We start from the raw sequence: 57,671 nt of genomic DNA, 5'->3' as shown, positions 1-57,671 counted from the left end.
CATTGTCATTGATATGAATCCAGTCGCCAACCTGAAAAGATTGTTCGAGCAAAATGGTGATACCCGCAATGAAATTAGCAAGGGTTGATTGGGCAGCAAAACCGACTGCCAAGCCCACAATCCCTAAACCTGCGACCAATGAGACAATATCAAAACCAAATTGCGCCATGACGCTGGCAAGTCCGAGTACCAATAGCAGCACTGACAAGATGTTTTGAAGCAGCTGCTCTATAGAAGCATTGAGACCATAATGCTGTAGCACTCTGTGAATAATCTGTCCAGATGACGTCCAAAGTACATAATAAATACCCGCCCATGTACTGGCTTTTGCAGTGGCCTTGATAGTCTCTGGCTCAAAGTAAATTTGGCTCATAATGGCAATCAAGCTGGTAACTATCCAGATATAACGCAAAACGGAGCGGACGATTTTGGCACGGCGCTCATTCAGTCGAATGCGGGATTTGCTTTTTTTGACAATATAAATAGCCAACCAATAACAAAACCCCAATACCGCAAGCAGTATTAGGATTTTGATACCAGTGCTAACCAACTCTACTGCTTGCGATGTCCAATCGAATGACTCTTCGTCTATAGAGCCGCCCAAAGCGAGATAAAGGCTAGTATGCAGGTCACGAATAATCTCTTTAAAAAAGTCGGTAACACTGGCGATTGGCATTTTTTCGTCCATGCAGGGTGTGTTTGTACAAAGTTTTGTACACGAGATGCTTGGCTATAAACTACCTCAAGTCATCAAAGCAATCAAACATGACATGAGTGGTGATTGAGACTAAGCCCTCACTTCTTGGAAAGTGTGACTGAGGTATCCATTAAGAGTTATCTTTTTGTGTGTCTTGAGATTGGAAAGGTATCTCCATCTTATACTGGACATCACGTAGCGCGGTACGCAAACCTTCTAGTATCGTTGGATGATAGAAAGGAGTGTCGAGCATGGCTTTGATACTCAAGTCATTGGTAATCGCCATAGCGAGTATATGACCGATATACTCGGCATCAGGACCTACCATGCTAGCGCCTAAGATTCTATCGGTTTTTTTGCATCCATAGATATGCAATAGACCACAATTGACACCCATCACACGACTGCGACCTTGGTTATCAAAACTGACGCGACCAATGACATATTCCAACTCTGGATCTTGTTGTATTTCTGGTAGAGACATACCGACATTAACGATTTGGGGCGAACAAAACACGATAGAGAAGGGCACCGCTGGTGGACGGATGTAGGCGGCGTCTTTATTGTCACAGACCATATTACCTGCACTAAAACCTTCATCGCTGGCCACGTGTAGCAGTGGAATATTGGCGTTAGCATCGCCAACGATAAAGACATTCAAATCACCAATTTGACCAGTTTTCTTGCTCAGATCTTTTGGGCGGTTTTTTTCATCGAGTACAACGCCTAGGTTTTCAACGCCTAGCTCGTCAATATTGTTACGGCGACCTGTCGCGACCAGTACGTATTCCCCTTGCCACTGCTGTGTCTCACCTGCGCTGTCTTCATAGTCAATAAAAGCGAGTGAACCTTTCTTGCCTTCAGCCGTTTGTACACCGACATTGTTAATTTTACTACCTAAGTGCATCGTCAGCTCGCGGCTTAAGCAGTCGATGGCCTTATTGCTAATGTCTGGATCTTTCAGTCCAGCAACTTTTTTGACGCGATTAAATAATGTCACATTCACACCCAAACGATTAAATGCTTGGGCAAGCTCCAAGCCAATGGCACCTGCACCTACGACCGCCATAGATTTTGGTAAATCTGGCAGCTCAAAAACGGTATCAGAGGTCAGCAAGGTATCGCCAAGCTTGTCCGCCCAACCTTCTGGAATAAAAGGGGAGCTACCTGTGGCCACGATGATTTTTTCTGCTTTAATCACCTCATCATTGACCTCAATCAGACCTTGTTTATTGATATGAGCGTGACCCGCTATTTTTTTGTGATCAGGCCAGCTATCTACTTGCTCTTCGAGATAGCTTTCGAAATGACTGCGCTCATCGCGCACACGCTCCATAACTCGCTTGCCATCTATCTGGGCAGTCGCATGAATACCGAATTCAGCAGAATGGTTGGCATCATGTGCACGGTCAGCCGCTGCGATCAATAGTTTGCTAGGCATACAGCCTACAGTGACACAAGTCGTCGTCCAAAAGCCTTCGTTAATAATGACGACATCGTCTTTGATTTTACTGGCTTGGCGAAAGGCGTTTTGTCCTGCTGTACCTGCACCAATGATGGCAACAGAGACTTTACGGGTGACTTGATGGTTTGTGCTATCGACAGCGGTGTCGGACTGGTTTTTCATATTATTCTCAAGTAGTTATATTTTATAGGATGTGATTGACTGACAAGACGTTGGCTTTTAATCGTTTGTGCTCAGCGACTCAATAAACGCTATTTTATGACCAATAATTAGTGCCACTAATCATAATAAAAGTTATGGTGCCAATATCGTCAGTAAACGTTCAGTATAATCTTTGGCGCGTAGATTGCGCTGCGCATGCGTGAGATTGCCATCTTTATCGAATACGAAAGCTGAGCGTACCAGACCTAGCGTTACCTTACCGTACATGTTTTTTTCTTTTATGACCTCAAAGTACTGGCATAGTTTTTCGTCGCTATCACTGATAAGTGGAATCTGTAGATCATATTTCGCGATAAACTTTTCATGAGATTCGACACTATCACGGGAGACCCCGACAATATCATAGCCCAAATCATCAAACTCACTAAGACGCGCCGTGAACTCTGTCGCTTGTGTGGTGCAGCCTGGAGTGCTGTCTTTTGGATAAAAATAAAGGATCAGTCCTTTGTCGGTATGCGCAACCAAGTCTTTTAGGTCAATGTCATCATGAATAAAGTGACCATCGAGCTCACGCACCATCGTCACTGGAAAGTCGGGCAGGGCAATAGTTTCTGTGGTTGGTTTAGCCATGGTAAAGTCCTTAGTCATTTTAATGTTTGTTTAAATTATGGTGGTCTTATTATAGGCAGATTAGCAGAAATAAATACTCAGTTTTACACTTCACTTATTCATTGGCAACAAAAAAGACTGGTAATGACCAGTCTTTTTTGTGTTGAACCTTTTATCAATTACGCCGGTTTTTGTGGTTTCTTTAGATCTAAGCCGACGGTGCATTGCTGCAAGTCTTTTTGCATTTCCTTCACGTAAGATAGGCCTGATGGGTCTTTCTTGTCTTGGGCGTAGCTTTCAATTTCCCACATTTGACCGATCGTCATGTTGCTACGAACGCCAATGGTGCAATTGCACAGTTTGGTCGCGTTATTTTTATCAGCAACTTTATATTTGACGGCCCCGCTCACACAGGTATTAATATTGTCTTGCTCGATATCGGTAGCATTGGCCTGTGGTATGGCAAAAAGAGCCGCTAGGGCTAGGGGTAATACTGGCAAAAACTTCATAAACATCCTCTCAAGGGTAGCGTCAATTTTGTAGATTTTTACTCAAAAATTAAATTATTGAGGTAAATAAGGGTATTTCTCTATCGGTTGTCTATCTGATGACAGAGAGAATCGTCCATACCATAGCAAGTATCGCAATTAAAATACAACGGCGGCGTGCTGTGTTAATGCAAGCGAATGTTTCGCTAATGTTTAGTTATACTGTCTGTCGCTATGAGTACTTAAACTGTTAAGGTTGATAATGAGTAGGATCAGCGATACCTGCTTGGGCGAATCCTTGGCGGCGCAAGGTACAGCTATCGCAAACACCGCAGGCAAGACCATTTGCGTCGGCTTGATAGCAAGAAATCGTCTGACCATAATCGACACCTAATGACAGCCCAAGCTCGATGGTTTTTGCTTTTGACAGCTGCTGTAATGGCGTCTGAATGGATAAATGATGGCCTGTAACGCCCGCTTTTGTCGCCAAGTTTGCCATGTGCTCAAAAGCGGCAATGTATTCAGGACGACAATCTGGATAACCTGAATAGTCGACTGAGCTGACGCCAATAACGATATGGTTGGCGTCGGTCACTTCAGCGACGGCTAAGGCATAAGATAAGAATATGGTATTACGAGCTGGTACATAGGTGTTTGGAATGGCATCGTTATCAATCTCATCACGGTTTTTATTAGGGAACTTCTCTGCATCCCCATCAGGAACCATCATACTGTGATCCGTCAATGATGAGCCACCAAGCTGAGCGATATCAATATCGATAATGCGATGGTTGACCGCTGCCGTTTCGGCGATAGTCTTGGCTGCGACAAGCTCACTATTATGGCGTTGACCATAGTTGAAGCTGACCGCAGTCACCGACGCATAACGTGCCTTGGCCCAATACAAACAAGTCACCGAATCAAGCCCGCCCGACAGTAGCACAACGGCATTTTGGCTTTTATGCAGAGCATTCAAGTCAGTATCGGAGGCTTGATTATTGGAGGTGCTTTGCGAAGTAACGTTAGTCATAATGGTATCTATTATTGGTTTACGAAAAACGGTTATTTTAGCAAAAATACGGCTATTACATAACCATGCAGCCGTTATTTAATGTCCTCTTTTCAATCTATTAGCAAATTTTGTTATAATTGCTGCTTTTAAAGCATCAGTGTTAACGCTTGCCCATCATGTATGACAGCACTGTGATAGCAGTTTGCTGTATAGCAAAATCACCCTTGTAAAGATATTGAGTAACTTATGACTGCAGCGACCTTGTTTACACCAAAAATTACGCCAGAGTTTGATGAGACGTCTGCTGATGCAGGTAGGGCAGACTATACTTTAGAGACTGATAGTATGGAAGATGATGATGCCGCTGAGGATGAGTTGATGGCGGAGCAGTTGTCACCTACTCAATCAGAACAGTTTCGCAAGCTACAGAAGAAACTGCGTAGACAAGTATCTTGGGCGATTCGTGATTTTAATATGATCGAAGAGGGTGACGTGGTGATGGTCTGTGTTTCAGGGGGCAAAGACAGCTATACCTTATTGGATATTTTATTGCTGCTAAAACGTATTGCACCGATTAATTTTGATATCGTCGCGGTTAATTTAGATCAAAAGCAGCCAGGTTATCCTGAGGATATTTTGCCAGCGTATCTAAACGAGCAGGGCATTGCCCACTATATTTTAGAAAAGGACACTTATAGTATTGTCAAAAGCGTGGTGCCAGAAGGTAAGACCTATTGTTCGGCATGTTCGCGTTTGCGTCGTGGCTCGTTATATGGTTTTGCCAAACAAATTGGCGCGACTAAAATTGCTCTTGGTCATCACCGTGATGACATGCTCGCGACTTTCTTTCTAAACTTGTTCCATGGTGGCACGCTAAAATCCATGCCACCGAAACTGCTCAGCGATGACAAGCAAAACATGCTCATTCGTCCATTGGCATACGTTGAAGAAAAAGACATCATTGAATATGCACGCCTCAAAGCGTTTCCGATTATCCCGTGCAATTTATGTGGTAGCCAAACCAATCTACAACGAGCCATTATTAATGACATGCTACGCGAATGGGATAATGCTCATCCGCAGCGTTTGGCCTCTATCTTTAAGGCCATGCAAAACGTGGCACCGTCGCAATTAGCAGACCGTGAATTGTTTGATTTTGAAGGGTTAAGTCTTGATCGTGATGACAATGAACGCCTATTCGAAGGGGATAATATTCAGGCAGGGCAGACCAATAGCTTGGCTGAAATTGGCTTGCCAATAGCGCCACAAACGCAAACTTTTAATCCAAAGTTTGCCAGTAAGCAACAGTCAGATAAAACGATAGAAAGCAGTCGGCCCACACAGAAGATTCCAACAATTAATCCTGTTATCTAGGGCGTGTCCTCAATTCAATCGATGAATATCCAAATGGGCTAAAAATGGTTAAATTTTGCTGATATTAATTTTTTGTCGCCTCTGTCTGCGCAGGCAAAGCAAGCAAGAAAAATGGATATCAGCAGTGCGTGATGGTTCGATATCACTTTTCACTCACTATAGCCAAATAATAGCCAAAAAAAACCAGCTTATTAATGGCTGGTTTTTTTTGGCTTAATGAATTGATTATTCGCTGAATCTACGAAGTCTATATTTATATAAGTTAACTTTCAGAAAATACTGGTAGCGGGTCAAAACTAACCTTTGAACGTGGCAATTTTGCCACATCTTGCATACGCCAATCATCTTTGCCTTCATTGCTCACTTGCAAATAGTACTTGGCTTTTACAGGGTCAATATCTACCTTAGCGCTATATTTATTACCTTCTTGATGCTGTAGCACCACATCACGATCTTTTTTGATGTCAGTCGCATGGGAGATTGATAAATCTAATTTATCAGGATAAGTAAGCGGTGTGCCATTAAGTAATTTGCCCGATTGTAAGCTTTGCTCAGGATAATTCAAATAAAACACAATATTACCGTCATCGGCAAACTGCATCTCGCCATGCAGGTCTAAGTCATAAGTCAGCTTGTCACGGGACACATCATGATAAAGCGTCTTGCCATCCATATACCAATCGTCACGAACCACACTGTCACGGATCTGATAGGAGTAATAAACAAACCAGAGGCAAGCAATCACCACAAAGGCTGGCATGCCAATCACAAAGATAACCACCATATAGTTTTTATACCATGGCTGGCTATCTTGGTGCTTAAAATTTGGTGCTGGAGTAGACATAAAATACCTATTAATCAAATAGCTGTTTATAGATATCCAGTTATCGGATATCTATATAGTGGTATCGACGGATAAATTGACGGCTAACGGCTGTCAGTTTAATGATAATTTATAACCCGCTCGTCAATGACTAACGGGTGAAATATATGAGTCTACACTTGCCACACGCAAGCGTCTACTGACCTTGGGTGGTAAAGACGTTTTGCTTACTGACCATGTACTGACCATCATTGCTGTTCACATTTAGGGTAACAAGTGTTTGACCAGATTCAATGACATCAGGATCACCATAAATACTGACGGGCATATCAAAGCTTTCACCCGCTTCTAATGGTACATCATTAAAACGCAATTCCAAACTCAGACCTTCTTGCGGGGCAAGGGTTATCTTATAGGTATGCGGTTCTTGGGTTTTATTGGTTAGCTTGACGATATAGCTGTTTTCAATCATGCCTTGAGTATTGATCGATGACAACTGATTACGATCACGGCGAATATCAATCTCTAAGGGGACACGATCGGTCAAGGCATAAACGACACCACCGCAAAGCACGGTTAGTAGCGCTAAATAGGCAAAAAACCGTGGGCGAAATACTCGGCTTTTCTCTTTTTCTGCCAGTTGCCGTTCTGTCGTATAGCGAATCAAGCCACGGGGATAACCCACTTTATCCATGACTTCATTACAGGCATCGACGCACGCGGCACATTGAATACAGGCCACTTGTAAACCATCACGAATATCGATACCAGTAGGGCATACTTGCACACACATCTGACATTCGATACAGTCGCCTAAATGTTCCGGATTGGTCCCTTTTTTGCGCGCGCCTCGTGGCTCACCGCGCTCATAATCATAGGAGACAATCAGCGTATCTTTATCAAACATAACGCTTTGGAAGCGCCCGTAAGGACAGATCTGAACACACATCTGCTCACGCATGTAGCCAGCATTCACATAGGTAGAAAAAGCAAAGATAAAGACAGATACCCAAATCCACGTAGGCCAATCGGGGAAGGGAATAACGCCTATCATCTGCCAACTATGATATAAGCTATCAGTACCGGAGACATAGCTGACGAATGTAGTCGCCGTAATCATTGAAAAAACAAACCAAATAAAATATACCAAACCACGTTTAAAGGCTTTTTTTGCACTCATCGGTTCTTTATCGAACTTCATGCGCTTATTACGGTCACCAATCACCCATTTTTCAACATACTGATATAGATGCGTCCAGATCGTTTGGGGACACGCATAGCCGCACCATACCCGACCAGCGTATACCGTTACCATAAATAAGGTAAAAGCGGCAATCAACGCAAAGGCGGCAATGAAATAAAAATCCTGAGTCAAAAAAGTCATGCCAAAAATATAGTAATGCTGCGAGGGCACATCAAACCATATTGCCTGCCTATCATTATAACGCAGCCATGGCAGTAACAAAAACAGCGCCAAAAACGCATACATACTAACGACGCGGATATTTTGATAAAAACCTGTGATAAATCGAGGATGAATACGATGCTTGGTGGCATCAAGATCAATCTGCTGTACAGGGATTTTATTGGGTTGTGGTGCTGACATAAACGTGCCTCTTTAAAAAAAGAATCAGTCTGCTGGCATGATGAACAAACACCTATAATAAAAAGATGTCGGGATGTGCGATGTTATCAATGTCAGTAAGTAGCTGAGTAGGATAATCACTGTAAAAAACAGCGAACCCTGCTACCAAATGAGCGATTGTAAATAGCTAATTACGATTGAACCATTCATACTAAAAATGGCGATCGATTCGTGGTTTTCAAATCGTGCTATTTTAGCATTATCCCTACTATAAATGGGGTAATAATGCTCAAAAACAATCATTGTATCCAAATTATATTGACCGACTAGTTGTCGTCGATTCGCCTGCACAGCTGGCTTTGCAGAGTAAATAAGTATCATGACAAAGACATGAAAGCGCTTAAACTAAAATTTTCAGCCAAATTGCCAAACAAAAGGGAGAACTGCAATAACAGTTCTCCCTTTTTTCGATCTTATCCATTTATCCTATAACGACTGACTAAAGTAGTCTTAGTTAACGGTAGCTGCTGCCGGTGCTGCTGCTTTTGGCGCAGTAGCAGTAACAGGTAGGGCTTGAGTGGCCTTAGCTGGCTTGTCTGACAAAGAGTAAATATAAGCAGCAAGTAGCATAATACGCTCATTACCTAGCTTCGTTTCCCACTGCGGCATCACACCTGCGCGTCCGTAACGTAAAGTATTACGTACCGTTTCACGCTCGCCGCCATATAACCAAATGGTATCAGTTAAGTTTGGCGCACCCGCTGAAATCATACCTTTGCCATCTTTATCATGGCATAACGCACAATTTTGTTGGAAGATAGCTGAACCTTGAGCAACCAATGTCTGATCAAGTTTGCCGTTGCTTTTGCTACCGTTATTCGACGACAACGATAATACATATTCTGATGCTGCACGCACACCGTCTTCACCGATCTGATCGCGCCATGCTGGCATACCACCAACGCGGCCGTTGTGTAGCGTGGTCAAAATATTTTGTGCTTCGCCGCCATATAACCAATCATTATCAGTTAGGTTAGGGTAGCCTGTTGCACCTTTCGCATTCGAGCCATGACATACCGAACAGTTCTGTAAGAACAAACGGCTACCGACTTTTAGGGCGTTCGGATTTTCAGACAGCTTTTCAATATAAGGGGCAAGCTCAGCAATTTTTCCATCAATTTGTGTTTGCAAATCTGCAGGTGGTGTCTCACTACGACGCATGGTTGCTTGCAACTCATTAAGTGTGCCCAATGTCGCAGTCGCGCCCGCTGCATCTGCTTTTACCAAGATGCTTTGCTCAAAATTATCGGTAAAGATTTTATTATTGCTTTCAAGCTCACTGAATAGCTCGTTCTTAGAGGTCCATGGTACGGTTTCGCCATCGACTTCTACGGTGGCGATGCCTTCCCAGTGTGCTGGGAACATTGCTGGGAAAAATACCCAGTAAGCGACACCCCAAACGATTGATCCAAAAAATATCACCAACCACCATTTAGGGAGTGGTTTGTCGTATTCTCGGATACCATCATATTCATGACCAGTGGTACCGTCTTCCTCGACGTCTGGCTTGTATTTTAATACAAACAGTAGAACGCCAAGAATGAAAAGCCAGCAGCCGAAACTGAATAGCGTGATCCAAGAACTCCAAAAAAATGTCATCGTTTATCCTTATTGCGCTGCTCTTCAGACAGAGATTTTATATCCTCGTCATCAAGCGCAAGTTGTGCATCTTCTTCGAAGCGTTTTTTGTTTTTTGGCGAATACGCCCACCATGCAACGCCTACGAAGGCAACAAAGGCAGAGACGGTCGCAATTGTTTGTAATTCACCAATACCCATTAGCGCTGTCCTTCCATTGCGGTGCCTAACTGCTGAAGGTAGGCGACTAAAGCATCAAGCTCAGTGGCACCAAGCACAGCATCAGGAGCACCTTCAATATCTTCTTCAGTGTAAGGTACGCCAAAACGATCGCGGAATAGACGCATCTTCGTTTGTACGTTCGTACCGTTGACTTCGTTGGTCGCAAGCCAAGGGAAACCTGGCATCACTGACTCAGGTACTAGTGACCGTGGCGCAATGAGATGTTGCTTTTGCCAATCTTCCGAATAGCGTCCACCAACACGTGCTAGGTCAGGCCCTGTACGTTTTGAACCCCATAAGAATGGATGATCCCATGTTGATTCAGCGGCACGTGAATACGGTCCATAACGTTCAACTTCAGCACGCAGTGGGCGAACCATCTGCGTGTGACAGACGTGACAACCTTCACGAATATAAATATCACGACCTTCAAATTCAAGCGCAGTCCATGGCTCCATAGAAGGTAGTGGGGCGTTCACGCCACCTTCTTCTGGACCCTTGTTATCATAAATCAGCGGTACGATTTCAACTAACGTTGCAAAACTAATCGCAATAACGATACCGATGACCAACAAGCCTGTATTTTTTTCAATAATTTCATGCGGTGTACCAGCCATGATCGCTCCTTATACTTTAGCTGTCGAGGTATTGACACTAGATTCGTGATCCGTAGGATCAGCAACATCTACAGGCTTACCTTCAGGCATCTTAAGTGTTTTATAAACGTTATATGCCATCACAAACATGCCCGACACATATAAGAAGCCACCAAAAGCACGACCAATATATGGGAAATGTGAGAACTCAACCGTATCAACGAAGCTATATACCAAAGTACCATCTGGGTTAGTAGCCAGCCACATCATGCCTTGGCCAATACCTGAGATCCACATTGATACGATGTAAAAGATAGTCCCTGCCGTCGCTAGCCAGAAATGCGTGGTGATTAAGCTGATAGAGTACATTTTTGGCTTATTATAAATACGAGGCAACAGTACATATAGCGAACCAATAGTAATCATGCCCACCCAACCAAGCGCACCTGAGTGTACGTGACCAATTGTCCAATCCGTATTATGCGATAGCGCATTAACGGTTTTGATAGACATCATTGGGCCTTCGAATGTCGACATGGCATAGAATGACAGTGCCACAATCATAAAGCGAATGATCGGATCGGTACGTAACTTATCCCAACTGCCAGATAGCGTCAAGACACCATTAATCATACCACCCCAAGACGGCGCGAATAAGATGATGGAGAACACCATTGCCAATGACTGCGTCCAATCAGGAAGCGCCGAATAATGCAAATGGTGACCGCCAGCCCACATATAAGACGCAATCAATGCCCAAAAGTGAACAATAGACAAACGATACGAATAAATAGGACGACCAATCTGTACTGGGACAAAGTAATACATCATCCCAAGGAAAGCTGCCGTCAAGTAAAAACCGACCGCGTTATGTCCATACCACCACTGCACCATGGCATCGGTTGCACCGCCAAATAACGAGTATGATTTAAACGCACTAACCGGAATCGCCATGCTATTTACGATGTGTAGTAACGCAATCGTAATAATAAAAGCGGCAAAGAACCAGTTAGCCACATAGATATGTGAGGTTTTGCGTTTGATGAGTGTTCCGAAGAAAACAATGGCATAAGATATCCACACCAACGCAATCAATATGTCGATGGGCCACTCAAGCTCAGCGTATTCTTTACTCGAGGTCAAACCTAGCGGTAATGTAATGACAGCAGAAACGATAACAGCCTGCCAACCCCAAAAGGTAAACCAAGCCAAATACGGTGCGAACAAGCGTGTCTTACAGGTACGCTGGACGATGTAGTAAGACGTTGCGAACAGGGCAGAGCCACCGAACGCAAAAATAACCGCATTGGTATGTAGCGGTCTTAGACGGCTAAAGGTCAGCCATGGGATGTCAAAGTTGAGTGCTGGCCATGCCAACTGTGAAGCAATGAACACGCCAAGACTCATGCCGACGATGCCCCATACAACGGCCATTATCGTAAAAAATCTTACGACAGTAATTTCGTACTCACGGTCAACTGGGGCGACTGCTGTGTTTTGTAAACTCATTGGATGATTCCTTTACAGCCCGAATTATCAACAGAATTAACTAACTCTCCGCGCTATCTGTATCAAATAAATTGATGCAAGCAAATAGTGACTGCGGTACATGCTGTTTTTTGACTCATTTATCATCTTAAGGTTATTAACTATCAAGCTAAGCTTCCACTCGGTATCTACTGATGCAAAGAGGAAGGGGGAAGCGCTAGAAAAATATCTCGCTTACAACCAGTTGATAGTAGGATTGTTAATAACTCGTTAAGGGGAATAAGGAGTGGCGCCGTATAATTAAGCATCAAACATCTAGCGATGTTAAGGATTTATCTTAATTACTACTGAAAATAACAGCACTAACGAAGATAGATACTGGTATCCATCTGGTAATAAAATATTATTGACCATTGATGTATGCTAGCGGCGGCTGACAAAAAAACAGATTAACGTAATGTTTAGTTAAAACTCCCGACTCTGTTTAAGGGTATTGTAACGCAATCCTAATCAAATATCATCAGAACTATGCGGCAAAATACAAACTCTTTGGTAAAAATATAGGCAGGCAACTCTTTGTAGTTATGCTAGGAGCCTATTTTATACCCAATTTTAAGACTATTCTAGAGGGTTAAATGATACGAATTGCAGGGTACAAGGACAAACTCTAGAGAAATTTTTGTAACAATGGCAACATTAGCCTTATAAATAGGTTTTACTTATCATCAAATCGCCCCTTATAATGAGGCTGAAGAATATCGATAGTAGATTTCCTATCCATTGTTATGACAACAATGACAAAATAACGATTTTAATCATTTGGACATAATTGGGCGGCGGTAATCCATAAGGTGAACCCAGTGCCCCATTCATTAAGGATAATAAGATGGCAGTTTTTTTGACAGATGCATGGTTCGATGACGTTGAGAAGTTAGGTAATGAAGCCGGTGAGCTAAATTTGCCGCCAGCGCTGGCTAATATGATTATTAACCTAAAAGTGTCCGACACGGACAAAGACATCGAAGCCAACTTTGCCGATGGCTTGTTGCATCGCGGCTTGAATGATAATGCGACCACGACACTCTTGCTTGACCGTAGTATCTTGCAATCTATCATCACTGATTTCGACACTAATGAAATTATGGGTGCGTTTATGGGTGGCAAAATTCGTGTCGAAGGTGACATGTCACAACTGATGGCGGTACAGACTGCGCGTCCAAGTGCTGAGCAAAAAGAATTATACAAGCGTATCAAATCAATGACGACGATGGCTTAACGGCTTAAGCCTGTATTTTCTAGATTTCCCCAATCGGTTAGTTTTGATCAATCTTATTCACACCGACCATAAAAAAATCCCCTAATGCTATGTTAGGGGATTTTTTATGATCGGTGACTGTCACGATGACGTAGTAGTAAGAAGAGTTGTCAAATTGCTTAGCTGGCTTTTGATTGCGCCGTCGCGTCTTGTGACTTTTGATTTTCTTTGTAAATGGCGGCTTGTAGCCAAACATTTGCCTGAATGTAGTCATGTACTTTGATAGAAGCAGTCTCTACTGTATTGAGCGCGCCAATACGTACCACGAATGGGTCAGCATCTTGCTCACGTAGTATTACCACATCAAATAAGATGATTGATTTGCCGTTAAAGAGAGTTTCTTGCTTGCCAAGTACTTGACCTTGGCACCATGCCTCGTCTTCTTGTCCCAAAGTATCACCGAACAGATACGCACACATGTGACCCAAGTTAATCTCTACAGGAGCCATTTGTTCTTTGGTTTCAGGCTTCCATTCTTTGATTTGCTCTTGTAGATCGTCTGGTATTTGGCCGTCATTGGCAGCGACGATGTCGTTAAACGCGCGGTGGTAGCGGATGGCTTCTTGATCTTCGACCATAATGACTTCTTGCTGTTCGCTCAGCTTAATTTCATGCGCCCAAGCACTGAAATTCGCAAAATACGAACTGTCGCGTTGATATAAGTGGCGATTGGCGGTATAAAGCTGGTCAAAGGCATAAATAATACTGCCATCAGCCGTACGTAAGCGCAGTACTGCGTCGTGCGAGTTGTCATTGGCGATGATACGCTCTATTTTGCAATGCAGCCCATAAGGACTGTCAACACAAGGGTAAGCGTTGATAAAACGTTCTGGTTTGCCGTCTTTCATTGCCAGCACTTGGTTGATGTGACAAGGCTGATCTTCAGATAACAACAAGCAACTGTCTTTGGCGCTGACGTTGGGGTTGAGACCTTTGGGCATGGCTGCTTTTTCGATCATCTTTTGTAGCCACTCTGGCACATCCTGACTCATGTCATCGGTTAAAATACGCCAATGATCGGCATGACCCGCAGCTTGCTCGTCGGATAATGTGATTTTGGTAGGAGATTGGATGTTTTTATACTGATAATTAATGGTCATGAAAATACTCAAACTTAAGTCAGCGATGAAGTTTGGACCTAACGCTGTGATTGCTTATCTAGCATCCAATATTTACAATCATTGGTCTATGATAGCCAGCAATGTCAGCAGCACAGGGTCAGCAAACAACAATGAGGGGTTAGTGACAATTGTCCTTAGCATACAATATATAGGTATAGACGCAAGTAATAGCAAGCCCCTCATAAAAAATAATAACAAAACCCTATTTTTATTAAAAAATACGCGCAGTTTTTGCTAATGACTGGCACATATCTGCCAAATTGTGTCAAACTAGCTCCCTTTTGATGGCCAAATCTGGCCTATTTTAAACCCTATTTTTGTGTTCGATTTATATGTTGGTATGGCAGACGCCATATATAAGGCGTTTGTCGCTGCTCGTTTTGGCGCATATAAAAGTCGCACGTAGATAAGATAAAGAGTTTGAATATGTTTCGTCCTTTAGCGTTATTTATCGGCTTACGATACACCCGAGCAGAGCGTAGTAATGGTTTTATTTCCTTTATATCGCTGATCTCGATGATAGGTTTGACCCTTGGGGTTGCCGTATTGATTACGGTACTGTCGGTCATGAATGGTTTTGACCGCGAGCTAAAAACCCGTATTTTGGGTATGGTGCCGCAAGCAACGGTTATCTCAAGTGAGGTGATTGGCGATTGGGAACAATTGGCAGATCGTATCAAAGAAGATCCAGAAGTGGCTGCTGTGGCACCCTTCATTCAATTACAAGGCATGCTGACGTCGAATGGCCAAGTGGCAGGCATTATGGTCACTGGTGTCGACCCTCAGTACGAAAAAAATGTCTCGATCATCAACGATCATATGACTGAAGGCAGTATCGACACGCTACAAGCTGGTGATTTTAGTATTGTACTGGGTGAAGAGATGGTGCAATCGCTGGGCTTAAGTATCGGTGATAAGGTGACTTTGGTGTTGCCAGAAGCATCGCCATCACCTGCTGGTGTGATACCGCGCTTTAAGCGTTTTACCCTCACGGGTATTTTTAGTATCAGTCCAGAAGTGGACAGCCTCATGGCCTTTATTCCGATGAGTGATGCTGGCAAATTGTTACGTCTGCCAGCTGGTGCTCAAGGTATCCGTATGAAGCTAAATGATATCTTTACCGCGCCCATTGCTGCTCAAAAAGCGGCTGCTATTGCCCCTGATCGACTCTATCCGAATGACTGGACGCAAACGCATGGCAATCTATTTGGGGCGATCCAAATGGAAAAAGCCATGGTAGGATTGCTACTGTTCTTAATCATTCTAGTGGCAGCATTTAATATTGTCTCAAGTTTGGTGATGCTGGTCACGGATAAAAAAGCGGATATTGCGATTCTAAAGACCTTTGGCGCGTCACCTCGTCTGATTACGCAGGTCTTTATGGTACAAGGCGTAGTCATCGGCGTCATCGGTACGATTGCGGGTACGATATTGGGCGTTATATTTGCCCTCACGGTTAGCGACATTCTAGGCTTTATTAATCAAGCCTTCGGTCTCAATCTTTTTGATGCTTACTTTGTCAATTACCTACCATCACAGCTGCGCTTGACGGACGTGATATTGATTACTGGTGCATCGTTCATATTGAGCTTTTTGGCCACGATTTATCCAGCACGCCGAGCGGCTAAAATTCAGCCTGCACAAACACTGCGCTATGAATAATTAAAGCCATAAGCGAGGGATTGAGCCGCGGATTTACTCGCGCGCTCAAGGCTGGAATGTTTAGTCAGGTTTAAAAAAATCATGAATATCGGTATAAATAAAATAAAGGAAGCGCTATGTCTGCCATTCTAAAAGCGACCAATATTAATAAGATATATGATGAAGGTGCAGTTAGCACCCAAGTATTGACAGGCTTGGATTTGACTGTCACCGCTGGTGAGCGTATCGCTATCGTTGGTACCAGTGGCTCAGGAAAGAGTACTTTGCTCCATCTGCTTGGCGGACTTGATACGCCAACCAGCGGTGAAGTCTGGTTGCATGGTCAGCTATTAAACAGTATGAATGAAACCGAACGCGGTGCGATGCGTAACAAGCACTTAGGGTTTATTTATCAATTTCATCATCTATTGGCAGAGTTCACAGCGATTGAAAACGTCGCGATGCCATTGCTACTACGCCCAAAAGTATCAACGACTGAGGCGAGAGATCAAGCAATAGCGATATTAGAGAGCGTTGGTCTAGAGCATCGTTTGGCGCATAGACCTGGCGAGCTATCAGGCGGTGAGCGTCAACGCGTGGCCATTGCTCGTGCACTCGTCACCAAACCTTCGCTCATATTGGCAGATGAGCCAACGGGCAACTTGGATTATGACAATGCGCAAAGCGTTTTTGGCCTACTATCAGAGCTGCAAAGTACCATGCAAACGGCACTACTGATGGTGACGCATGACCGTAACTTGGCGGCATTGGCAGATCGTCAGCTGTTACTGCGTAATGGTCATTGGGAACAATACTAAATGGCTTAAGTGTGAGGTATCCTAAGTATTTAAGTATTTAAGGTATGTCCTCAATTCAATCAACAGTCATATAGATAAGCTAACAATGGCTAAGTTTTGCCAAACAGCGAAGATAATATCCAGTTAATACCTCGATATTATCTTCGCTTTTTTTCTTGTTTGGCTACAATGGGGCTCATTTTTATCACCCTGCTTAAAATGATGACACGCTTTAGAAGAAATATCATAAAGTAGAGTATAAAAAATAGGTTGCCAACTATAGTTTGCTGAGTATAATTGGATGCAGTAAAGAGTAGTGCAGACAGAGTAATCCTAACAATGTACCTGATGTATTTTTTATATAGAATCGGCTGTAGTAGCCTTATTTAATAGAACAAGGATAATGACAATGAATGAAGATGAAGATCCAATCGCTGCTTTTGGCAGTGCCGAAGAAGGCAATGAGCCATTGAAACCGTATATTGATCCAACGTTGTTTGACACCGTCGACAAAGATGCACAGATTGAACTACTTACTTCAGTTTTTGATTCTATTACGCTGGCAGGTGTTGATTACGATTTAAAAGCGCAGGATAGCGCCACTGGCAAACGCTATACGCTGCTCAAAGACGAAAAAGTGGTCGATATCTTTGTGATGGATAGCAGCTTTACAGACAATGTCCTAGCAGCGATAGAAAAAGACAAAGAAGACGAGTAATTGGATTCAATGAGCCGTATGTGTTGAGGTTGCAGATTATCGTTTAGGCGGTTTCTCTTGAGCGGTGTGCTGACGTTTTTGCCAGCTTGACACGGTTTTATAACGCCAAATAGCCTTAAATGCCAATCCGCAAATGATGCTGGTAATAATGGCGAGTATGGCGCTTCCCACACAAAACGCGGTTAATGAAACAGTACCGTGATAAGTGATAAAGGGGTTGGCGCCATCAGATAGTACCCACAAGCTAAAGTCAGCAATCATCCTGCCGATAAGTCGTAAACTGATCATCGGCACATCAATAATTTTGGCACCGATGTAGTAACCTGCGTAAAAGATAGGCAGGCTAGTGACGGGATTGGTGATCCACGTCAAACCAAGCGCCATAGGGACATTGGCACGAAAAATTAGCGAGCCAATTAATGCCAATAGCATCTGTCCGGGCAGCGGAAAAAATGCACTGAGTACACCGATATAGACCGCTTTATTTAAGCTGTGCCGGTTAAAATGCCATAAACGCGGATCAGCCAAATGCGGTGCAAATAATTTCAAAATGCGGCTTTCTAGAATTTTCTCTGGTGTGGGCAGCAAGTCTTTAAGACGTTTTTGGGGCACAGTATCGCCTTTAATCGTTATCAACCGCTGGCTCAATCATATTGATGGGCTGATATAAAGAGATATTAGGAATAAAATATGGGTGGGAATAGTATCAGAAAAAAAGGGTAATAGTGTCGAATAATTATTATTGTAATACCTCTCATCAGTATAGGGCAATACTAAAATAAATGCTATCGCTTGACCAACGAGACAGTCGTCATTGCTAGGGCCTGTCTTCAATTCAATCGATAGTCATCTAAATGGGCTAAAAATGGCTAAATCTTGCCAAACATCGTCAAATAGCTGGTTAATATCCCGATATTATCTGCGCTATTTTTCTTGTTTGACGGCAATTTATCTCATTTTTATCACCATTTTTGAAATGAAGACACGCCCTAGAGTGAAACGATATACTCGCGCCCATTTTTGTGAGCAATAATAATCCGTTAAAATTGACTGTATTTAAACAGTCAGCTCATTAAGCAAGGAGCGCTGGTGTACTGGTTATTTGGTAGTCTAGTGATTATCGCTATGATTGGCGTTTTGGCAGTCGCGGATAGTCTGGCGATACCAATAAATTCATCAATAGAGCTGCATAACGCTAACAGTTGGCCGCTATTATTACTCATTATTGCTATTGTCTTGATAGCCATTAATCAGCGTCAAGCGCTGTCTATAAAATCAGTTAACGTCCAAAAGCTTTCTTCTAAACACCAACCTTCTCAACCTTCTTTTTCTCAAGACACGTCTAAATATTTTTCTTCTTCCTCTAAATTTCCCATTCGAATTATTAATTATTTGCTGATAATGATACTGGCCATGGGGCTGGTAATTGGTAGCGCATTGCAAGCCTTGATGGGTTATCAGCAGGCTGAAGCGACCAAAATTACTGAGTCTATGCGTGTACAGGCTTTGGTCACTATCGAGGGTATTAGTGATAGCGTTTACGATGGTGTCACCAATAGCGGTTATCGACAAGTCGCTACTGTCAGTCATATATCGCCCTTAATATCTGAGTTGACGGTTCAAGAATTAGATAGTGCTAAGATCAATTATTTCACAAGTATAGAAAATAGCCTAAGCAATAATAATTTATTTGATGATACTTTAAATGAAAGTAGTGACAGCAATATTGAATATCGAGTGCTACTCAATGCTTATCCAAAAAACGGCTCTAAAAGCGCTCAGGTCGCTGATCTAAATCAATTGCGACCGGGTGATCAGCTGTTTATGACGTTAACGCTCGCACCGCTTGCTACCTCTGAGCAAGCTCTCAATAATCCCTCTGGATTTGACAGTTATCGCTGGTTGCGAGGTCGTCATATCGATGGGGTGGCAAATATAGTGACGACCAGTACGTCGTCTTTTGCGCTCGATGAGTCGTCTGCATTGGAAGCTGATTCTCGCTCCTATCTTAAGCGCTTTCGTACTCGGATTGACCAAGGGCGTTGGCAATTGCGACAGCATTTTTATCAAAAGTGGGCGGGACAAACTACAGCCACGCAGCAAGCAAAAGCGGTGACTCTAAGTTTGCTCACAGGCGATCGCAGCTTAATCAATCGCGATACCAAAGATCTGTATCAATTGGCTGGTATTTCACATTTGCTGGCTATTTCGGGCACTCATGTTTTGTTTTTAGCGATTATGCTGGCAGGGGCAGTCGTATTCTTGCTCAATCGTCTGTATCCAGCCTTATATCGGCACATACCACGTTGGCAAGTGCGCTGGTGGGTAATGATCAGTGCCGCTTTTATTTATGCGCTATTCACTGGTTTCGATGTACCCGCTGCTCGTACTGCCTGGATGTTATTGGCGATAGGTCTGGTACGATTAACCTTACTGCCCATTAGTACGATGCGAGTATTGTTGGCGCTGGCAGTCTTGATGGCATGGTTTGATCCCTATGTGCTCTGGCAAGCTGGTTATTGGTTGTCCTTTATCGCTGTGGCGCTGTTGCTAAAATACGATAGTGCTTCACAGTCGCAAATTAACTCAGTGTTATCACAATCAGAGAAACCTCTCTCTCAGCATGATATTAAATATAGCTGTATTTTACTTATAAAAGTATGGCTCACAGGCAAACGTGTCTTTAAGTTGCAGTTCTGGTTATTTATCTCGTTGCTACCCATTACGTTGTTATTGTTTGGCAAAGCTTCACTATGGGGTCTAGTCATCAATTTATTTGCTATTGGTTTATTTGGCTGGGTTATCGTACCGCTCAATCTACTAGCTGGGCTTTGCTACTTATTATGGCCTGCGCTTGCTGATAGTATCTGGGTGTTGGTCAGCGCAATCATCAGTAATTTACATGATTTGATTACGTGGCTGACGTCATTACCAGCGCTGTCAGAGGCGTGGCTGTATACGCCAGTGAATATGGCGATATTACTGATGGTATTGCTGGCGATGTTGCCTTGGTTATTACCACGTGGACTTATCAGTCGTTGGCTGGCGCTACCGCCTTTGACGCTATTAATGATGACGGTATATGCCAACCAGCAGTCATTAGCCACGTCACCAACTTTATATATATTACCCACTGGAGATCGCTATATAAGCGCGGCGGTGCTGCAATATCCTATAATGGATAACGAGGTTGGGGGTAAGGATAATAAGGCGCAGTCAGCGAAGGGAATCGTGAGTTGGTTGTTTTTGGCAGACCACAGGCCTAATGCGACACGTACCATGCCAAGTACCTTGACGGCAGAGAAGCTGTCCGCGATATTAGAGCAGCAATTACGCACCTTATCGATTAAACGCTTAGAAGGGCTCGTAGTACAGACCAGCAGTGTAGGATTGACCGATACGCTCACGACTAACGATGCCAGCAATACATTTAAACCTAACGCCTCAGAGTTGTTGCCGATGACCGTTGCCAGAATAAGTCAGCGCCTACCGACCAACCAGTATTGGCAAGCAGGGCGTAGTGATCGTTGGTTTGAGCGAGAAAAACTTTATAAAGAAGCAAACGAATCTAACAATGCTAACAATGCAGCGCATGTCACTACCAAAACGTATATCAGCCCTAAAAGCTGTGAGCAAAATGACTCATGGCAGCTCCCCAACGGGGATTTATCATTACAAGCAATGACGGGCTGGAGTAAGATAGATGATGCCAGTGTGTGGGACTGTACAATTGCCATCGATAGCAGGTTGCCGATACAAATAGTGCAGTATAATGCAGCTGATCCACTCAATTCACCGCTGGCCACCTCTCAACTACTAACGGCAATTCCCGCTACAGCAAAAAATACGCAACCAAATAACCAAGAACTTACTATGCAAGCTCAGTCTTTGCCATCACGTATCGTTGTTGATGCCGATACCCATCAGCGCGTTTGGCAACTGTGGTCACTGCTCTGCCAAGCTGAACCGTTCGATGATAGCGCCTATAGTCATTATACTTGGCTTGGGCACAGCGCCTCACACCTAGCGACCGATGATATCAAGCGCCAGCGTATCAATGAGGTCATTACTTATGATGATAATGCACTTGAGGCGGCACTGTCTCTAAATGCTCATTGAGTCTTAGAATAATATTTGGACGCAACATCTTATTTTGACAATCCATTCTGAAAATCATCTTAACCATAGCAGCGTTATAATATGGTGATATTTCACGGTTACACTCTTGAACCATAACCGAAATAGCACCATACTTAGCACTCTATTAATATAGATGACCCCTACAGTGAGAAAATTTGATTTCTCACTGTATTTATTTTCTATATCATCTCTTTTATCGTTTTAGACTGTTTCTGACTTAGGAAGTTATATGCCCAACTGGCCACCAGACCCTAACAAACGTTCTGACAATTCGGCAAATCAGCCAACACAGATGCCACAGTCAAGCCAGCCAAGCGGACAAGAATGGCGTCTGATTGAAAACACCTTATTGGCTAGTGTGGTTGAGCAGCGCCGCGCTCGTCGCTGGAGTATTTTCTTTAAACTATTGACCTTTGGTTATATCTTATTGATATTTTTGACCCTTGGTCGTGGGTGCAGTAGTTCGCCAACGGGTATGGATGCAGTAGATACCAGCGCGCCGCATTTGGCCGTGGTTGAGCTGCAAGGCGTCATCAGTAATGACGATGTTGCCAATTCTTATGATGTCAATGAAGCTTTGAGAGATGCTTTTGCGAATAGTAATTCCAAAGCGGTGGCATTAGATATCAACTCACCTGGTGGCTCACCTGTACAGTCTGATGAAATCTGGCAGACTATGAGGGAGTTGCGCAAAGAGTACCCAGATAAAAAGCTTTATGCTGTTATCGGTGATATTGGTGCTTCAGGTGCTTATTACATCGCTTCTGCGGCAGATGAGATTTATGTCAATCCATCAAGTTTGGTTGGCTCTATCGGTGTCATTATGCCAAGCTACAATGTCAAAGGTTTGATGGACAAGGTCGGTGTAGAAGATCGTACTATTACGGCTGGTGAGTACAAAGACATTTTAAGCTTGTCGCGCCCATTGACTGATTATGAAGAAAATCATGTCGAAAAAGTATTGGCCAATACGCATAAGCATTTCATTAATGCTGTAAAAGAAGGTCGCGGTGACCGCTTGAAAAACCCTGAGCAAAACAAACTGTTCTCAGGATTATTTTGGACAGGCGAGCAGTCGATTGAGCTAGGTTTGGCAGACAAGACAGGTAGTATCACAAGCCTGAGTAAGCAACTAGATCTTGATACTGTGATTAGCTATAGCCCAACTGATCCGTTCCAAATGTTTATGGATCGTTTTGCCGTGCAACTGGGTGCAGGCATTGGCTCTAGCGTTAGTCTTGATGGTTTTTTACCACAAGAAGAAGGTAACGTAAAGATGCGTTAAGCGTTTAATGTTTTAGATATACTGTGTATGATTGTTGAGGCTGGGCATATAATTATGCTCAGCCTCAATTGTATGTAATGCTAAATAAATATCTTATTTAAGACTAAATCTTTAAGACTAAGTCGCTATCAATGTCGCGATAGCTATCAATTTTGCTATATTGGTGATATTTAGCTTAAGAATGCTATAAGGTTCAATCATTAAAAATAATATATAACATAAACCATCCCACGAGAGCCTGTTATGAGAGATGAAATAAATTTGCAGACCTTTGCAGCGCTACCTGTCTCCAAAAAAACCAATAAGCCCGTTATACATTTTGCCCATGCCAATGGGATGCCAAGTGCCGTTTATCAGCCGTTTTTTGAGCATTTGACAGAGTTTTTTACCATCGAATATATCCCGATATTAGGCAATACGCCTGATTATCCAGTGGATGATCATTGGCGTCGGCTGACTCAACAGATTATCGACAGTGTAAAAAGCACCTGTGAAAAGCATGGCATTTCGCAAGTCGTGGCCGTTGGGCACTCGCTGGGTGCTATGTGTACGTTACAGGCGCTGTACCGTGCACCTCAGCACTTTGCTCAGGCGGTATTAATGGATCCGCCTTGGATTTATGGCAAAGTCAGTTTTTTGTGGCATTTGGCAAAGACAGCAGACAGATTGCCTCTTATGAATAATCGTTTGATGGACAAGCTGTCACCAGCTGGCGTGTCTAAGCATCGCCGCGATGTGTGGGACAGCCGAGCCGACGCGTATGAAAAAATGCGGCATAAAGGTTTTTTCAAAAACTTTGATGAGCGTAGTTTTCAAGGATATATCGAGCACGGTTTACATGAGCGTGCGGATGGCAAGGTAACATTGGCGATTCCGAAAGCAAGCGAAGTGGCGGTCTTTCGAACCAATCCTTCTTGGTATTGGCTGGCACCAAATCGAGGGCCCAAAGTACCTGTCACATTGATTATTGGTCAAGACAGTATCTTTCTGAAACGCCGCTTCCCGCAGCAAATCAAATCCCGACTCAATATTCCTTATGCAACCCATGCGGGTGGTCATATGTTCCCGCTTGAGCATCCAGAGTCTGTGTCACGGCAAGTATTGGATTTAATCAAGCAACAACTCCCAACATGAATGATGCTCGCTACTTATTTAACGGCTTATATAAATAACTATATGAAGCTGTCAGGAGCATTGCTCGTTTATTTTTTTGAGTCACCGCCTTATGCCAAACCAACCTAGTGCTACCAATCACCCGTCTATAAATGCGTCCGAGCGTTTGCCGTTATTTTCACGCTTCGGTGCATTTTCAATGACCGTAGGAATGGTCATATCATTTTTTATCAGTCAATTGTTAGGGGTATATGTTGCAGGCAAGCTGTTATTACCAGCAGCTAAAAGCTCAAGCGTGGCTGATGTATTTTTCTTTGGCAGTAGTAATGGTACGGTCGTGAGTGTGTCGATCATGATTGGCGGTGTCTTGCTAGTCGCCCTCATCGTTATGCTGATTCAGTTAAGAGGTGGTAATTGGCAACAGTATCTAGCGCTCAAACCGTTTTCAGTAACGGTTGGCGTCGGCATGCTGGGCTTGCTATTGATATTTATGATTGGCAGTCAGGCATTGACTTACTGGCTCGATAAATCACCATTGGTATTTGTAGATCCGCTGTATCAGTCAGTCAGCTCAGTGTGGCTACTGGTGTTTGCGATGGTGATCGTTGCGCCATTATACGAAGAGCTGGTCTTTCGCGGCATATTATGGTCGGCCATTGCTGAGCAATTCGTCGTCTCACCAAGTCAAGAGCAGCGTGGGGCGATCATTGCTAGTATTATCACCAGTTTGATATTTGCGGTGATTCACTTGCAATATGGCGTTTATGAAATCAGCACTATCGTGGTGTTGGCATTGATATTCTGCTACGCACGTGTAAAGTCTGGCTCGCTGCTACTACCAATGCTGCTACATATTGTGAATAATGGCGCTGCGATGTGGCAGTATTTAGCGCAAACAGCTTAGGGCTTGTCCTCAATTCAATCGATGGTTATCTAAATAGGTCAAAAATGGCTAAATCTTGCCAAACGGTGTCAAGTAGCTGACTATTATCTGTGCTATTTTCTTTGTTTGACGGCAACTTATCTCATTTTTATCGCCATTTTTAAAATGAGGACACGGCCTAATCAAAATCTGTTTAATCAAGCGTTTGTTTAATCAAAAAAAGCTACGCATCAGGGTTTAACGCCAAGACCTCAGACGCTGCTTGCTTAATATCATCTATGGTCAGCTTGGGTTTGCCACTCAATGATTGACGCCATTTTCGAGCACCTGTCAGCCCTTGAAACAATCCTAAATAATGACGCGTCATCGTGGGTAGTGCTTCACCTTTGGCGACTTTTTCTTCTAGATAAGGATAAAGCTGCGTCAAAATGTCTGAGCGCTTAGGTGCTGGCTCACCCCATAAGCTGTTGGCTTCTGCCAGTAGATAAGGGTTGTGATAAAACGCGCGGCCAATCATCACACCGTCTATATGCTGCAAATGCGCTTGAATATCTGCAACTGTCTCAATACCGCCGTTTATCTCGATATCGAGTTGTGGAAAGTCTTGTTTGAGACGATACACATCCTCATAGCGCAGTGGCGGAATGTCGCGATTTTGCTTGGGACTAAGACCTTGTAGCCACGCAGTACGGGCATGAACGATAAAACGGCTACAACCCGCAGCAGCGACTTTCTGCACAAAATCTGCCATGAACTCATAACTGTCAAAATCATCGATACCAATGCGGTGTTTAACCGTTACTGGGATATCGACAGCCGCTTGCATATGTTTGACTAAATCGGCGACAGTGTTTGGCTCGGCCATGAGACAAGCGCCAATTTTGTTATGCTGTACCCGATCTGATGGGCAACCAACATTGATATTGACTTCATCATAGCCATGCTGCTGAGCAAATTCAGCACATTGGGTCATCTCACCAATATCTGCACCGCCAAGTTGCAGGACAAGTGGGTGCTCAAGTGTATCAAAGCGCAAATGCCGAGCTCGATTGCCATGTATGAGCGCACCAGTACTGATCATTTCGGTATATAGATACGTGTGCGGATTGAACAGCCGTGCAAAATAACGATAATCTGTCGTTGTCCAATCAATCATCGGGGCAACGGACAGTCGTTTATTGGTCATATCAACCATGGGTATTAAGCCTTAATATTTGTGTCTTAAATAAATGGATAAGGTGCAATGGATGAGACATACCATTGCACCTTAGTTTCAATTTTGATGTGGATATTGGTCAGCTATTTACGAGATCACATGGTCAATTTTTTTGTATTCAGGCAGATTATAAAAATAAAGCCCCATGATAATACCAATAAAACCAATAAACGTAATGTACAGTGCTGGTGAGAAGCTTATTAGCGTAGTGGCATAGCCGAGACCAAAAGGTACTAATACTCCCACGATACCGTAGGTAATATTATAGCAAAAAGCCATTCCTGTGAGGCGCACATTGGTCGGAAACAATTGCACAAGGATGGCAGGTACCATACCGACGATGCCAGCGCAGAAGCCTAATAGTGCATACATGATTAATATGTAATCACCACCTGCCTGCAAATGGTAAAAGAAGGCCAGCATTTGAGCAATGAGTAGAACAGAACCAACAACTAAAATTTTACCAAAGTTTTCATGGTTAGACACCATGCCATAAAATATGCAACCAAAAATCATAAATATGATGCCCAAACTATGAGAAAACCCAAATAGATCACTATCTAAAACAAAGTTTATCTCTATTAAATCTGGTAGCAGTAGAATGACAACAGAGGTAATGCTAGAAATGACCAGTGTCAGTACCATACCGACAAATATAGAATGCTTACAATGTTTAAAAAGTATGGTAAATGGTTCGCTCACGCTAGTACCGATTTTTGACTTGTCCAGTGCAAGAAAGAATGGTGTCTCTCCAACGAGTCGCCACACCAATAATGGCAAAAAGCTTAATACAGCGGCAACTAAGAATGGCAAACGCCACCCATAATCAGTCAACTGATCCGTCGTCATAAAGGTAGAGAGCCACATAAAGAATGCATTTGAAAATAGCACACCCACTAAAAAGCTGGCAGTGACATAGCTACAGGCTACTGATAAATACTGCCGCGGTACATGCTCTGCCACAAAAACCCATGCCAAGGGGACATAAAGGCCATATGCCATACCCTGTATAAGCCTTAGGAAAATAAATAAAGCGGGCGCAATCCATCCCCACTGTGCATAAGTGGGCAGACATGCCATCGCCAACAAACTTGCAGCGGTTACTATCAGGCTTAGCAACAATATGGGCTTTCGACCTTTTATATCACCGTATCGACCAAAGAGGATACCACCAATTGGACGTGCCAAATAACCAACAGCAAAAAGCCCCAGCCCTTGTAGTTTAGCAACTTGAGGGTTGGTGTTCGCAGGAAAAAATGCAGCCGAGATGATATCTGCAATGTACAAGTAAATCAAAAAATCAAAAAACACTACAGCGCTGGTAAAGCTAATAAACAGCACTACATTTTTGTCTCTAGCAGACATTAACGCATATTGAGAACGAGACGGCATAATAGATCACGCATCCACAGAGTAAAGTGGTCATTAAGACGGTCATCGTTTGGATAACCGCTCATCATAAAAACCGGCAAATCAACGTAGATAGATAATGATTTGCCGAAACAGTAGGTTTGGGTATTTTGTGTTAGTAATTTTGGTTGCAGGGGTTTGATTTAACAGAAGCTAAATCCGAAATCCTGAACTTTTGAGTGTCAATTAAGGGTCAGTGAGTAAAAGGTCTTACGTCTTTATAGCAGCCAGTCGATTGGTAACCATGACATGATGGTGAGCCAAATGTGATCACTCATATCAACGCGTGGCTCTGAATTATAAATCACTTTTTTACCATCTTCCATGGTATGCCATTGCAAAGCGCCGCTCTCCAGCAACTTGACTTCATAAGCTTGATTTAACAAATCATCGCTGAGTGCACCGTGCAGCTGGCTTGCCAGTTCCTCATCGTTAATAATGACACCCATTTCGGTATTGATATTGGCAGAGCGCGGATCGACATTGTATGAGCCAATAAAGACTTGATAGTCATCCACGGCAAAAGTTTTTGCATGTAAGCTGGTCGATGATTGACTACGTGCTCGCCACAGCTTATTTTCACGTTCTTCTTCAGCAGCCGTTGATTTTAGCTCGTATATTTTGACGCCTGAGCGAAGCAAGTTGGGTCGCCATTGACTATAGCCAGAGTGAACGGCAGTGACGTCCGTCGCATCAAATGAATTGGTCAAAATCTTAATATCAACACCAGATTTGGCCAGCTTGACCAAGGTATCGACACCATCTTTAGTCGGCACGAAATAAGAAGAAATGATAGTCAGCTTTTTGGTTGGGCTACCGAGCAAAGTGCGTAGCTGATGTACCAAATTGGTGTCAGTAGGAACCGTTTTGCTCAGTTTACCGACATCATCACTCAAAAACTGCATATCTGTCCAACGAAAGGGTACCCGTTTATTGATCAGATCGCTGTCTATCGTAGAGTCTTTGATCGCCGCTTTATAGACCGTCAAACTGCTGCCTTCGTTATTGTCTTCGTCGAGACCGAGCTTATCCAATGCGGACAGAAAATCAGGTGTCACATCATCATCAAATTTTGCCAACGTTTCGATATCAAATGATAAAGGTGATGACCAGTAACTGGCAAAACTGTTGTCGATATCTGCGACGACTTTACCAATAAGTAACACATCCAAATCCGCAAATTGACTGCTCTGATCATTACTCAGGTATTCGTTACCAATATTACGACCACCAATGATGGTGATTTGCTTGTCAAAGGTCATGCTTTTATTATGCATACGCCGATTGATACGCGGCAATCCTGTGACAAAGTTTAAGGTTTGAAATTTACGATGCATCAACGGATTAATAATGCGCACCGCAATGTTTGGATGGCTGGCAAAACGTAATAAATGCTGATCGAACTTCGCGCTATTATTAAAATCATCGAGCAATAAGCGCACGATAACGCCGCGCTCAGCTGCATCCCAGAGGTCTTTTAACAGTAGTTGGCCGGCTTGGTCATTATGCCAAATATAATACTGTGCATCGATGTTACGTGTGGCCATATCTGTCAAGATACTGCGCGCGGCAAAGGCATTTGCCCCAGTCACTATCGGGTGATAGCCTGACAAATCAGGGTGAATGTCATTCTGCGCACTGATAGCGGACACCAAATCGATATTACTGGTGTCAGTCGCTGCAATTTGTTTAGGCTGTTGGTTGCTTTCTTGCTGATATAAAGCATTCACTCGCGCTGACAAGGCTTGGCTTTCAGGCAAATGTGGCTGTTCGGGCAAAATCTGACATCCACTCAGTCCTAAGGTCAACCCGAGTGTTAGGCTCAGCGATAAATTGCTTGGTTCTATATTTAGCATCGACATAACTGATTAACCCTAATAAGCCTTGATTTATTGAAAGTTTGCTGAGTATTTTCGTTTATTTTCAAATAATAGCGCTGATTATAATGCTTATAAAAATAACACTCGAGACAAAGCGTAGGACAAAGCCTAAATGGTCGCTAAGCTTAGCAGCTGTCGTCCTATCTGCCTATTATAAATACGTTATTTTTTTAGCTTATGCACTTGACTAAGCTCGCGTTTTATTCTGATTATAGACTTGGTGGTTCTATCAAGACGTATTCAAAAATAATGTTTAGTAGGGCTCTGAAACCAGATGTTTGGAATAAGTTGACATGCTATGATAACGCTGACAAATGGTATCCATAATTAGGGTCTGTTGAACATTCAAATATTAGGACTGCTGATCGCTAAAATCGCATCAAACTAGGCGTAAACCGACGATAATGTCGAGACCTTAGCTAGGTTTATAACAACGTTTGGTGCGATTTTAGCATCAGCCCTTCGGGGCGGGACTATTTTTTGCCAATACATGGCGAAATTGTCTACCCTAGAATGACTAGGAATCAAAAATTTCACTGCGTATTGTCTAAAAAATAGCCACTGCCAGTGCCACATTTGAATGTTCAACAGACCCTATTATTATAAAAAAATGACATCATGATGAAAAATCATAAAACTGCCAATGTGTTGTAGGATTGGCTGCTAGTCGCCACCGCCGATACTCGCCATCAAATCAGCCTGATGCTCACGTAGTAATGAGTCAAGAATCTCATCCAAGTCGCCTTCCATAATAGAGTCGAGCTTGTATAAGGTCAGGTTGATACGATGATCGGTCATACGCCCTTGCGGGAAATTATAGGTGCGAATACGCTCACTGCGATCGCCACTACCGATTAAGTCGCGGCGCATCGAATCAGCAACATCGACTTGTGCTTGTACCTTAACCTGCTGAATACGTGAAATGAGCATTTTCATCGCTTGTGCACGGTTTTTGTGTTGGCTACGCTCTTGTTGACACTCTGCGACTGTGCCCGTTGGAATGTGTGTCAAACGTACAGCTGAGTCGGTGGTGTTAACGTGCTGACCACCAGCCCCGCTTGAACGGAACGTATCAAAACGGATATCAGCTGGGTTGAGCTCGACGGTATCATCAATCTCAACTTCAGGCATGACTGCAACGGTACAAGCTGAGGTGTGCACACGGCCTTGGCTTTCGGTTTCAGGAACACGCTGGACACGGTGCACGCCAGACTCAAACTTTAGACGACCATAGACGCTGTTGCCTGATACGCGAGTGATGATTTCTTTATACCCGCCATGCTCACCTTCGCTTGCAGACAGCACGTCCAATGTCCAGCCTTGGCTCTGCGCGTATTTTTGGTACATTCGGAACAAGTCACCAGAGAAAATCGCTGCCTCGTCGCCGCCGGTCCCTGCACGAATCTCCAAAAATGCTGGCACTTTATCATTAGGATCTTTTGGTAGCATCATAAGATTAAGCGCTTCTTCCATCTTTACGATGGTATCACGAGCATTGTCAATCTCGTCTTGCATCATCTCTTTCATGTCAGGATCTGTCGCATCAGCCAGCATAGCTTCTGCATCGGCCTGATCCGTTTCTGCACCCACGTAGTTTTGCCATAAAGTAGTGATATCCATCAAATCGCTGTGCTCGACAGACAATTCACGGAATTTATTATTATCACTAATGACACTAGGATCTGATAACAAGGCGGTGACCTCTTCATAACGGTCTACCATCTGGTCTAAACGCAGGCGTAAGGATTCTTTCATAAAAGGACTTTTAATTGGATGATAAGAGTAAGAGCGTGATTATAGCAAATTTTTCACCGTAAATTAAAACCTCTGAGTAATCTTGCTGCTATTCTAAGTAATTTTGCCATTCTATTGGCAGACATTCCTATCGCTGCTGAAATATTCCCCTGTTTTCTCATCAGTTAGTGGTTATAAAATGCAATGCTAAAAACGTAGACATAAAAAAATAGCCAAGAAGGATCTTGGCTATTTTTATCGTTAAAAAAGATCTAGAATGAAACGCTACACTTTACGAACCAATACTGAGCCAATCGAATAACCTGCGCCGAATGAACAAATCACGCCCAAATCACCTGATGCTAACTCATCTTTATAGCGATGGAACACAATCATCGGGCTGGCTGAGCTGGTATTGGCAAATTCAGCAATGACGCTTGGGACAATCGCTTTATCTGCTTCTTTACCTATGACTGTACGTAGAATTAAATCTAACATATTGGCATTGGCTTGGTGTAACCACATCATTTTCACATCACTGGCTTGTAATTCGTTCTCAGTCAAATGATCTGTGATGATCTCTGACACTTTTGGACAGACTTCACGGAATACTTTACGACCATTCTGTAGAAACAACTTATCAGTGACTGGTTCTTTGATATCCGGATACATCTCAGTCTGTGCCGCTAAAAACTCTGAGCGATCCATAAAGCCGTATTCGTTTTTGATGTTGGTCGAAAATTGGGTAAATAGCTTAGAGTTAAGAATCTCATAACCTTTTGGCGTATCGAGATCTTCAACGATAGACGCTGTCGCTACGTCACCAAAGATGAAGTGGCTGTCACGGTTACGCCAGTTTAGATGCGCAGAGGTAATCTCTACGTTGACCACAGCGATGCGCTTGGCCAAACCAGAGACGATAGAACCATGTGCTTGTGATAGACCAAAAGTCGCGGCACTACAAGCGACGTTCATATCATAAGCAAAGCCGCCAATCATACCGATTTCATTTTGAATCTCGATGGCAACCGCAGGATAAGTGCGCTGGAAGTTTGAGCAAGCAAGGATAATACCATCCAAGTCATTGGCCTCAAGTCCAGCATCTGCCAAAGCATCTCTAAGTGCTGCGGCACCCATTTCTGCCATGATAGACAGCTCTTCACCTAGATTGCGATAAGGAATCACGGGAGCCATGATTTCAGGATCTAAAATGCCGTCTTTTTCCATCACATAACGTGATTTGATACCCGATACTTTTTCAATAAAAGCAGCTGAAGAAGGCTCAAGTGCGGTCACAGTCTCTGCTGCTATCTCATCAGCATGCTGTGCATTATAATTTTCAACATACTGGTTAAATGACTCTACTAACTCTTCGTTGCTGATGCTATAAGGTGGGATATATAGGCCCGTGCCCGTGATACAAGTCGTCATGATAAGCTTCCTTGTCTACTACTGTGGTGCTTGGAATAAGCATAAAAGTGGAAAAATAATAGCCATTCAATTTCAGTGAATAACTGTAAACTTAAAATCAGTGCCTTTATTATGCCTGAATATTATAATTTTTCTAATACTTTGTTACAAATAATCTGTTTCTCGCCATAAATAAGCAAAGACTCAGTTCATTTTACGGTAGCTACGTTATAATTGGCGCTGTTTTACTCTGTACTATTCATCGAACTAGATTATTTAGCAAGAATATCAATACACGCTTATATTTAGGAAAGCTAATGGCAGAACTTCTCAATTGGTTATTTGGTCAATACGCTGACTACTCTACGATATTCATTGTCCTTGAACTGATTGCCGTCGTCTTTGGCGTGGCAAGTGTCTTACTTGCCAGCAAAACCAATATTCTGGTCTTTCCTATTGGCTTGGTCAGCACTGCGATATTTGTCTATTTGCTGTGGAAGTGGCAGCTGTTTGGCGATATGTTTATCAATGCTTACTATACTGTGATGAGCCTATACGGCTGGATTAATTGGTCAAAGAATAAGAAGACTCAATCTGTCGAGCATAAGCAGTCAAACGATGCTAATAATGTCCGTATCGAGCACCTGCATGCAGGCGACATACCTATACTCTCTGCTTTGGCAGCGGGAACGATGGGGTTTGTAGCACTGATTTATTATTTCCGACCAGTGATTAATAACGGTTTTAGCTTCGATGGTGCAGTACTTGGACTGCATTTATTTACGTGGGTCGACTACACTGATATGCTCACTACCGCCTTGTTCCTTATGGCGATGTGGCTCATGGCACGGCGCAAGATTGAGCATTGGATACTATGGATTATTGCCGATGCGATATCGGTACCGTTATACTTTTATAAAGGTTTTACGTTTACCGCGCTACAATATATAGTCTTCACTTTCATCGCAATCTGGGCATATTATGAATGGCAACGACGCTATCGTACACAACATCGCGCACAACCTCATACAGCATACGCCTAAATCTGTCATAAATGTCGCTGTTTTAGGCGCAGAAAGTACGGGCAAGACGACTTTATGTCGGGATTTGGCAGCACATTTTGATAGCCCTTGGGTAGCAGAATATATGCGCACCTACCTACAAGCAAAGTGGAATGACGAGCAGCTGACTTGCACGTGGCACGATCTGCTACCTATCGCACAAGGTCAGATTGCGTTAGAAAATAAATTGGCCAAACAAGTCGCTCAGACGTCCAATGCTAGCCATTATTTGTTTTGTGATACCAGTCTGTTTGAGCTAATGGTTTATTCTCACTGGTATTATGGCGACTGTCCTATCGCCCTTGAGCAAGCGGCATTGGCACATCATTATGATTTGATATTATTGACTGGCGTTGATACACCATGGGTCGCTGATGACTTGCGAGACAGTCCGCATCAACGTGACGAGATAAGCGCCTATTTCGCCAGCCAACTAAATAAACACCAAAGACCATTCCAGCGCATTGGTGGCGATAGACAGGAGCGAGTTCAGCAGGTAGTAGCGCAGCTTACTGACATTAGCAATATATAGCCTCGCAGCAACTTTATTAGAGTGTATCAATAAACTCATCATTACTTTTATCTTTAAAAACCTAAGAGATATCCATGCTAAAAAAGTTTGAATTTTACTTAGAAAAAACCATATTCCATAGCCGCTGGATACTAGCGCCTTTTTATCTAGGGCTAGTACTAGGTATTATTTTATTATTTGTTAAGTTCGTTCAAAAAACATTTATGATGTTCAACACTGTATTTAGCGCCTCGGTATCAGATGTCATTGTTAATATATTAGTGTTAGTCGACCTCTCGTTAGTAGCCAGTTTATTATTAATCATCATATTCAGTGGCTATGAAATATTTGTCTCAAAAATTGACACAGGCGATCATGTTGATCGACCCAGTTGGATGGGGAAAGTAGATTTTTCTGGGCTTAAATTAAAAGTCATCGGTGCCATCGTTGCGATTTCTGCTATTGATCTTTTAAAATCCTTTATGGATATTCCTAATGAACTGAGCGAGGGTGAAGCGGACAAACTTATGTGGAAGGTCATTATTCACATGACATTCGTTCTATCCGGCCTGCTATTTGCGATTATGGACAAAGTGGTTGGTGACACCAAAAAGCACTGATTTTTATTATTCCACACACTCTCCATTGTTCTTACATATTTTTTCTTTATCACTCCTTTATGATTTTCTTTGAACCTATTGACTGTTATATGGACAGTTTTGGAATAAAGAGTCATATGAGGAGCTTTCATGCAAAAAACACTATTTACCAAACTATCTATCATCGCTGGGCTGTGCATTATTTTCGCCATCGGTCTCAATATGATTGGCTCAGTAATTTACGAGCGTCAAAATTATGCCGCGTCAGTGATCAAAGAAATCGCCCAGCAGCATATCAATCCGCAAGAAGTCATTACGCCATTCATTGCCATTCCGACTACTGTCACGCCTGAGTGTCAGATTACAACGCCTGGCACAACCAGTAAATGTGCACCGTCCTACTCAAAAATTGAAACTATTTTTGCAAACCAAACCCAAGCAACACAAGATCTTGAGGTAAGCACTGATACCTATAAGCGCGGCATCTATCATGCGACCAGTTATGATGGGGCGTTGACATTTGACCAACGTTACACTTTTGATAAAGCCATCAGCCGCTTATATGAAGCGACGAGCACGGCTAGTGTAGAGCAAAGCTCCGTCAATACACCTACCAGTAACGATAAAACGAAACCCAAAGAAACCATCATTCACTGGAATGAAGCAAAATTGATTATTCCAGTATCAGATCTGCGCGGCGTCGCGACTCTACCAACGGTGACCATTGAGCAAAAACCGATAAAAGCGACTTACCCGCAGACACCCTTACTGAAAAATCTGACCTATGTAGAAGTCGCTATTCCGCAAAACATATTGCAGCGTGCCACGAAAAACATGGCTAGCCAGCAGAATAAAAGCAGTCTCATTGCCACAAGCACCAACAGCGAGGCATTAGCCAGTACAGATATAAGCAGTCAGTCGCCCGATATTAAAGGCACTCAAGCGACTGACATCATGATTGACTTACCATTAGCGGGTATCAGCAATTTAAATACGGTTCCGACTGGGCAAAACTTTAACTTAACGATGCGCAGTAATTGGCATGCGCCCAATTTCATTGGTAAGGCGCTCCCTAACGCCAAGAAATTCACTGCTAACGGTTTTGAAGCCAGTTGGCAAAATCAATATCTAACGATCGCCAACAATCAATATTTATCGCAGTGTCTTAGCATCGCTAACAACCGATGTGTCGTCATCAGTAAAGCCACTCTCGATACCAGCAGCCAGTCAATGACTCCTGATGATGCGATTACAGCAATAGAAGGTATTGTCACAGAAGAAGGCACTACCGTGACTGACAGCTACCAAAATGTGCGCCTGAACAGCTTTGGTGTGAGTTTTGCTGAGCCTAATGACGTATATTTACAGACCGAACGAGCGATGAAATACGCCTTATTATTAATCTTGGTCTCATTCGGCACTTTTTTCTTATTTGAAGTGATTAAATCTAGCCGCATCCACCCTATTCAGTACCTGTTGGTCGGTTGTGCGCTGTTTGTTTTTTATGTTTTATTATTACCACTTGCTGAGCAAATCGTCTTTTGGAAAGCTTATGCCATTGCTGCCAGCGCCTGTGTTGGACTCATTGGTTGGTATACTTATTATGTACTGGGCGGTATCAAACGAGCCGCGATTTTTACTGCCACACTGGCAGGATTGTATGCCTCATTTTTCGGCATCTTAACCACTGAAGATATGAATTTATTGCTTGGTGCTGTTTTCTGTTTTGTACTACTCGCTTGCGTGATGGTCATGACCCGTAAAATTGACTGGTATAAAATCGCCTAACTTAGTTAGAGCATGCCAAAACGTTCAGTCTAGGGCAGTCTTACGTTGGTATAACTTGCTAAACCTACCAACATAAGACTGCTCAATCTACTCATAGATAATTTAATATAGTTGTCATCTAATTCACTGTCATCTAACAATCTTGCTATTTAAGGCTTTTGCCCAGTCTCTACAGTCGTTTTCACAGCGTTCGCAGCACTGATTGGGATCAGATAGGTGATTGACGTAGCCACAATGCATACATGCATAATACGTTCCTGACTCTATCTCTTTGACGGGTTGATACTGCTTAGGGAAAAGTGGCATACCATAGATGGTGTGATCAGGTGCATATAACAAAATACTAAAATTACCATCTGTCTCTAGCAAGCCAGTACGCACTTGACCCAGATGCTCAACCCCTTGTTGGCGCATTTCAGCAAAAAACTCATCATGGGACATTTTGCCCTTTTTAATTTTATCGAGTACCAGCATGCCGTCTTCTACAATGTAGAGCGACTTCCCTTCTAGCAGATCTTCGAAAGGCTGATATTTCATCATAGCCCAAGTACATAAACGATATAGCAAAATCACAATACTCATGATTAGGACTGCTTGAATAAGCGGCAAATCCTCATTGAACATTGGGTCACCTGCGATAGAGCCAAGTGATAAAATAATGGTTAGCTCAAAAATAGACAGTTGGCGCACGCCGCGCTTGCCAGTAAAGCGTAAAAACAAAATGATCAGAGCAAACATCACGATGACGCGTATCGCAATTTCAGCAGCAAATACCCACGTGGTGTCATAAATAAAAATACTTGCCCAATCCATATCTTTCTTTCCTTGTCATTTTCAAATCGAGCCTATTTATAAGGTATGTATCATTTTAATTTATAAGTTAGGTTTTTTGGTATTGCACTATACTACTTCCATTCCAATATAAGGCTCAACAATAAATTTTTGCTATAGTCGATCCAAAATATTTTGAGTCAATTCAAGATGCTCTGAATCAATTCAAGATATTTTGGATACAAGGAAGGCGAGTAAAAGTGCCACAGAGGATAAACTAAGCGCGCCTGACACCATATAAATGTTCAACAGACTCTAGGGCGTGTCCTCATTTCAAAAATGGTAATAAAAATGAGATAAATTGCAGTCAAACGAGGAAAATAGCGCAGATAATATCGGGATATTAACCAGCTATTTAACGATTTTTGACAAAATTTAGCCATTTTTAGCCCGTTTAGATATGATCAATTAAATTGAGGACACGCCCTAGTTAATTAAAACCAATTTAATGATTGTAGGAATTATTTTTGAAAGCCACGTTATACACGATTATTGCCTTAATAGCATTTGCCGCAAACTCTCTTTTTTGTAGAATGGCCTTGGCAGAGGGATACATAGATGCGTGGAGTTTCACCATCATCCGTCTGCTTAGTGGTGCTATCTGTCTGAGCATTATTATGGGCGTTTATAGCTATAACCTACGACGCAAAGATTTAACCTTCAACAATCCACAAAATAAAGCTATTTTGAAAGACAAAGGCAGCTGGCTCAGCAGTCTAAGTTTGGTGGTGTATGCGCTTTGCTTTTCGATTGCCTATGTTGAGCTTGACACCGGAACTGGCGCGTTGATTTTATTTTCAGCGGTTCAACTCACCATGATTGGCTGGGGCATTTACAAAAAAGAGCAGTTAAGTGCCTTACAATGGATGGCTTTTATCGTAGCAGTAGCAGGTTTTGTCTATCTTATGCTGCCATCAGCAGCTGTCCCATCCGTATTGGCAGCGACATTGATGGCCATCAGTGGCGTAGCGTGGGGCATCTACAGTATACGCGGCAAAACCTGCGTATCACCGTTACGAGCCACGGGCTTTAACTTTATCAGAAGCCTCGTCGCTATTCCGCTACTACTCATTATTGGTATGGTTTATTTAAAAAATATGCCATTAGCCACTATCAGTATCGAGGGCATCTTATTGGCTTGCGCGTCGGGCGCAATTGCTTCTGGCATGGGCTACAGCGTTTGGTATATGGCAATGCCTTTATTAAAAAGCACTCAGGCAGCGGTAGTACAACTCTGCGTACCAGTATTGGCTGCCATACTTGGTGTGGTATTTTTATCGGAGCAACTGACCTTACCGTTTATCCTAGCAAGTGCAGTCATCTTGGGCGCGGTACTGGTGTTTATCTTAAATAAAAAGACACCACAGACCGTGAGTTAATATTATGAGGCATGTTAAGTCCGATATAAAATGACTTACTCTATGTCATACCCATCAAAAATAAGAATGCCAATAGCATAAGTTACTGGCATTTTTTATGTGTGGTTATGACTATGTAACAGCCAACATACTCATAAATACTCAACTGATTTTGGCTATCGTGTCTTTAATAATGATATTCTATCTAGGGCGTGTCCCTCAATTTGAACGAAAGCGGCTAAATGAGAACACGCCCTAATAATCGGCTTCATTACTTATTACTAGGGTAGTTCATGAGTGAATCAACCAATAACAACTCATTTTATAAAAGACACACTTGGCTTGTCCCGTTAACATGCCTGTTGGCTGGTGGCGCCCTGATAGGCATTTCCACCAATCTAGCGAAAGCGGCAGGGCAAATTGGCTTGTCGCCACTCGCCTTTCTTTTTTGGTCGATTACTGGTGCAGCGTTCCTACTATCAGCCGTGGCGATTTTACGGCATGATTTGCCGCCGCTAACTGTCCGTAGCTTAGAATACTATTCGGTCGCTGCCCTCGTCAGTGTTGCGGGCTCCAACCTGATTTTATTTTCTGCGATTCCACAAGTTGGTGCAGGTTTTGTCGCTTTAATTATCGCTTTGCCACCATTGCTCACCTATCTTGGCGCGCTATTTATGCGTATGGAGACATTCAATGTTGTTCGCGCTGTGGGCGTGGCGGCAGCGCTGAGCGGTGTGGGTGTCTTAGCAATACGCAAGTTTTCGGCTCCCGATGCCAGTATTTTCTGGATTTTACTCGCGCTGTGTGGCCCTGTTTTGCTAGCGATTGGGAATATCTATCGTACCTTGCGTTGGCCAAATGCGGCGTCGCCCAGTTCGCTGGCACCCGGTATGTTAATCGCGGCGGCTATCTTTCTAGGTGTGGTTGGCACCTTGCCGAACTTCTCACTTGCGGTGCCAACGGGCGCATTACTGCCTATTGGGTTGATTGTGCTACAAGCCTTTATCTTCGCTGGACAATTTTTATTGCTGTTTTTATTGCAAAAAACAGGCGGTCCCGTGCTATTAAGTTTATTGGGCTCAGTAGGCGCAATCGTTGGCGTGCCGGTGGCCATCTTTTTGCAGGGAGAAAGTCCACCAGAGGGTCTTTTTTTAGGGGCTTCCTTAATTGCCCTTGGCATCGTATTGGTCACTTGGGGTGGCGTAAAAATGATAGTAATTCCAGATAATACGCATCAGTAAGGCATGTCCTCATTTTAAAAATACTGATCATACCAAACCCAAAAAGTACGATTAGCTGTGTCAAACTCGCTTAATCTACAGTGCATAGTACTTATATTCGTTTTCCTTCCTACTCTAATTTTTGTGAATGGTATCACTTATTGCTATTGCAACTTCATCTGAACATCATATTTATTGATGACAAAAAAACGCCAGTCACTTAAGCTACTGGCGTTTTTTAGCAGTTTATTCAGGCTTATAAATTATTGATTTACTAGCATAAAACCATAATCGCTTTACTGCACAGAACTTATATTAGACAACGGTCACGTGTAAGCGTGCATCAACATTACCACGCGTGGCATTGGAGTACGGGCAAACTTGATGAGCCGCTTCAATCAATGTTTGCGCTTGTGCTTCGTCAATGCCAGACACTTCAACGTATAAATCTATATCTAAGTTATAGCTGCCATCTTGCTTCATACCAATACCAACTTGGGTAGAGGTTTTCGAAGCGGTGATCGGCAGTTTCATTTGTTGCGCCGTCAGGTTCAAAGCACTATCAAAACAGGCCGCGTAGCCCATCGCAAAAAGCTGCTCTGGATTAACACCCTCTTTGTCTTGCTCTTGAAAAGAGACCAAATCAAAGCCTAATGAGCCATCATCCAAGCCTGTATGTCCAGAACGACCACCAGTTGCTGTTGCACGAGTTTTATAGAAAATTTTCATAATATATTCCTTTTTTGATGTTATTAGAAGTCATGCTTGTTTTGTTTCAATGGAGTTATTATAGGCACTCTCAGCTTAAAGCGTTAGAATAGTCCTCCAAAAATCTTGCCTAATTCTATAAATATATGTACGATTAAGCCATTCATTACATCAAAGATATACTATAAAAAATATCGATCCGAGAAACACCAAGCTTATAAACTTTCAATCAACACCCATTTATCTAAGATAACTATGATGCAGCCAACAACGATTGCGCAACTACTTAACATACTGCCCAAGAATCAAACCATCGAGTCTGCTATTCCGGGTTTATTTTTCTACTGTGCAGATAGACCCAATAGAACCGTCAGCTATATTCAAGAGCCTAGTATTTGTATTGTATTGCAAGGTGAGCGAGAGATTTATTTAGGAAATGATTGCCAAAATTTTGATAATAGCAATTTGATGTTTTGCCCTGTAAACATTCCCCTGAGCATGCATGTCAAACATGCCTCAGTAGACAAGCCTGTTATTGTGCTGTCTATGAAGTTAGACCTTGCTATGATTAGAGAAATATTGGCCCAGATACCGCCCGCACGAAATACAGAAGAAAAGCATCTGGGTATAAAATGGCATTTGGATAATACGATACTTGCCGCCTTTGAACGACTCATCAACTTGCTCGATTATCCAAACGATCTCGATTTTTTATCTAAATTAATTCAACAAGAAATCTACTACCGACTACTCTCAGCACAGCAAGGCAATAAATTGCGGCAGCTCGTCGTTAATGGCAGTCATACGCATCGTATCAGCCAAGCAACGGATTGGCTCAAAGCGCATTTGAGTGAACCCGTCATCATCGAAGAGCTGGCCAGTAAATGTGGCATGAGTGTCTCAGGGTTTCATCAGCACTTTAAAGAGATCACCCAGTTAAGTCCGCTGCAATACCAAAAAAGCCTACGCTTGATGGCAGCGAGGCAGCTTATTCAACTTGGTGAATTACAAATTTCGCAAGTCGCCATGCAGGTAGGCTATGAAAGCCCCAGTCAATTTAGCCGTGAATATAAGCGCTTGTTTGGGGTCAGTCCGAGCAGTGAGGTTAATTGATACATCTAATAATCTGGCGCACATGTTATGAAATAACACTCAGACCTTGATGACTTTGGTCTTCTAGGTCAGCGTAGCTTTTGACTTCGTTTTATTACTCTGCGTATTCATATCAAGGAGACACTTAGACGTCCCAATCGAATTATTTACGAAATGTTTTAATCCAGAAAATAACAGTTGACTTACCCTATATATTCATAATATAACATATATATAATTTATGCATTTAGGGCTATTAAAACACCGTTATTCCTAGGTTAATCACAAGCATATTTCGTGAGGAGGTACTATGATTCGTTTCAGTTACACACTCAAATGCTGGACACTAAGTACTGTCTTTTACTCGGTCTTTTACTTTTCCGTATTAATGACAGATCCTGATTTTGGTAAGTATAACCATATGTTAGCGCTAAGCACATTGCTCTTCCCGATTTCCAAGCGGGCAATTGACGTATTGAGTGACTCTTTAAGGCTAGATTTCGATATGTTTGATGGCTTCTTATCGCCCTTACTCATCAATATTACGATATGGCTGCTTACCCCTTTTATCGTCTTTTTAACATTTATTGCTTTTTTGGCTTATAGCATGGGCGTGGTAAAAAGAAATCTGAATCGTCGAAACTAATAGTCAAGATCCCCTAATACCACCTTGGATGCTTTATTCTAAGTATTTCTGAGCAAACAGTATTGGCTTGAATATTAGAGTTCACGTAGGGTGCGCTAAGTTCACTGATAAGAATCAGATCTAATGAAATTAGTGCGTAGAACGTACCCTACTCAAACTACGTACAAATTCTACGAACCGTTAGTTGCTTTTGATACTTACCTAAAGGACCGTATTTACCAACAGAACTAATCTTACCAATGACGCAAGTGTCAAAATATTTGTAATAGCCTTTTTGATTTATACTTTTCGAATCTTTTATTAATAACTGCTTTGGATCTGATACATAGTAAGTGATGCCATTAGAAGCGAATTCATGAACCTCAAAGCTTCTTTTAAAACTGCCCCGTAACTGCACTTCTTTTTCTACGCTTGTTGGCGCGAATGCCTTCGCATTTTTATTATTACTGGCTTGTGTTTCATCACAGCCCGTACTCATAAATATAGTTGATGCAAATCCTAATATTATCAATCTACCTTTAATCATTATTTTTTATCCTGCTCAAACACCTACGTCAATGTATTGAATAAAGTCCAAAAAACTCTGGGCCGTGTCCTCATTTTAAAAGTGGTTATAAAAATGAGATAAATTGCAGTCAAACGAGGAAAATAGTGCAAATAATATCGGGATATTAATCAGCTATTTAACAATGTTCAGCCATTTTTAGCCCATTCAGATACAATCGCTTGAATTTAGGACACGCCCTAGTGTAAAAGAATAATAGCCCTTTAATTTAATCAAATATTATCGACTAAATTAAAGGGCTATACAAGACAATGGTCATATGTCGTCAATTAGCAAGCTTTAACACTCATATCGAGCCTTAACTCACTTTATCCCACATCTTACTTAGACGCTTCGGTGATACCGCCATACGGGTTTTCATGGGCTGGGCGAATAGTTGAATACGATATTCCTCGACCATCCAGCGGTACTCGCTAATAGACTCATTGTTGGCGCGACCTGCCAGCCGCTCCATGTGCAAGTCCAGCGCATAGACACCATCTAGGTCGGCTTCGATATTGTGCTCAAGGCGCTCAATGCGAACCTCCAGCGCTTCTAGGTAGCGCGGATACTGCTGCCATTGACTGTAATCCATATGATAGACAAAGTTGGCAAGCTGCAAGTCCTGCAACTGATCCTCGATGTCTTCGATAGACTCACCAAAGATCTCTCGATCGAGCATGAGCAAACTCTGACGAATGCGTTGCCAGCGAGTGTAGACGTTTTTGAGAGTTTTTATGACAGCTTGACCAGTCAATAAGAAGTTGCTCAACACAACCTCAAGTGTTTGCCCATATTCCTCTGGCGTGAACGGCAGCTCCTCGCTTAAGCCAACAGCGATATCATCAGCGCTCTCTGGCAAATCTTCACTATGATCAAATAAAATATAGTGCTCTTCCAGAGCGGCATCTAGCGTCGCATCGATAACAATGGTTTTTAAGGCTTCCATGTCGCCAAGGGGCGCAAATGCCAGTTTGAATATCTTATCAATTTGGCTGGTCAGCTGTTTTTTCTTGGCGCCAAGCTTACCTTTGATTAAGGTCAATACCCCAATACGGTGCGCCTGCAATGCGGCATTGACATCGGTATACTGATGGATCGATACCGCCTCACCAGCTTCATCAGTGACCAAAGCAGCAAACTGTTTCATCACCACGCCTGCGCTATGATGATTTTTGCTAAAGGCAAAATGCTCAGGGAATTCGGTATGCGCGCCTTGCTGCTCATTCACAGCCTGTCTGGTCTCAGACGCGTGGCGAATCTGTAGCGTCTGGAGGTCGCGACCTTTTTCTATAATGTGATTTTTATCATCGACCACACAGATTTGTGGCTGCAAATAGCGATCAATGGTAGAGGGGTTAAAATTGTCTGCTGTAACCGACATAATGCCGCGACGGTTTAAGGCTTGGCAAAGCTGCTTGAGCAATCCTTGTCCACCAGCGGGTTGCAATTCATCAAACAAACTATCGGCAGTATCGGGAATCGGCACAATTTGACGGCGAATATCTTTTGGCAGTGACTTAAGTAATTGCAAGACCAACTCAAAGCGCCAACCGGGTACGCCCCATAACAGCTCGATAGCATCTAGCTGCGGTAGCGCGACGAGTGGCACGCGAATCGTCACCCCATCGTCATCGCTCGCAGGATCAAAAATATAGCGTAGTGGTAATTTTAAATCACCCAGCTGCCACACTTCTGGAAAGTCACCTGTAGTCGGTGCTTGGCTATTGAGTACGTCGTCATCGGTGAAGAAAAGATGCTTGGTATCAGTTTTTTCAACCTCGGCACGCCAATCTTCAAAAGCCTTACGACTGGCGACATGCTCAGGGATTTTCTTATCGTAGAACTGGTACAGCGTCTCTTCATCAACCAATAAATCACGACGGCGCAGTTTGTCTTCGATACGCTCAACATGAGCGATTTTGTCCATATTATGCTGCAAGAATGGTGCTTGGCGACCCAAGTTACCCGTTACCAAACCATCTCGGATAAAGATTTCTCGCGACTCAACCAGGTTGACTTGCTCATAATTGGTCAGCTGCTTACTGATAATAATTAGACCAAATAAACTAATCTGCGCATAGGCTTTGACACGTCCCGTTTTCTTCGACCAATGCGGCTCAAAGTAGTGATACTTTAATAAGTCACCTGCCGCTGAGATAATCCATTCTGGTTCAATTTTGGCAACGGTACGCATAAAGACTTGCGACGTTTCTACAACTTCAAACGCCATGACCCACGGTGGTATCTGCTTAAATACCGTACTCGCCGGGAAGATTTTGGTTTTTTGCTGGCGCGCCGCTAAATATTCACCACGACTTTCAGTCTTGTGAGCAATCGTAGACAACAGACCTGTTAATAATGCGCGATGTAAATTGGCATATTTGACCGCTTTGATTTCTTCATCATCAATCGCTGTTGGATCGTTAGTAACGTTTTCTAACGTATCCGTAGTTTTTGCCTCTTTAACATCCGTAAGCTTAAGGTCGGTGACCATTTGCACCAACTGGCGATGAGTCTGACTCCATTCACGCACCCGTGGAAAACTCAGATAGTTTTTCTTGGTAAATTGCTTACGTTGATTACCAGAGAGCTTGTTGCCATCTTCATCGGTTTCAAACAAGGCTTTCCACAAACTTAGATAAAATAAGAAATCTGAGTCATCTTGGCGAAATTCTGCATGCCTTTGATCCGCTTGTTGACGTTTATTGGCAGGACGCTCGCGTGGATCTTGTACGGCAAGCGCAGCGACCACAATAAGCATTTCACGAATACAGTCAAAATCAGAACCAGCAACCAGCATACGTGCCAGCCTTGGATCAATTGGCATACGTGCCATCTTTTGACCAGTAGGCGTCAGGCTTAAATGATCGAGACCTTTTTTTGCTTTTGGCTTGTTGGTCTGAGGAGAGGCGGCAGCTTCGCTTTTAGCCGTAATTGCCCCTAGCTCATCGAGTAATTTATGACCGTCAGTAACTAGGCGACTATCGGGTGGCTCAATAAACTCAAAATCATCAACGCTACCTAAACGCAGATTGGCCATCTGTAAAATAACCGAGGCCAAGTTGGTACGCAGAATCTCAGGCTCCGTAAACTCAGGGCGACCAGTAAAGTCCTCCTCGCTATAAAGACGAATACAAACACCTGGTGCGACACGACCACAGCGACCTTTGCGCTGATTGGCAGCCGCTTGTGAAATCGCCTCAATCGGTAAACGCTGCACGCGTGAACGATATGAATAGCGTGAAATCCGTGCAAAGCCCAGATCAATCACATAGCGAATACCGGGTACGGTTAGCGCTGTCTCAGCCACGTTGGTCGCGATAACGATACGTCTGCCACGACCGGACGGCTGAAAAATACGCTGCTGCTCTTCATACGTCTGTCGCGCAAACAAAGGCAACACTTCAGTGTGCTTTGGGCCATGACGCTCTAGCACCTCTTGTGTCTCACGAATCTCTGCTTCGGTCGCGGCAAATATCAGGATATCCGCTTGATCAGCATGACCTTTGCTTTGGGCGTCGCTAAAGCATTCCTCTACCGCAGCCACGACCGCACGCGGCAGATTCTCTTCAAAATCATCGTAGCTGTCATCGTCTGAGCTGGTCACCGGCTCATCGGTCAGCGGACGATAGCGAACTTCAACGGGGAAGCTGCGCCCTTCGACATTAAAAATCGGTGCCGCTACGTTACGTTTTAGCTTGTTATCATAACGACTGAAGTATTCACTAAAGCGCTTGGTGTCAAGCGTTGCAGAAGTGATAATAACTTTTAGATCAGGACGCTTGGGCAATAGCTTTTTCAAATAACCCATAATAAAATCGATATTTAGACTACGCTCATGGGCTTCATCAATGATAATGGTATCGTACTTACTTAAAAATCGATCATGGCCCAATTCAGCCAGCAAGATACCATCAGTCATGAGCTTAACGACCGATTGCGCTGTACCCTGCTCATTAAAGCGAATCTTAAAGCTAACCGTATTACCTAACTGCTCGCCCAACTCCTCAGCGATACGATTCGACACACTCCGTGCTGCCAATCTTCTTGGCTGTGTATGCCCTATTTGTCCAGTAATACCGCGACCTGCTAACATCGCAAGCTTCGGTAACTGAGTGGTCTTACCCGAGCCTGTCTCACCAGCAATGATAATGACTTGATTATCAATAATGGCTTGTATTAAATCTTCTGCTCGCTGACTGACAGGTAAATCAAGGTTTAATTTGGCTGGCAAGTCCTGAGGAATACTATTGATACGCGCTTGCACTACTTGCTGCGAGCGGGTTTTTATTTTGTCATATTGTGCGCGTTTTTTGGCAAGAATATCTTCTGCTTTATCGTTTTTCTCGTTCGCGTTGTTATCCGATTTCTTATTCTTAGCAACAACAGCCCGCGCCAGCTCACGTTCTAAGCGGTTTAGATAATAGCTGTCTTTTGCCAGTACGGGTAGTTCTGCAAAGTTATTTACATCATTTGCTCCAGCTAAATCACTAGCTGCGTTATCTAAATTCCCAGAAAAATCATCGCTTGCTAAATTTGGACCATCATTAAAAGTATTAGACATATTTGCTTAGGCTATTTATTGTTTATAAGTGGTTAGATTATGGGGGTAATTTGGGTCAGATTCAAGGTAGTTATAGTGCTTGCTTGGCAGCTGAGACCTCTTTTACCTATTTTCAAAACGCTCATTTAAAATCTCTTCAAGCTCATCAGTCATAGGCTTAAATTTAAAATGCTCTGGCTCCATCTGATTAATCAAAGCATACTGAGCATTTTCAATCGAGTTATCCTCACAAGAAAAATGATTCATCTCCTGACCAGTGATGGCATTAATAATATAAAAAGAGGTATCGCTATCTTCAAACTGTGTCAGCTCATAATAATTATTCGGATCCCGCATAACGAGATTAGTACCATTAGAAAGAGCCGTATAATAGGCATCCTCAGTAGCTTGCTGCGCCTCTAATCTTAAAGGATTACCTTGGGTGGCGAAATAATACTTGAGCATATAACCAATATCGCTATTAATCACATCCACACGTAAATGCTCACCCTCTTGTGTGATGCACTGATAAATCATAAAAGGTTCATAAACCCGTGGTTCAGTAGCGACATTCTCGTCCACTATACTCTCCCACTCCATTCCCATAATAGGCGCATCTAACATGAGGCTTCCATCCTCAGTCAACTTATACCCTGCTGGTACGTCTTGATCTTCGACCGTAAACTGGAGGTTTAACGACTCATCATTTTCTTTTTTAGCATTGTCAGTGTCGCTACTCAGTGCCGCTGTAGTGTCGTCTGATGTGTCTTGTTTATTCTTTTTATCCCAGAGTGTTATAGCCACTAGGACAATAAAAATTCCTATCCCAAGGCCAACACCTGCGATAACCCACTTAACAAACCCTCTTATAAAATTTTTCAAATCTACCAGCCATATTTTATTTTTATGAATAAATTATTTGTAAATTTAACCGTTACTCGTGTAAATAATCTGCTGACTAGTAGCCGCTTGCATAAAGAAACTCTGCATCTTTTGTAGTGGAACCCTAGGGAAAGGTAAGTGTAGCGAGAGTATTAACTTTTCAAACCCTACCATCTCATCAGCCAATGCTTGAGCAATATCAGGTTGAATCTGCGGACTGTCATACAGATTATCAATTAACCAAGTGAGTTGCGGAAAACTGCCATTATCATGAATCTGATATAGGGCGGGCACTAGCTCATCAGAGATTTGGCAGCGCGTTTTGCGAATTATGCCGTTCTTAAAGTACATATTTAAAGCCATATTATGTCAACTTCCTTAAATTCTTAATACTGAGGTAACCGACGTACTCTTTATCATCATCGGTATTTGCAAGTTCATGACTATCATGAGCAATAGGTTCAATTAAAATCTGTACGTTTGAGATAAGATCATTAACGTTATAAATATCGTCGATATCCACCGCAAATTTATCATCAATATGCGACGCGGCATCGAAAGGTGAATCTTTATCTTTAAAAGTAAACTCTTTATAAAATGCACTCTGTTTGGCTTGTTTGACAGCATCGGCTTGAGTGGCAGCAACGATAAGTAGTTTATAATGAAACTCTTCGAAGCTCCCCTGCTGATAGCCGCCCAAATTGATAAAAAATAGTTTTAGACCATTATTACTATCACTAGTTGCTGACTCGACTAATTTTATCGAGTGATTACCGATCTTAGTAATAGCGCGATACGAGTCGATGTGCCATTTATTTTTGACTTCAGGCCAATGGTGATTAATATCCTCTATTAGCTCGCTCACCTGATTGGCCACGCCAAAAAACATGTCATGTTGCTCAATCAAACGACCTTTTGGGCGACCACCAAGTTGCACCATAAATAGTGTTGGCATCTTACACAGTCCTTATTAAATATATAAAATCCATCGTTAGTCTACTCAATGTTATCAGCTTGGTCTAAAGGCAGTTTGACCATTCCTATAGTTATAACACCTGCCCTGTCCTTAGCGCAAACGCCCAATCTTCACGACCGTTCATTGCAGCCAATTTGGCCGCAGCTTCATAATCATAAGGCACTTTGATATGCTCAACTTGCCAGCTTGTATCTTGCTTAGTACTTTGTATAGTACCTTGCTCAGCACCAACGCATTTAATAAGTGCGTAACTGGCATGGGGCGAATAGGTTTGCATTTTATGAGCGATAGGCAAATCATCTTCATAGGCTGGATAACCAACGCTACCTGTATTGACTATCATTTGCCCTGTCGACAGCGTAACGGTACGTGGGATATGAGTGTGACCACAGATGATAACGGCGCTCTCAATACCGTTAAGCAGTGCCAAAATGTCTGCGTCATCACGTACTATCGGCTGCCCTGTTTCGATATTCTCAAGCATATATACCATGTCATCGGTTGGTGACCCATGGCATAGATATATATCTTCACTGACATGATAATCAAACGGCAAAGCCTGCATCCATTCAACCGCTGCTTTAGGTAAGTTCTCAAAAATAAAAGCCATGGTTGCGTTATCAGCAATATCTGCCGCTGTCGCTTCATAAATCTGTCTATCCTGATTACCTCGAATCGTAATAATATCGTTCTGATGCGCCATTAAAAGCGCATAGGTATCTTTAGGCGCAATCGGTCCGTATAAAATATCACCCAGATTGACAATTTGATCGATATCGCGATGTTTGATATCAGTCAACACAGCTTCAAGCGCGAAGACATTGCTATGAATGTCGGAAATAGCGGCTATTGTCGTTATTTGTTTATTTTTTGGATTATTCATTTATTTGCTCACCAACCAAGAACTGCTTTACGACTTTAACCGTCGCTACGGGATCCTCTTCGTGTGGTACATGTCCCAAATTATCAAATACCTTTAACTGGCTATTAGCGATATCTCGATGAAACAGTTTGGCATTTTCTACTGGAATCAGGTCATCTTGCGCACCCCATAATATAAGGGTTGGTAAATTTAATTTTTTGATTTGTGCTTGATTTGCCGTGTTATCCATCTCCAGCAAGCGGCGGTTTAACGCCAGACGGTTGCCTTGACGCAAAGTCAAATCGTAATAACGATCCACCAAAGCCTCATCAACTTTACTGTCGTCCGCATAGACGCTTAAGATACTTTTTTTCACAACATCACGCGGTAGCACACGGCTAAGCAGTGGAGTCAATATGGGGTATTTCGCCAGTTTAAAACCAATAGGCACCTGCTTTGGTGTTGCAGGGTAGCCAACTGCATCGACCAATATAAGGTTATTAACCCGCTCAGGATATAATGCCGCAGTACGCCACGCGATTTTACCACCCAGCGAGTTTCCTGCTAACGTCACACGACCCACTTCTAAATGATCAAGCACATCAATGACGAATTTAGCATAATTGGCACTGTCATACTGAGTAGATTCATCGGTATAAGGGCCAGTCAAGCCAAACCCTGGCAGATCCATGCTGATGATACAATAGTCATCACTTAACTCATGCGTCCAGCCCTGCCACGTATGCAAACTTGCTGAAGTGCCATGTAGTAATACAATAGTTCTGGGCTGTTCAAAGGTTTTATCACTATCAAGATCAGATTCTATCTCATTTTTTATGGCATTTTTACTCGGATAGGCAATGCATCTTGGCGACCTGATCACATGCGCCTGCATGCCTTGCACGTCTACAAACTCACTATTGGGCAGTTGCCAACGCTCTAGGTCGGCGACGCTTTTATCAGCCGCCCAATAAAGTGCGATTAAAGCCACCAATAAAACAAGCAGCCCCAAAACAATAAAGACCATTATTTTCGTTAGACGTTTTGCCATTTTTATTAAATCCGTTTAATGAGATGACGTTATTAATTATTGTTAGAACATGTCCTCATTTTAAATCAAGGTGATAAAAATCAGACAGATTGTCGTTAAAAAAGAGAAATCTTATACCGTTATTAGTTATGTTATACAGTCATTAAACCTAAAAAGAAACAAAAAACCCGATGCTTGAGAGTAACTCAAACATCGGGTGTCATGGATTTATAGTCAGCTTATTATAAGACTAAATTAGGAAAAAATACGCCCATAGCCCTACCACAAAGGTGGCGATGATATTAAGAATAATACCCGTCCGTATCATCTCTGACTGCTTGATAAGCCCCGTACCAAATACAATCGCGTTTGGTGGTGTGGCGACAGGAAGCATAAAGGCACAAGAGGCACCAATACCGATGACCAGTACCAATACTTCATGTGGTAAACCCATCTGTTCAGCAATAGCAGCGAATACTGGTACTAATAACGCGGCAGAGGCGGTATTAGAAGCGAACTCTGTCAAGAAGATAATAAATGCTGATACCGCAATCATTACAATAATAAGTGGTGCCGAAGACAACGCATTGGCCACGGTCTCGCCCAGCACCAAGGAGGCACCAGAAACTTTCAAAATTGTTGATAGTGCGATACCACCACCGAACAACATGAGCACACCCCAGTCAGTATTGTCAGAGACTTGTTTCCACGATACGAGCCCTAAGCTCACCACCGCTGCTGCTGCAGACAATGCAATGACCGCATCGGTATCAGTGATATCGAGTGCCGCACCGATTTTTTTGGAGAATATCCAACTCAGTGCTGTCACGATAAAGACAATGATCGTCACTACACGAGGTTTATTCCACTCAATAGGTTCCTCTTCGACAAGGACGACCGTACGATTAAGATTGGGCTTCAGGAACAAATACATTGCCCCCAGTAATAGTGGCAATAGCACTAACATCATTGGAATACCGAATTTCATCCAATCGATAAACGCAATATCAAGCGCTTTTGCGGCGATGGCGTTGGGCGGTGAACCAACAATCGTACCCAGACCACCCAAACTGGCAGAATAAGCGATACCCAGTAATACAAACACAAACGTACCGCGATCTTTTTCGCGGTCAACCTGCGTCAGGATACCAAGTGCAAGGGGCAGCATCATCGCTGCCGTAGCAGTATTTGATATCCACATCGATAAAAACGCGGTGACCCCGAATATTAAAAATACAGCCGTGCCAAGCTTGCCACCTGACATCGATAATATTTTTAGCGCAATTTTTTTGTCCAATTGCTGTACATGCAAGGCGGCAGCCAAAGCAAAACCACCAAAAAACAAGTAAATCGTTGGATTAGCAAAGCTCTGCAAGCCAATTTCGGCATCGAACTCTGGGATTCCAATCAGTGCACCAACTACCACCACTAATAGTGCAGTAATGGTCACATGTAGCGCTTCTGTCAGCCATAGCACGCCGATGAAGAAAAGCATGGCCAAGCCTTTATTGGCATTGATATCAAAAGGCAATACATTATAAATAATCATACTAACAATGGCAGCGATAATAACCACTATCAGCCCTTTGCCAGTTCCTTTCGGAAAGGTATCGGTAAATAAGTACTCATTGCCATCATCAGGAAGATGGCTGTCTAACTTTTGCTCTGACATAACATATCCTTATTGTCCTCAAAGACGTTATAAAAAACTAAAATATAAAGATGATTTTGAATCGTGACTGTTTTTTAACGATAACTTTTTAACGATAACGTTATCCTACTAATAAATTTATGTGGTTGAATGGCAACCCCAATGATGTTCCGTTACATATCGTCACTAAACAAGCGCACATCGCATATGTACAACGAGGTGGCACTATCACATACTTGATAGGTAGAATAAAAATGAAACGCCAATGAATATTTACTATTCACCTCTTCGTTGGCAGTCAATAAAAATAATCAGGAGCATGCTATGACAGACTCAAATAAAACAGACGCAACCACGAAGATGGCACCAACAGATATCAACCAAGACGGTCTCGATAAAAAAGACCAACAGCGCACGGATGATTCTGCCCTAGATATGATGCAAGGCATGCACGAACATGAAGACCATAACTCAGAAGACGATAAATAATTCGGTATAAATAGCCATAAAAAATAGCCTAAAAGCGCTTATCTTGATGATGAGCGCTTTTTTGGTTGTGGTGCTCTCTGTTCTGGCAGATGATCTGAGGCATAGTTATAGACGAATGCCGCTGTCAGTACGATAGTGATCGGTACAAACAACGCGCCATAGCCGATCTTGGCATATAAAAATGCGCCCACTACCCCGCCACCGCAAAAGCAATACCAAATAATCGCTTGAAAACCCAATGTCGGTTTACTGATCGAGCGTCCTGCTAGCCAATTACCAATAGCAGCACCCATATCTGACGTTAGACCGGTTAAATGGGTGGTACGAATAACAGCGCCGCTATAGGTCGCCACCATCGCATTCTGTAATCCGCACGCCATTGCCGCCGCCAATTGTCCAAAGTAATCATGTTCTTTATACAGCAGATAGCTGATCAGCAGTAACGCAGCTTCAATATACAGCGCAGTGCCATACCGCCGTCCTAACTTCAATGAGGTTTGCCCAATGACAAAACCGCTCAATATTGCCCCTGCCAAAAATGATAACAACGACGCGCCAATATATAAAATACTGCGGGCATCAAAATGAGCAATAGCAGCAGCAAACAGACTCACGTTACCTGTGACATGCGACACGGACAAGTTGGTAAATCCCATCAACGCTGCCGTATTGAGGCAGCCCGCACTGAATGCCAGTACAGCCCCGCCCCACAGTATCCACCTTGGTAATTTGGTTATCATATCCATCACCTAAAGGCTTGTTACCGAAAAGCCCGTAGTATAACCAAAAAAGACAGCCGGTTGGCTGCCTTCTCTGTCATTACGCTAAGGGTTTATTATAACCAATGGCTCTTATAACTCTCAAGAATTCATAAAACACAATAAATGCCAATTAAGACTTTTTGAATAATTACTGCTGTGGCTCATCAAGCATCATTAATTGTTCACTGATGGCGACAGTATTAAATCCAGCATCAACGAACATAATCTCACCAGTGATACCTGATGCCCAAGGTGATAGTAAAAACAAGGCCGCGTTTCCTACTTCTGTTTGACTAACATTACGCTGTAGTGGGGCGATTTTTTCGCTGATATCGAGCATCTTGCGGAAAGACTTAATACCACTGGCAGCAAGCGTGCGAATAGGTCCTGCAGATATAGCATTAACACGTATGCCTTCGCCGCCCATAGAGGTCGCTAGATAACGCACACTGGCTTCAAGACTGGCTTTTGCCATACCCATGACATTGTAGTTTGGCAATACTGAAATACTGCCTTCGTAAGTCAATGTCAACATAGAGCCATGGCGCATTGCTAATAATTCACGAGCTTCTTTAGCCAAAGCGACAAAACTGTAGCTCGATATATCATGGGCGATATGACTGCCTTCACGCGTCGTGGCGCTAACAAAATCCCCGTTCAGCTGATCCATCGGCGCAAAACCAATAGCGTGTACCACGCCATCAATACCATCACCCCAATGGGCAGTCACTTGTTCAAAGCAAGCAGCAATAGACTCATCAGAGGCAACATCACACTCCAGTACCAAATCTGCTTCGAATTTTTCAGCCGCCATATCGACGCGCTTCTTAATTTTGTCATTTGGGTACGTCAGGATTAGCGAAGCCCCTTCACGGTGTAACGCTTCTGCGATAGCCCAGGCGATAGAAAGCTTACTTGCGATGCCAGTGACGACGAATCTTTGTCCTTGAAGTAGCATAATATTTCCTTTTTGAATCGATAGAAATTATTTAGAATCGATATTTATTTAGAGTTTTTAAGTGAGAAGTAGCAAGTGATAAAAAATGTAAACCAGAAGATGGCCCATTATACATGAATTGATTTAAGTAAACAGTCGTAAACTGTACTTGAATGCCGTTATTCAAATACACTTATATCAAAATATGATGCTGACCCTTAATGATGGTCGGCATATTTTAGCAGGCAACGTTGATAATAAAACCCATATACCGTTATCTTTTTACTGCTTATTTCCAAAAACTCAGTCATTAAACACAATTGCCATTGTGGCTTCGAAGGCACAATCGGCACCCCTCTTGCGATTAAACGCTTAACTGCTCGCCACAGCAGTATGAAGTTAAGCAGATTTCGAGTATAATCACAGCCCTTCCCAGCTTGCATAATTTTTATAAGAATCCTTACATGATAGGATTCAACGTTAAGCTACACCCACATTTTGGATGGCTGCCAAACCTATGAGTAACACTCCCATCATAACCCCAGATTATAAAGAAAGTACCGAATCTTATCGCCAACTGATTGAATCAACTGGCGAAGACTTAGATCGTCCTGGATTGCAAGATACGCCTATTCGGGCGGCAAAAGCCTTTGCTCATTTAACCCAAGGCTATCATCAAAGCTTAGATGAAGTGGTCAATGACGCAGTATTCCCATCGACCAACCGCGAGCTGGTGCTGGTGCAAAACATTGAGTTTTATTCGTTGTGTGAGCATCATATGCTGCCTTTTCATGGGGTTGCACATATTGGCTACCTACCGAATGGACAAGTATTAGGACTGTCAAAGTTTGCGCGTATCGTAGATATGTTTGCCCGTCGTTTACAAATTCAAGAAAACTTAAGTGAACAAGTGGCACAGACCATTATGGACGTGACGGGTTGCCGCGGTGTAGCCGTGGTGATGGATGCATCGCATATGTGTATGATGATGCGCGGTGTCAATAAGCAGCATTCAACCACACGAAGCACGGCGATGCTAGGCGAATATGTTCATGACAATCAAGCACGAAATGAGTTTTTGGGTGCTGTACCTAAGCGCCAACCGGCATTTTAAAGTGGTATTTTAGAATATTAAAAATAAAAAAGGACACTTATCAAGTGTCCTTTTTTATGCAATTTAGATATTTTTAAAACAGAGATACTGTTAGCGCGTAGTAAACCAGCCTTAGCTAACTGGTTTTACATCATCTACCCAGTTGCCATAACCAGCGGCTTCCATCTCGGCTAGTGGAATAAAGCGCATTGCCGCTGAGTTCATGCAATAGCGTTTACCCGTTGGGGCTGGACCATCGTCAAATACATGACCCACGTGCGAGTCAGCGTAGCGGCTGCGAATTTCGGTACGGGTTGAAAAAATACCGCGGTCTTCTTTTTCGACGACCACATCAGCGCTCAACGGACGGATAAAGCTAGGCCAGCCTGTGCCAGACTTAAACTGATCACGAGAAGAATACAGTGGCTCGCCCGATATCACATCGACGTATAGCCCAGGCGCTTTATTATCCCAATATTCGTTATCAAACGCGCGCTCGGTACCCTCTTTCTGAGTGACTTTGTACTGAATGTCACTGAGCGAGTTTTTCAGCGTTTCCTGTGTTGGCTTCACAAATGTCTTCGGATTGAAGCCAGCACTTGCTTTAGTGGTTGATGACTTATTTGATGTTAGTTGCTGTATGCTACTAGCAGTGGGTTTGAACTGGTTAAAATCTAGCTCATAATCTTTGCCATAGACGCTTTCGATAAACTGGTATCGACCAGAATTAAAAGTATAAGCCTTATAGCGTAGCGGGTTCTTTTTGTAATAGTCCTGATGATACTCTTCTGCCGGATAAAAGGTGCTGGCAGGAACAATCTCAATCACTACTGGTTTTTCATATACACCAGAGTCTTGCAATGATTGCTTGGCAGCTTCTGCTATCTGCTTTTCTTGGGCATTATTATAGAAAATAGCGGGGCGATATTGCGTGCCTCGATCGACATACTGACCTTTATTATCAGTTGGATCAGCGATTCTCCATAGCGCCTGTACTATACCGTTATAAGTAATCTTCTTAGGATCATAGTATACTTGCGCCGCTTCCGTATGACCTGTGCCACCTGCTGATACCTCTTTATAGGTTGGGTTTTCAGCACTGCCACCTGTATAGCCAGACACTACTTCTACCACACCAGGTATTTTCTCATAGCCTGCTTCCACACACCAAAAGCACCCACCAGCAACTGTAGTGGCATAATTAAATCGGACCACGCTTAAGAGGTTATACTAACCCAAAAGAAGGAACATAGTATGACTAGCAA

General features: G+C 42.9%; 50 protein-coding genes (1 of these 50 running past the window's edge). 19 read left to right on the top strand and 31 right to left on the bottom strand.

Features of this window, described 5'->3' with window-relative positions; translation table 11 throughout:
* The 5 genes from JMY08_RS04730 to queC all read right to left on the bottom strand — a co-directional run.
* On the bottom strand, positions 1–676 hold the 5' portion of the coding sequence (locus tag JMY08_RS04730; protein WP_227679595.1) for a mechanosensitive ion channel family protein. The gene continues 512 nt to the left of window position 1, outside the view; 676 of the gene's 1,188 nt are visible here — the first part of the coding sequence; its start codon is at positions 674–676; its stop codon lies beyond the left edge, outside the window.
* Positions 677–827: 151 nt separating this feature from the next.
* A complete protein-coding gene (locus tag JMY08_RS04725; RefSeq protein ID WP_201591490.1) occupies positions 828–2,324 on the bottom strand; it encodes a dihydrolipoyl dehydrogenase in 1,497 nt (498 codons plus the stop codon).
* Positions 2,325–2,456: 132 nt separating this feature from the next.
* A complete protein-coding gene (locus tag JMY08_RS04720; RefSeq protein WP_010199592.1) occupies positions 2,457–2,954 on the bottom strand; it encodes a peroxiredoxin in 498 nt (165 codons plus the stop codon).
* 158 nt (positions 2,955–3,112) lie between these two features.
* Entirely contained in the window at positions 3,113–3,442 is a 330-nt protein-coding gene (locus JMY08_RS04715; RefSeq protein ID WP_189584517.1) for a hypothetical protein, read from the bottom strand.
* Between the two features lie 229 nt (positions 3,443–3,671).
* Complete coding sequence (gene queC / locus JMY08_RS04710) at positions 3,672–4,451, bottom strand: 7-cyano-7-deazaguanine synthase QueC (RefSeq protein WP_227679594.1); 780 nt, start codon at positions 4,449–4,451, stop codon at positions 3,672–3,674.
* A gap of 228 nt (positions 4,452–4,679) precedes the next feature.
* Here queC and ttcA point away from each other — a divergent pair, with 228 nt between their 5' ends.
* Entirely contained in the window at positions 4,680–5,807 is a 1,128-nt protein-coding gene (ttcA, locus tag JMY08_RS04705) for a tRNA 2-thiocytidine(32) synthetase TtcA (protein ID WP_201591487.1), read from the top strand.
* Between the two features lie 262 nt (positions 5,808–6,069).
* Here ttcA and JMY08_RS04700 read toward each other — a convergent pair whose 3' ends face one another.
* The 6 genes from JMY08_RS04700 to ccoN form a co-directional block, all read right to left on the bottom strand.
* On the bottom strand, positions 6,070–6,651 hold the full coding sequence (locus JMY08_RS04700) for a FixH family protein (RefSeq protein WP_201591484.1): 582 nt from the start codon (positions 6,649–6,651) through the stop codon (positions 6,070–6,072).
* A 175-nt stretch (positions 6,652–6,826) separates the two neighbouring features.
* Entirely contained in the window at positions 6,827–8,236 is a 1,410-nt protein-coding gene (gene ccoG / locus JMY08_RS04695; RefSeq protein ID WP_194620049.1) for a cytochrome c oxidase accessory protein CcoG, read from the bottom strand.
* A gap of 489 nt (positions 8,237–8,725) precedes the next feature.
* On the bottom strand, positions 8,726–9,874 hold the full coding sequence (gene ccoP / locus JMY08_RS04690) for a cytochrome-c oxidase, cbb3-type subunit III (RefSeq protein ID WP_010199602.1): 1,149 nt from the start codon (positions 9,872–9,874) through the stop codon (positions 8,726–8,728).
* Positions 9,871–10,053, bottom strand: a complete 183-nt coding sequence (locus JMY08_RS04685; RefSeq protein ID WP_010199605.1) for a CcoQ/FixQ family Cbb3-type cytochrome c oxidase assembly chaperone — start codon at positions 10,051–10,053, stop codon at positions 9,871–9,873. Before JMY08_RS04685 ends, ccoP begins: the two co-directional genes overlap by 4 nt.
* A complete protein-coding gene (ccoO, locus tag JMY08_RS04680; protein ID WP_201591481.1) occupies positions 10,053–10,691 on the bottom strand; it encodes a cytochrome-c oxidase, cbb3-type subunit II in 639 nt (212 codons plus the stop codon). The genes JMY08_RS04685 and ccoO overlap by 1 nt, the downstream gene beginning before the upstream one ends.
* Before the next feature lie 9 nt (positions 10,692–10,700).
* Entirely contained in the window at positions 10,701–12,179 is a 1,479-nt protein-coding gene (ccoN, locus tag JMY08_RS04675; protein ID WP_010199609.1) for a cytochrome-c oxidase, cbb3-type subunit I, read from the bottom strand.
* A gap of 865 nt (positions 12,180–13,044) precedes the next feature.
* On the opposite strand from ccoN, the gene JMY08_RS04670 reads away from it, so the two are divergent.
* Positions 13,045–13,434: an SCP-2 sterol transfer family protein gene (locus tag JMY08_RS04670; protein ID WP_201591451.1), complete on the top strand. Its 390-nt coding sequence runs from the start codon at positions 13,045–13,047 to the stop codon at positions 13,432–13,434.
* A gap of 158 nt (positions 13,435–13,592) precedes the next feature.
* On the opposite strand, the gene JMY08_RS04665 is transcribed toward JMY08_RS04670, so the two are convergent.
* Entirely contained in the window at positions 13,593–14,573 is a 981-nt protein-coding gene (locus tag JMY08_RS04665; protein ID WP_201591448.1) for a hypothetical protein, read from the bottom strand.
* A gap of 447 nt (positions 14,574–15,020) precedes the next feature.
* Between JMY08_RS04665 and JMY08_RS04660 the strand changes: the two genes are divergently transcribed.
* The 3 genes from JMY08_RS04660 (at position 15,021) to JMY08_RS04650 (ending at position 17,750) form a co-directional block, all read left to right on the top strand.
* Positions 15,021–16,256: a lipoprotein-releasing ABC transporter permease subunit gene (locus JMY08_RS04660; RefSeq protein WP_189584548.1), complete on the top strand. Its 1,236-nt coding sequence runs from the start codon at positions 15,021–15,023 to the stop codon at positions 16,254–16,256.
* 116 nt (positions 16,257–16,372) lie between these two features.
* The gene (gene lolD, locus JMY08_RS04655) at positions 16,373–17,053 is read left to right on the top strand and encodes a lipoprotein-releasing ABC transporter ATP-binding protein LolD (RefSeq protein ID WP_201591445.1); all 681 of its coding nucleotides are present in this window, start codon (positions 16,373–16,375) and stop codon (positions 17,051–17,053) included.
* Positions 17,054–17,441: 388 nt separating this feature from the next.
* Positions 17,442–17,750: a hypothetical protein gene (locus JMY08_RS04650; protein ID WP_010199620.1), complete on the top strand. Its 309-nt coding sequence runs from the start codon at positions 17,442–17,444 to the stop codon at positions 17,748–17,750.
* A 36-nt stretch (positions 17,751–17,786) separates the two neighbouring features.
* Here the strand turns inward: JMY08_RS04650 and JMY08_RS04645 are convergent, their stop codons facing one another.
* Positions 17,787–18,362 (bottom strand): DUF2062 domain-containing protein, encoded by a 576-nt coding sequence (locus JMY08_RS04645; RefSeq protein WP_227679593.1) that lies wholly within the window; start codon positions 18,360–18,362, stop codon positions 17,787–17,789.
* A 477-nt stretch (positions 18,363–18,839) separates the two neighbouring features.
* Between JMY08_RS04645 and JMY08_RS04640 the strand changes: the two genes are divergently transcribed.
* The 4 genes from JMY08_RS04640 to JMY08_RS04625 all read left to right on the top strand — a co-directional run bounded on the left by JMY08_RS04640 (position 18,840) and on the right by JMY08_RS04625 (position 25,192).
* Positions 18,840–21,869, top strand: a complete 3,030-nt coding sequence (locus JMY08_RS04640; protein WP_201591442.1) for a ComEC/Rec2 family competence protein — start codon at positions 18,840–18,842, stop codon at positions 21,867–21,869.
* Positions 21,870–22,119: 250 nt separating this feature from the next.
* Positions 22,120–23,175 carry a signal peptide peptidase SppA gene (sppA, locus tag JMY08_RS04635; protein ID WP_201591439.1) on the top strand — a complete coding sequence of 352 codons (1,056 nt, stop codon included), beginning with the start codon at positions 22,120–22,122 and terminating at the stop codon, positions 23,173–23,175.
* 243 nt (positions 23,176–23,418) lie between these two features.
* Positions 23,419–24,309 (top strand): alpha/beta fold hydrolase, encoded by an 891-nt coding sequence (locus tag JMY08_RS04630; protein ID WP_201591436.1) that lies wholly within the window; start codon positions 23,419–23,421, stop codon positions 24,307–24,309.
* A gap of 91 nt (positions 24,310–24,400) precedes the next feature.
* A complete protein-coding gene (locus JMY08_RS04625; RefSeq protein WP_227679592.1) occupies positions 24,401–25,192 on the top strand; it encodes a CPBP family intramembrane glutamic endopeptidase in 792 nt (263 codons plus the stop codon).
* A gap of 202 nt (positions 25,193–25,394) precedes the next feature.
* Here JMY08_RS04625 and dusA read toward each other — a convergent pair whose 3' ends face one another.
* The 5 genes from dusA to JMY08_RS04600 form a co-directional block, all read right to left on the bottom strand.
* Positions 25,395–26,366 carry a tRNA dihydrouridine(20/20a) synthase DusA gene (gene dusA, locus JMY08_RS04620; protein WP_201591433.1) on the bottom strand — a complete coding sequence of 324 codons (972 nt, stop codon included), beginning with the start codon at positions 26,364–26,366 and terminating at the stop codon, positions 25,395–25,397.
* A 108-nt stretch (positions 26,367–26,474) separates the two neighbouring features.
* Positions 26,475–27,779 (bottom strand): MFS transporter, encoded by a 1,305-nt coding sequence (locus JMY08_RS04615; protein WP_201591429.1) that lies wholly within the window; start codon positions 27,777–27,779, stop codon positions 26,475–26,477.
* A gap of 236 nt (positions 27,780–28,015) precedes the next feature.
* Entirely contained in the window at positions 28,016–29,659 is a 1,644-nt protein-coding gene (locus tag JMY08_RS04610; RefSeq protein ID WP_201591426.1) for a phospholipase D family protein, read from the bottom strand.
* Between the two features lie 681 nt (positions 29,660–30,340).
* Positions 30,341–31,432 carry a peptide chain release factor 1 gene (gene prfA, locus JMY08_RS04605; protein WP_189581893.1) on the bottom strand — a complete coding sequence of 364 codons (1,092 nt, stop codon included), beginning with the start codon at positions 31,430–31,432 and terminating at the stop codon, positions 30,341–30,343.
* A gap of 264 nt (positions 31,433–31,696) precedes the next feature.
* Positions 31,697–32,842 carry a beta-ketoacyl-ACP synthase III gene (locus JMY08_RS04600; protein WP_201591423.1) on the bottom strand — a complete coding sequence of 382 codons (1,146 nt, stop codon included), beginning with the start codon at positions 32,840–32,842 and terminating at the stop codon, positions 31,697–31,699.
* Positions 32,843–33,138: 296 nt separating this feature from the next.
* On the opposite strand from JMY08_RS04600, the gene pnuC reads away from it, so the two are divergent.
* From pnuC to creD, 4 genes are all read left to right on the top strand, one after another.
* Positions 33,139–33,864, top strand: a complete 726-nt coding sequence (gene pnuC / locus JMY08_RS04595) for a nicotinamide riboside transporter PnuC (RefSeq protein WP_201591420.1) — start codon at positions 33,139–33,141, stop codon at positions 33,862–33,864.
* Positions 33,803–34,414 (top strand): AAA family ATPase, encoded by a 612-nt coding sequence (locus JMY08_RS04590; protein WP_201591417.1) that lies wholly within the window; start codon positions 33,803–33,805, stop codon positions 34,412–34,414. Before pnuC ends, JMY08_RS04590 begins: the two co-directional genes overlap by 62 nt.
* Positions 34,415–34,488: 74 nt before the next feature.
* Complete coding sequence (locus JMY08_RS04585; protein WP_201591414.1) at positions 34,489–35,013, top strand: TIGR00645 family protein; 525 nt, start codon at positions 34,489–34,491, stop codon at positions 35,011–35,013.
* A 129-nt stretch (positions 35,014–35,142) separates the two neighbouring features.
* Entirely contained in the window at positions 35,143–36,780 is a 1,638-nt protein-coding gene (gene creD / locus JMY08_RS04580) for a cell envelope integrity protein CreD (protein ID WP_201591411.1), read from the top strand.
* Between the two features lie 129 nt (positions 36,781–36,909).
* Here the strand turns inward: creD and JMY08_RS04575 are convergent, their stop codons facing one another.
* Positions 36,910–37,593 (bottom strand): DUF421 domain-containing protein, encoded by a 684-nt coding sequence (locus JMY08_RS04575; RefSeq protein ID WP_201591395.1) that lies wholly within the window; start codon positions 37,591–37,593, stop codon positions 36,910–36,912.
* Between the two features lie 485 nt (positions 37,594–38,078).
* Between JMY08_RS04575 and JMY08_RS04570 the strand changes: the two genes are divergently transcribed.
* Together JMY08_RS04570 and JMY08_RS04565 are read left to right on the top strand one after the other, a co-directional pair.
* Entirely contained in the window at positions 38,079–38,990 is a 912-nt protein-coding gene (locus JMY08_RS04570) for a DMT family transporter (RefSeq protein ID WP_201591368.1), read from the top strand.
* 272 nt (positions 38,991–39,262) lie between these two features.
* The gene (locus tag JMY08_RS04565) at positions 39,263–40,210 is read left to right on the top strand and encodes a DMT family transporter (protein WP_201591365.1); all 948 of its coding nucleotides are present in this window, start codon (positions 39,263–39,265) and stop codon (positions 40,208–40,210) included.
* Between the two features lie 294 nt (positions 40,211–40,504).
* Here the strand turns inward: JMY08_RS04565 and JMY08_RS04560 are convergent, their stop codons facing one another.
* Positions 40,505–40,918, bottom strand: a complete 414-nt coding sequence (locus JMY08_RS04560) for an organic hydroperoxide resistance protein (protein ID WP_010196208.1) — start codon at positions 40,916–40,918, stop codon at positions 40,505–40,507.
* A 234-nt stretch (positions 40,919–41,152) separates the two neighbouring features.
* Between JMY08_RS04560 and JMY08_RS04555 the strand changes: the two genes are divergently transcribed.
* Entirely contained in the window at positions 41,153–42,010 is an 858-nt protein-coding gene (locus JMY08_RS04555) for an AraC family transcriptional regulator (RefSeq protein WP_265089741.1), read from the top strand.
* A 289-nt stretch (positions 42,011–42,299) separates the two neighbouring features.
* Positions 42,300–42,635 carry a hypothetical protein gene (locus tag JMY08_RS04550; RefSeq protein ID WP_189581866.1) on the top strand — a complete coding sequence of 112 codons (336 nt, stop codon included), beginning with the start codon at positions 42,300–42,302 and terminating at the stop codon, positions 42,633–42,635.
* 157 nt (positions 42,636–42,792) lie between these two features.
* Here the strand turns inward: JMY08_RS04550 and JMY08_RS04545 are convergent, their stop codons facing one another.
* The 8 genes from JMY08_RS04545 to JMY08_RS04510 form a co-directional block, all read right to left on the bottom strand.
* A complete protein-coding gene (locus JMY08_RS04545) occupies positions 42,793–43,161 on the bottom strand; it encodes a hypothetical protein (RefSeq protein ID WP_201591362.1) in 369 nt (122 codons plus the stop codon).
* Positions 43,162–43,498: 337 nt separating this feature from the next.
* Positions 43,499–47,746 (bottom strand): ATP-dependent RNA helicase HrpA, encoded by a 4,248-nt coding sequence (gene hrpA, locus JMY08_RS04540; RefSeq protein WP_227679591.1) that lies wholly within the window; start codon positions 47,744–47,746, stop codon positions 43,499–43,501.
* A 102-nt stretch (positions 47,747–47,848) separates the two neighbouring features.
* On the bottom strand, positions 47,849–48,607 hold the full coding sequence (locus JMY08_RS04535) for a hypothetical protein (RefSeq protein ID WP_201591359.1): 759 nt from the start codon (positions 48,605–48,607) through the stop codon (positions 47,849–47,851).
* Positions 48,608–48,652: 45 nt separating this feature from the next.
* Positions 48,653–48,970 (bottom strand): hypothetical protein, encoded by a 318-nt coding sequence (locus JMY08_RS04530; RefSeq protein WP_201591356.1) that lies wholly within the window; start codon positions 48,968–48,970, stop codon positions 48,653–48,655.
* 1 nt (position 48,971) lies between these two features.
* Positions 48,972–49,562, bottom strand: coding sequence for a DUF1543 domain-containing protein (locus JMY08_RS04525; RefSeq protein WP_201591353.1), 591 nt, complete (start codon positions 49,560–49,562; stop codon positions 48,972–48,974).
* A gap of 91 nt (positions 49,563–49,653) precedes the next feature.
* Positions 49,654–50,466 (bottom strand): metallophosphoesterase family protein, encoded by an 813-nt coding sequence (locus JMY08_RS04520; RefSeq protein WP_201591349.1) that lies wholly within the window; start codon positions 50,464–50,466, stop codon positions 49,654–49,656.
* A complete protein-coding gene (locus JMY08_RS04515; RefSeq protein ID WP_201591345.1) occupies positions 50,459–51,496 on the bottom strand; it encodes an alpha/beta fold hydrolase in 1,038 nt (345 codons plus the stop codon). The genes JMY08_RS04520 and JMY08_RS04515 overlap by 8 nt, the downstream gene beginning before the upstream one ends.
* A gap of 229 nt (positions 51,497–51,725) precedes the next feature.
* Entirely contained in the window at positions 51,726–53,147 is a 1,422-nt protein-coding gene (locus tag JMY08_RS04510; RefSeq protein WP_201576841.1) for an SLC13 family permease, read from the bottom strand.
* Positions 53,148–53,450: 303 nt separating this feature from the next.
* Here JMY08_RS04510 and JMY08_RS04505 point away from each other — a divergent pair, with 303 nt between their 5' ends.
* Positions 53,451–53,615 carry a hypothetical protein gene (locus JMY08_RS04505; RefSeq protein WP_201591328.1) on the top strand — a complete coding sequence of 55 codons (165 nt, stop codon included), beginning with the start codon at positions 53,451–53,453 and terminating at the stop codon, positions 53,613–53,615.
* Between the two features lie 38 nt (positions 53,616–53,653).
* Here the strand turns inward: JMY08_RS04505 and JMY08_RS04500 are convergent, their stop codons facing one another.
* Together JMY08_RS04500 and JMY08_RS04495 are read right to left on the bottom strand one after the other, a co-directional pair.
* Positions 53,654–54,355: a YoaK family protein gene (locus JMY08_RS04500; RefSeq protein ID WP_201591325.1), complete on the bottom strand. Its 702-nt coding sequence runs from the start codon at positions 54,353–54,355 to the stop codon at positions 53,654–53,656.
* A 169-nt stretch (positions 54,356–54,524) separates the two neighbouring features.
* On the bottom strand, positions 54,525–55,334 hold the full coding sequence (locus JMY08_RS04495; protein WP_010196229.1) for an enoyl-ACP reductase: 810 nt from the start codon (positions 55,332–55,334) through the stop codon (positions 54,525–54,527).
* A gap of 496 nt (positions 55,335–55,830) precedes the next feature.
* On the opposite strand from JMY08_RS04495, the gene folE reads away from it, so the two are divergent.
* Positions 55,831–56,427: a GTP cyclohydrolase I FolE gene (folE, locus tag JMY08_RS04490; RefSeq protein WP_010196233.1), complete on the top strand. Its 597-nt coding sequence runs from the start codon at positions 55,831–55,833 to the stop codon at positions 56,425–56,427.
* 111 nt (positions 56,428–56,538) lie between these two features.
* Here the strand turns inward: folE and msrB are convergent, their stop codons facing one another.
* Positions 56,539–57,621: a peptide-methionine (R)-S-oxide reductase MsrB gene (gene msrB / locus JMY08_RS04485; protein WP_265089740.1), complete on the bottom strand. Its 1,083-nt coding sequence runs from the start codon at positions 57,619–57,621 to the stop codon at positions 56,539–56,541.
* Between the last annotated feature and the right edge of the window lie 50 nt (positions 57,622–57,671).

The organism is Psychrobacter sp. Pi2-51 (assembly GCF_904846665.1).
Lineage (GTDB): Bacteria > Pseudomonadota > Gammaproteobacteria > Pseudomonadales > Moraxellaceae > Psychrobacter > Psychrobacter glaciei.
This window is presented reverse-complemented; position numbering and strand designations above follow the sequence as displayed.

What these genes read in the sequence shown, in the direction of transcription:
- JMY08_RS04660 (WP_189584548.1), top strand. Translation starts at nt 15,021, where the DNA reads ATGTTTCGTCCTTTAGCGTTATTTATCGGCTTACGATACACCCGAGCA.
- JMY08_RS04715 (WP_189584517.1), bottom strand. Translation starts at nt 3,442, where the DNA reads ATGAAGTTTTTGCCAGTATTACCCCTAGCCCTAGCGGCTCTTTTTGCC.
- JMY08_RS04525 (WP_201591353.1), bottom strand. Translation starts at nt 49,562, where the DNA reads ATGCCAACACTATTTATGGTGCAACTTGGTGGTCGCCCAAAAGGTCGT.
- creD (WP_201591411.1), top strand. Translation starts at nt 35,143, where the DNA reads ATGCAAAAAACACTATTTACCAAACTATCTATCATCGCTGGGCTGTGC.
- JMY08_RS04685 (WP_010199605.1), bottom strand. Translation starts at nt 10,053, where the DNA reads ATGGGTATTGGTGAATTACAAACAATTGCGACCGTCTCTGCCTTTGTT.
- JMY08_RS04665 (WP_201591448.1), bottom strand. Translation starts at nt 14,573, where the DNA reads ATGACCATTAATTATCAGTATAAAAACATCCAATCTCCTACCAAAATC.
- JMY08_RS04700 (WP_201591484.1), bottom strand. Translation starts at nt 6,651, where the DNA reads ATGTCTACTCCAGCACCAAATTTTAAGCACCAAGATAGCCAGCCATGG.
- JMY08_RS04495 (WP_010196229.1), bottom strand. Translation starts at nt 55,334, where the DNA reads ATGCTACTTCAAGGACAAAGATTCGTCGTCACTGGCATCGCAAGTAAG.
- JMY08_RS04545 (WP_201591362.1), bottom strand. Translation starts at nt 43,161, where the DNA reads ATGATTAAAGGTAGATTGATAATATTAGGATTTGCATCAACTATATTT.
- JMY08_RS04625 (WP_227679592.1), top strand. Translation starts at nt 24,401, where the DNA reads ATGCCAAACCAACCTAGTGCTACCAATCACCCGTCTATAAATGCGTCC.
- JMY08_RS04670 (WP_201591451.1), top strand. Translation starts at nt 13,045, where the DNA reads ATGGCAGTTTTTTTGACAGATGCATGGTTCGATGACGTTGAGAAGTTA.
- lolD (WP_201591445.1), top strand. Translation starts at nt 16,373, where the DNA reads ATGTCTGCCATTCTAAAAGCGACCAATATTAATAAGATATATGATGAA.
- JMY08_RS04725 (WP_201591490.1), bottom strand. Translation starts at nt 2,324, where the DNA reads ATGAAAAACCAGTCCGACACCGCTGTCGATAGCACAAACCATCAAGTC.
- JMY08_RS04590 (WP_201591417.1), top strand. Translation starts at nt 33,803, where the DNA reads ATGAATGGCAACGACGCTATCGTACACAACATCGCGCACAACCTCATA.
- JMY08_RS04510 (WP_201576841.1), bottom strand. Translation starts at nt 53,147, where the DNA reads ATGTCAGAGCAAAAGTTAGACAGCCATCTTCCTGATGATGGCAATGAG.
- JMY08_RS04560 (WP_010196208.1), bottom strand. Translation starts at nt 40,918, where the DNA reads ATGAAAATTTTCTATAAAACTCGTGCAACAGCAACTGGTGGTCGTTCT.
- ttcA (WP_201591487.1), top strand. Translation starts at nt 4,680, where the DNA reads ATGACTGCAGCGACCTTGTTTACACCAAAAATTACGCCAGAGTTTGAT.
- JMY08_RS04720 (WP_010199592.1), bottom strand. Translation starts at nt 2,954, where the DNA reads ATGGCTAAACCAACCACAGAAACTATTGCCCTGCCCGACTTTCCAGTG.
- JMY08_RS04500 (WP_201591325.1), bottom strand. Translation starts at nt 54,355, where the DNA reads ATGATAACCAAATTACCAAGGTGGATACTGTGGGGCGGGGCTGTACTG.
- JMY08_RS04515 (WP_201591345.1), bottom strand. Translation starts at nt 51,496, where the DNA reads ATGGCAAAACGTCTAACGAAAATAATGGTCTTTATTGTTTTGGGGCTG.
- JMY08_RS04650 (WP_010199620.1), top strand. Translation starts at nt 17,442, where the DNA reads ATGAATGAAGATGAAGATCCAATCGCTGCTTTTGGCAGTGCCGAAGAA.
- JMY08_RS04520 (WP_201591349.1), bottom strand. Translation starts at nt 50,466, where the DNA reads ATGAATAATCCAAAAAATAAACAAATAACGACAATAGCCGCTATTTCC.
- JMY08_RS04530 (WP_201591356.1), bottom strand. Translation starts at nt 48,970, where the DNA reads ATGGCTTTAAATATGTACTTTAAGAACGGCATAATTCGCAAAACGCGC.
- JMY08_RS04630 (WP_201591436.1), top strand. Translation starts at nt 23,419, where the DNA reads ATGAGAGATGAAATAAATTTGCAGACCTTTGCAGCGCTACCTGTCTCC.
- JMY08_RS04555 (WP_265089741.1), top strand. Translation starts at nt 41,153, where the DNA reads ATGATGCAGCCAACAACGATTGCGCAACTACTTAACATACTGCCCAAG.
- ccoO (WP_201591481.1), bottom strand. Translation starts at nt 10,691, where the DNA reads ATGGCTGGTACACCGCATGAAATTATTGAAAAAAATACAGGCTTGTTG.
- prfA (WP_189581893.1), bottom strand. Translation starts at nt 31,432, where the DNA reads ATGAAAGAATCCTTACGCCTGCGTTTAGACCAGATGGTAGACCGTTAT.
- pnuC (WP_201591420.1), top strand. Translation starts at nt 33,139, where the DNA reads ATGGCAGAACTTCTCAATTGGTTATTTGGTCAATACGCTGACTACTCT.
- JMY08_RS04610 (WP_201591426.1), bottom strand. Translation starts at nt 29,659, where the DNA reads ATGTCGATGCTAAATATAGAACCAAGCAATTTATCGCTGAGCCTAACA.
- JMY08_RS04585 (WP_201591414.1), top strand. Translation starts at nt 34,489, where the DNA reads ATGCTAAAAAAGTTTGAATTTTACTTAGAAAAAACCATATTCCATAGC.
- ccoN (WP_010199609.1), bottom strand. Translation starts at nt 12,179, where the DNA reads ATGAGTTTACAAAACACAGCAGTCGCCCCAGTTGACCGTGAGTACGAA.
- JMY08_RS04615 (WP_201591429.1), bottom strand. Translation starts at nt 27,779, where the DNA reads ATGCCGTCTCGTTCTCAATATGCGTTAATGTCTGCTAGAGACAAAAAT.
- queC (WP_227679594.1), bottom strand. Translation starts at nt 4,451, where the DNA reads ATGACTAACGTTACTTCGCAAAGCACCTCCAATAATCAAGCCTCCGAT.
- JMY08_RS04575 (WP_201591395.1), bottom strand. Translation starts at nt 37,593, where the DNA reads ATGGATTGGGCAAGTATTTTTATTTATGACACCACGTGGGTATTTGCT.
- hrpA (WP_227679591.1), bottom strand. Translation starts at nt 47,746, where the DNA reads ATGTCTAATACTTTTAATGATGGTCCAAATTTAGCAAGCGATGATTTT.
- folE (WP_010196233.1), top strand. Translation starts at nt 55,831, where the DNA reads ATGAGTAACACTCCCATCATAACCCCAGATTATAAAGAAAGTACCGAA.
- dusA (WP_201591433.1), bottom strand. Translation starts at nt 26,366, where the DNA reads ATGGTTGATATGACCAATAAACGACTGTCCGTTGCCCCGATGATTGAT.
- JMY08_RS04600 (WP_201591423.1), bottom strand. Translation starts at nt 32,842, where the DNA reads ATGACGACTTGTATCACGGGCACGGGCCTATATATCCCACCTTATAGC.
- sppA (WP_201591439.1), top strand. Translation starts at nt 22,120, where the DNA reads ATGCCCAACTGGCCACCAGACCCTAACAAACGTTCTGACAATTCGGCA.
- JMY08_RS04550 (WP_189581866.1), top strand. Translation starts at nt 42,300, where the DNA reads ATGATTCGTTTCAGTTACACACTCAAATGCTGGACACTAAGTACTGTC.
- ccoG (WP_194620049.1), bottom strand. Translation starts at nt 8,236, where the DNA reads ATGTCAGCACCACAACCCAATAAAATCCCTGTACAGCAGATTGATCTT.
- JMY08_RS04565 (WP_201591365.1), top strand. Translation starts at nt 39,263, where the DNA reads ATGAGTGAATCAACCAATAACAACTCATTTTATAAAAGACACACTTGG.
- JMY08_RS04505 (WP_201591328.1), top strand. Translation starts at nt 53,451, where the DNA reads ATGACAGACTCAAATAAAACAGACGCAACCACGAAGATGGCACCAACA.
- ccoP (WP_010199602.1), bottom strand. Translation starts at nt 9,874, where the DNA reads ATGACATTTTTTTGGAGTTCTTGGATCACGCTATTCAGTTTCGGCTGC.